46 protein-coding genes (2 of these 46 running past the window's edge) are annotated in these 57,671 nt (G+C 70.0%); 10 read left to right on the plus strand and 36 right to left on the minus strand.

All coding sequences use genetic code 11. From position 1 onward, the window contains the following. The 7 genes from AMK21_RS22915 to AMK21_RS22945 all read right to left on the minus strand — a co-directional run. Nucleotides 1-173, minus strand: partial view of a non-ribosomal peptide synthetase gene (locus AMK21_RS22915; protein ID WP_073880874.1) — the 5' end (the start) only. It extends 10,759 nt beyond the left edge of the window; the window shows 173 of its 10,932 coding nt (coding positions 1-173); the start codon lies at nucleotides 171-173; its stop codon lies off the left edge, out of view. A 57-nt stretch (nucleotides 174-230) separates the two neighbouring features. Beyond that, nucleotides 231-2,018, minus strand: a complete 1,788-nt coding sequence (locus AMK21_RS22920) for an ABC transporter ATP-binding protein (RefSeq protein WP_073880876.1) — start codon at nucleotides 2,016-2,018, stop codon at nucleotides 231-233. A gap of 46 nt (nucleotides 2,019-2,064) precedes the next feature. Beyond that, nucleotides 2,065-3,114 (minus strand): iron-siderophore ABC transporter substrate-binding protein, encoded by a 1,050-nt coding sequence (locus AMK21_RS22925; protein ID WP_073880878.1) that lies wholly within the window; start codon nucleotides 3,112-3,114, stop codon nucleotides 2,065-2,067. Between the two features lie 151 nt (nucleotides 3,115-3,265). Next, nucleotides 3,266-4,129, minus strand: a complete 864-nt coding sequence (locus AMK21_RS22930; protein WP_073880880.1) for an ABC transporter ATP-binding protein — start codon at nucleotides 4,127-4,129, stop codon at nucleotides 3,266-3,268. 64 nt (nucleotides 4,130-4,193) lie between these two features. After that, on the minus strand, nucleotides 4,194-5,252 hold the full coding sequence (locus AMK21_RS22935; RefSeq protein ID WP_073880882.1) for a FecCD family ABC transporter permease: 1,059 nt from the start codon (nucleotides 5,250-5,252) through the stop codon (nucleotides 4,194-4,196). Between the two features lie 107 nt (nucleotides 5,253-5,359). Then, nucleotides 5,360-6,418, minus strand: coding sequence for a FecCD family ABC transporter permease (locus tag AMK21_RS22940; RefSeq protein WP_107429969.1), 1,059 nt, complete (start codon nucleotides 6,416-6,418; stop codon nucleotides 5,360-5,362). Between the two features lie 87 nt (nucleotides 6,419-6,505). Further along, a complete protein-coding gene (locus tag AMK21_RS22945) occupies nucleotides 6,506-7,861 on the minus strand; it encodes a lysine N(6)-hydroxylase/L-ornithine N(5)-oxygenase family protein (RefSeq protein WP_073880886.1) in 1,356 nt (451 codons plus the stop codon). Nucleotides 7,862-8,154: 293 nt separating this feature from the next. Between AMK21_RS22945 and AMK21_RS22950 the strand changes: the two genes are divergently transcribed. Together AMK21_RS22950 and AMK21_RS22955 are read left to right on the plus strand one after the other, a co-directional pair. Further along, complete coding sequence (locus tag AMK21_RS22950; RefSeq protein WP_234422012.1) at nucleotides 8,155-8,385, plus strand: hypothetical protein; 231 nt, start codon at nucleotides 8,155-8,157, stop codon at nucleotides 8,383-8,385. A 589-nt stretch (nucleotides 8,386-8,974) separates the two neighbouring features. Next, the gene (locus AMK21_RS22955) at nucleotides 8,975-10,240 is read left to right on the plus strand and encodes a hypothetical protein (RefSeq protein WP_234422013.1); all 1,266 of its coding nucleotides are present in this window, start codon (nucleotides 8,975-8,977) and stop codon (nucleotides 10,238-10,240) included. An 11-nt stretch (nucleotides 10,241-10,251) separates the two neighbouring features. Here AMK21_RS22955 and AMK21_RS22960 read toward each other — a convergent pair whose 3' ends face one another. Next, nucleotides 10,252-11,460: a hypothetical protein gene (locus tag AMK21_RS22960; RefSeq protein WP_199863264.1), complete on the minus strand. Its 1,209-nt coding sequence runs from the start codon at nucleotides 11,458-11,460 to the stop codon at nucleotides 10,252-10,254. A gap of 838 nt (nucleotides 11,461-12,298) precedes the next feature. Between AMK21_RS22960 and melC1 the strand changes: the two genes are divergently transcribed. After that, nucleotides 12,299-12,691 (plus strand): apotyrosinase chaperone MelC1, encoded by a 393-nt coding sequence (gene melC1 / locus AMK21_RS22965; protein WP_073880890.1) that lies wholly within the window; start codon nucleotides 12,299-12,301, stop codon nucleotides 12,689-12,691. A gap of 53 nt (nucleotides 12,692-12,744) precedes the next feature. Next, on the plus strand, nucleotides 12,745-13,572 hold the full coding sequence (gene melC2, locus AMK21_RS22970) for a tyrosinase MelC2 (RefSeq protein ID WP_073880892.1): 828 nt from the start codon (nucleotides 12,745-12,747) through the stop codon (nucleotides 13,570-13,572). Nucleotides 13,573-13,926: 354 nt separating this feature from the next. On the opposite strand, the gene AMK21_RS22975 is transcribed toward melC2, so the two are convergent. Together AMK21_RS22975 and AMK21_RS22980 are read right to left on the minus strand one after the other, a co-directional pair. Beyond that, on the minus strand, nucleotides 13,927-14,847 hold the full coding sequence (locus AMK21_RS22975; RefSeq protein ID WP_073880894.1) for a MerR family transcriptional regulator: 921 nt from the start codon (nucleotides 14,845-14,847) through the stop codon (nucleotides 13,927-13,929). Nucleotides 14,848-14,850: 3 nt separating this feature from the next. Beyond that, nucleotides 14,851-15,021 carry a transposase gene (locus AMK21_RS22980; protein WP_107429970.1) on the minus strand — a complete coding sequence of 57 codons (171 nt, stop codon included), beginning with the start codon at nucleotides 15,019-15,021 and terminating at the stop codon, nucleotides 14,851-14,853. A 442-nt stretch (nucleotides 15,022-15,463) separates the two neighbouring features. Between AMK21_RS22980 and AMK21_RS22985 the strand changes: the two genes are divergently transcribed. The 3 genes from AMK21_RS22985 (at nucleotide 15,464) to AMK21_RS22995 (ending at nucleotide 17,960) form a co-directional block, all read left to right on the plus strand. Then, nucleotides 15,464-16,153: a TetR/AcrR family transcriptional regulator gene (locus tag AMK21_RS22985; protein WP_073880896.1), complete on the plus strand. Its 690-nt coding sequence runs from the start codon at nucleotides 15,464-15,466 to the stop codon at nucleotides 16,151-16,153. A 398-nt stretch (nucleotides 16,154-16,551) separates the two neighbouring features. Next, nucleotides 16,552-17,325 (plus strand): sulfotransferase, encoded by a 774-nt coding sequence (locus AMK21_RS22990; RefSeq protein WP_073880898.1) that lies wholly within the window; start codon nucleotides 16,552-16,554, stop codon nucleotides 17,323-17,325. Next, nucleotides 17,325-17,960, plus strand: coding sequence for a hypothetical protein (locus AMK21_RS22995; RefSeq protein WP_073880900.1), 636 nt, complete (start codon nucleotides 17,325-17,327; stop codon nucleotides 17,958-17,960). The genes AMK21_RS22990 and AMK21_RS22995 overlap by 1 nt, the downstream gene beginning before the upstream one ends. Before the next feature lie 63 nt (nucleotides 17,961-18,023). Here AMK21_RS22995 and AMK21_RS23000 read toward each other — a convergent pair whose 3' ends face one another. After that, complete coding sequence (locus tag AMK21_RS23000; RefSeq protein ID WP_073880902.1) at nucleotides 18,024-19,802, minus strand: acyl-CoA dehydrogenase; 1,779 nt, start codon at nucleotides 19,800-19,802, stop codon at nucleotides 18,024-18,026. A 343-nt stretch (nucleotides 19,803-20,145) separates the two neighbouring features. On the opposite strand from AMK21_RS23000, the gene AMK21_RS23005 reads away from it, so the two are divergent. Beyond that, a complete protein-coding gene (locus AMK21_RS23005) occupies nucleotides 20,146-20,523 on the plus strand; it encodes an ArsR/SmtB family transcription factor (RefSeq protein ID WP_073880904.1) in 378 nt (125 codons plus the stop codon). A 96-nt stretch (nucleotides 20,524-20,619) separates the two neighbouring features. Here AMK21_RS23005 and AMK21_RS23010 read toward each other — a convergent pair whose 3' ends face one another. From AMK21_RS23010 to aroA, 18 genes are all read right to left on the minus strand, one after another. After that, nucleotides 20,620-21,555, minus strand: coding sequence for a GNAT family N-acetyltransferase (locus tag AMK21_RS23010; protein ID WP_073880906.1), 936 nt, complete (start codon nucleotides 21,553-21,555; stop codon nucleotides 20,620-20,622). Next, entirely contained in the window at nucleotides 21,552-23,891 is a 2,340-nt protein-coding gene (locus tag AMK21_RS23015) for a heavy metal translocating P-type ATPase (RefSeq protein ID WP_073880908.1), read from the minus strand. Before AMK21_RS23015 ends, AMK21_RS23010 begins: the two co-directional genes overlap by 4 nt. Nucleotides 23,892-24,014: 123 nt before the next feature. Continuing rightward, nucleotides 24,015-24,236 carry a heavy-metal-associated domain-containing protein gene (locus AMK21_RS23020; protein ID WP_073880910.1) on the minus strand — a complete coding sequence of 74 codons (222 nt, stop codon included), beginning with the start codon at nucleotides 24,234-24,236 and terminating at the stop codon, nucleotides 24,015-24,017. Beyond that, nucleotides 24,229-25,425 (minus strand): pyridoxal phosphate-dependent aminotransferase, encoded by a 1,197-nt coding sequence (locus AMK21_RS23025; protein ID WP_073880912.1) that lies wholly within the window; start codon nucleotides 25,423-25,425, stop codon nucleotides 24,229-24,231. The genes AMK21_RS23020 and AMK21_RS23025 overlap by 8 nt, the downstream gene beginning before the upstream one ends. A gap of 4 nt (nucleotides 25,426-25,429) precedes the next feature. Beyond that, complete coding sequence (locus tag AMK21_RS23030; protein WP_073880914.1) at nucleotides 25,430-25,957, minus strand: FixH family protein; 528 nt, start codon at nucleotides 25,955-25,957, stop codon at nucleotides 25,430-25,432. Between the two features lie 33 nt (nucleotides 25,958-25,990). Next, on the minus strand, nucleotides 25,991-26,269 hold the full coding sequence (locus AMK21_RS23035; protein ID WP_073880916.1) for a hypothetical protein: 279 nt from the start codon (nucleotides 26,267-26,269) through the stop codon (nucleotides 25,991-25,993). Further along, entirely contained in the window at nucleotides 26,262-28,181 is a 1,920-nt protein-coding gene (locus AMK21_RS23040) for an ABC transporter ATP-binding protein (RefSeq protein WP_073880918.1), read from the minus strand. Before AMK21_RS23040 ends, AMK21_RS23035 begins: the two co-directional genes overlap by 8 nt. Next, nucleotides 28,178-29,869, minus strand: a complete 1,692-nt coding sequence (locus AMK21_RS23045) for an ABC transporter ATP-binding protein (protein ID WP_073880920.1) — start codon at nucleotides 29,867-29,869, stop codon at nucleotides 28,178-28,180. The genes AMK21_RS23040 and AMK21_RS23045 overlap by 4 nt, the downstream gene beginning before the upstream one ends. Before the next feature lie 290 nt (nucleotides 29,870-30,159). Then, the gene (locus AMK21_RS23050; protein WP_073880922.1) at nucleotides 30,160-31,407 is read right to left on the minus strand and encodes an ATP-grasp domain-containing protein; all 1,248 of its coding nucleotides are present in this window, start codon (nucleotides 31,405-31,407) and stop codon (nucleotides 30,160-30,162) included. Nucleotides 31,408-31,418: 11 nt separating this feature from the next. Beyond that, the gene (locus AMK21_RS23055) at nucleotides 31,419-32,588 is read right to left on the minus strand and encodes an ATP-grasp domain-containing protein (RefSeq protein ID WP_234422014.1); all 1,170 of its coding nucleotides are present in this window, start codon (nucleotides 32,586-32,588) and stop codon (nucleotides 31,419-31,421) included. Then, nucleotides 32,588-33,715 carry a GNAT family N-acetyltransferase gene (locus AMK21_RS23060; RefSeq protein WP_073880926.1) on the minus strand — a complete coding sequence of 376 codons (1,128 nt, stop codon included), beginning with the start codon at nucleotides 33,713-33,715 and terminating at the stop codon, nucleotides 32,588-32,590. The genes AMK21_RS23055 and AMK21_RS23060 overlap by 1 nt, the downstream gene beginning before the upstream one ends. Nucleotides 33,716-33,725: 10 nt before the next feature. Continuing rightward, nucleotides 33,726-34,982 (minus strand): ATP-grasp domain-containing protein, encoded by a 1,257-nt coding sequence (locus AMK21_RS23065; RefSeq protein WP_234422015.1) that lies wholly within the window; start codon nucleotides 34,980-34,982, stop codon nucleotides 33,726-33,728. Nucleotides 34,983-35,058: 76 nt separating this feature from the next. Then, nucleotides 35,059-35,412 carry a carboxymuconolactone decarboxylase family protein gene (locus AMK21_RS23070; protein ID WP_073880930.1) on the minus strand — a complete coding sequence of 118 codons (354 nt, stop codon included), beginning with the start codon at nucleotides 35,410-35,412 and terminating at the stop codon, nucleotides 35,059-35,061. Nucleotides 35,413-35,450: 38 nt separating this feature from the next. Further along, the gene (locus AMK21_RS23075; protein ID WP_073880932.1) at nucleotides 35,451-36,677 is read right to left on the minus strand and encodes a M28 family metallopeptidase; all 1,227 of its coding nucleotides are present in this window, start codon (nucleotides 36,675-36,677) and stop codon (nucleotides 35,451-35,453) included. A gap of 17 nt (nucleotides 36,678-36,694) precedes the next feature. Beyond that, on the minus strand, nucleotides 36,695-36,955 hold the full coding sequence (locus AMK21_RS23080) for a hypothetical protein (protein WP_073880934.1): 261 nt from the start codon (nucleotides 36,953-36,955) through the stop codon (nucleotides 36,695-36,697). 90 nt (nucleotides 36,956-37,045) lie between these two features. Beyond that, entirely contained in the window at nucleotides 37,046-37,762 is a 717-nt protein-coding gene (locus tag AMK21_RS23085) for a glutamine amidotransferase-related protein (protein WP_073880936.1), read from the minus strand. Nucleotides 37,763-37,827: 65 nt separating this feature from the next. Next, nucleotides 37,828-39,345, minus strand: a complete 1,518-nt coding sequence (gene gpmI, locus AMK21_RS23090; RefSeq protein WP_073880938.1) for a 2,3-bisphosphoglycerate-independent phosphoglycerate mutase — start codon at nucleotides 39,343-39,345, stop codon at nucleotides 37,828-37,830. Then, nucleotides 39,342-40,667, minus strand: a complete 1,326-nt coding sequence (gene aroA, locus AMK21_RS23095; protein ID WP_073880940.1) for a 3-phosphoshikimate 1-carboxyvinyltransferase — start codon at nucleotides 40,665-40,667, stop codon at nucleotides 39,342-39,344. Before aroA ends, gpmI begins: the two co-directional genes overlap by 4 nt. A gap of 213 nt (nucleotides 40,668-40,880) precedes the next feature. Between aroA and AMK21_RS23100 the strand changes: the two genes are divergently transcribed. Next, on the plus strand, nucleotides 40,881-41,963 hold the full coding sequence (locus AMK21_RS23100; RefSeq protein WP_073880942.1) for a helix-turn-helix transcriptional regulator: 1,083 nt from the start codon (nucleotides 40,881-40,883) through the stop codon (nucleotides 41,961-41,963). 40 nt (nucleotides 41,964-42,003) lie between these two features. On the opposite strand, the gene AMK21_RS23105 is transcribed toward AMK21_RS23100, so the two are convergent. Further along, on the minus strand, nucleotides 42,004-42,285 hold the full coding sequence (locus AMK21_RS23105) for an ArsR/SmtB family transcription factor (RefSeq protein ID WP_073880943.1): 282 nt from the start codon (nucleotides 42,283-42,285) through the stop codon (nucleotides 42,004-42,006). Between the two features lie 354 nt (nucleotides 42,286-42,639). Here AMK21_RS23105 and AMK21_RS23110 point away from each other — a divergent pair, with 354 nt between their 5' ends. Continuing rightward, complete coding sequence (locus AMK21_RS23110) at nucleotides 42,640-42,951, plus strand: ArsR/SmtB family transcription factor (RefSeq protein ID WP_073880945.1); 312 nt, start codon at nucleotides 42,640-42,642, stop codon at nucleotides 42,949-42,951. 76 nt (nucleotides 42,952-43,027) lie between these two features. Here AMK21_RS23110 and AMK21_RS23115 read toward each other — a convergent pair whose 3' ends face one another. The 6 genes from AMK21_RS23115 to AMK21_RS23140 form a co-directional block, all read right to left on the minus strand. Then, nucleotides 43,028-43,717, minus strand: coding sequence for an ATP-binding cassette domain-containing protein (locus AMK21_RS23115; protein ID WP_073880947.1), 690 nt, complete (start codon nucleotides 43,715-43,717; stop codon nucleotides 43,028-43,030). Beyond that, nucleotides 43,705-45,444: a phosphate ABC transporter permease subunit PstC gene (gene pstC, locus AMK21_RS23120; protein WP_073880949.1), complete on the minus strand. Its 1,740-nt coding sequence runs from the start codon at nucleotides 45,442-45,444 to the stop codon at nucleotides 43,705-43,707. Before pstC ends, AMK21_RS23115 begins: the two co-directional genes overlap by 13 nt. Before the next feature lie 75 nt (nucleotides 45,445-45,519). Further along, nucleotides 45,520-46,458, minus strand: a complete 939-nt coding sequence (locus tag AMK21_RS23125) for a phosphate ABC transporter substrate-binding protein (protein ID WP_107429972.1) — start codon at nucleotides 46,456-46,458, stop codon at nucleotides 45,520-45,522. A 374-nt stretch (nucleotides 46,459-46,832) separates the two neighbouring features. Beyond that, complete coding sequence (locus AMK21_RS23130) at nucleotides 46,833-54,011, minus strand: non-ribosomal peptide synthetase (RefSeq protein ID WP_073880951.1); 7,179 nt, start codon at nucleotides 54,009-54,011, stop codon at nucleotides 46,833-46,835. Next, nucleotides 54,008-57,283: a type I polyketide synthase gene (locus tag AMK21_RS23135; protein WP_073880953.1), complete on the minus strand. Its 3,276-nt coding sequence runs from the start codon at nucleotides 57,281-57,283 to the stop codon at nucleotides 54,008-54,010. Before AMK21_RS23135 ends, AMK21_RS23130 begins: the two co-directional genes overlap by 4 nt. Then, nucleotides 57,283-57,671: the 3' end of an MFS transporter gene (locus AMK21_RS23140; protein ID WP_073880955.1), read on the minus strand. It continues 865 nt past the right edge of the window; only the last 389 of its 1,254 coding nucleotides appear in the window; the start codon falls outside the window, past its right edge; the stop codon is at nucleotides 57,283-57,285. The genes AMK21_RS23135 and AMK21_RS23140 overlap by 1 nt, the downstream gene beginning before the upstream one ends.

Below are 57,671 nucleotides of genomic sequence, written 5' to 3' on the forward strand. Positions count from 1 at the left end.
GAAGTGGCGGGGGTGAGGTCGATGCCGTCGGGGCCGCCCCCTGTCGCCCAGTACGCCAGCCCGATGGCCAATGCCTCGGCGATGGTCCGGTCGCCGTAATCGCCGACGCGTCGGCGCACATCGGTGAAGTGGGTGGGAGAGAGCAGTACATGAGGAGCGGTCGGTTCCGTCATCGAGGACTCAGCACCCTTCCAAGGGGATCAAGTTAGCCTAACCTTACTGAGGTTGCCCTAACTACCCTCGCGCCAAGCGCGCCACAAGCGTGCGTACATGCCTCCCAGGGCCACCAGTTCCTCATGTGTCCCCTCCTCCACCACGCGCCCCGCGTCGAGCACGGCGATCCGGTCCGCCGCCATCGCCTGGGTCAGCCGGTGGGCCACGAAGAGCGTGGTACGGCCCGCGCAGGCGGCCAGTACGGCGCGCTCCAGCTCGGCGGCGCCCTCACTGCCCGCCTCGGCGGTCGACTCGTCGAGGACGACCACCGGGGAGCGGCTCAACACCAGCCGGGCCAGAGCGACTTGGGCGACCTTGGTCACATCCAGGCGCTCGCCGCCCTCGCCGACCGGCGCGTGCAGCCCGCCGGGCAGCAGCTCGACCCACCCGTCGGCGCCGACCGTCCGCACCGCGTCCATGAGCTGCTCGTCGCTCGCCTCGGGTGCGGCGAGACGCAGATCGTCGGCGAGCGGCCCGGAGAACACGTGCGTCTCCTGGGTCAGGATGCTCACCAGGGACCGCGCCGCGGCCTCGTCGAGCCCGGCGAGGTCCCAGGAGCCGATGCGTACGGTGCCGGACTGCGGGGTCCCTATGCCGGCGATCAGCGCGGCCAGGGTCGACTTTCCGGCACCGGTCGCGCCCACGAGCGCCAGCGAGCCGCCGGCCGGGATGGCCAGGTTCACGTTCCGCAGGACGGGCTCCTCCGTGTCCGGATAGCTGAACGTCAGCTCCTCCACGGTCACCGCGTACGGCACGGCCGCGGCTTGGGCGACGGACGCGTCGCCCACCAGCCGCTCCTCGGCCGGCTCCCCCAGCACCCCGACCAGGCGGGTGAGGCTGGCGCCGGACTTCTGCGCCTCGTCGAAGGTGAACATGATGGCGCCCAGCGGGGTGAACAGCCGGTGGAACATCAGCGGGGCCGCCGACACCTCGCCCAGGGTGGCGGCGTCGGCCTCCAGCAGGGCGTATCCCACCACCAGGATCAGGACGAGGCCGATGAACTCGGCCCGGTTCTCGCGGCCGACGAACCGGCCGAAGAACCGGAAGACCTCGACGCCGAGATTCCGCACCCGCCACGACTCGGCCGCCACCTTCTCGCGGACGTCGCCCTCCAAGCGGTACGCCCGCACGGTGTCGATCCCGTTGAGGCCGCTGATCAGCGCCTGCGCGCGGTCGGCCTGGGCGATGCGCTGCTTGCGGTAGAGGGGCGCGGACCGGGGCAGGTACCAGTGCAGCGCGAGCGCGTACGCCGGCAGGGCGCAGGCCCCGGCCAGGCCGAGCCGCCAGTCCAGGCCGAACATGCCGAGCGTGGCGATGGCCACCAGCACCCCCGCGGAGAACACCGTGGGGATGGCCTGCCGGATGCCCTTGGAGAGCACGGCCACGTCGTCACCGACCCGGGAGAGCACATCGCCGCGGCCGACCTGCTCGACACGCGCGCTCGGCATCCCCAGCACGGCCCGTACGGCGCTCTCCCGCAGCTGCGCCAGCAGCTCCGCCCCCAGCCGCCCGATCAGGTACGTGGACGCAGCGGTGGCCGCCGCGCCGAACAACGCGGCGGCCCCCATCAGCACCCCGACCGTGACGAGCACCGAGCGCGATTCACCACCGACCACCCCGTCGACCACGCGGCCCAGCAGGAGCACGGGGACCACCTGGAGGGCCGCCCCGGCCACGGTGGTGAGCACGGTGGAGAGGGTCAGCCACGGGGCCCGGCGGCAGTGCGCCGCCACCCACCCGGTGGCCTCCCTCCCCGTCGCCGTACGCAACTTCGTCGGGGCCACAGGGGTGTCGGTGACGGTCACGCGATCGCCAGTTCTCGGTGGGGGGAGGGCGGTTCGGCCGTCATCGCTACTTGGCCGCCTTGACCAGCTCGTCGATCGCGTACGGCAGGGAGAGCAGCGTGCCCTGGGACATGGCCGCGCCGATCGCCGGGCCCTCGCTGTCCAGGAGGTAGGAGACCTTGCCGCTCTTCACAGCGGGCAGGTTGGCGAAGAGCTCGAACTTCTTGAGCGCCGCCGTGTCCGCCTTGTCGTTGATGACGAAGATGCGGTCGACGTCGATCAGGTCGATGCGCTCGGGCGACAGCTCGGTGGAGAACTTGCCGTCGGCGATCTTGTCGATCTCGGTCTGGTAGCCGAAGCCGGAACCGGTGACCAGCTGCCCGCGTACATCGGTGGAGGTGAACGGGTACACCGCACCCTTGTACCAGGAGAGGGCGACGGCCTTCTGCTCGGCGAAGGCGGGGTTCTCCTTCCTGGCCGCGTCGAGCTTGTCCTGGATGCCCTTCACCAGCGCGGTACCCTCGGGCTCCTTGCCGAGCGCCTTGGCGATGTGGACCGCGTTGTCCTGCCACGGAGCGCTGAATGGCTCCTTCTCGGCCTTGGTCCGGCCGATGGTGGGCGCGATCTTGGAGAGCTTGTCGTAGGCGGCCTGGTCGACCTCGGAGTAGACCGCGATGATCAGGTCGGGCCGCAGGGAGGCGATCTTCTCGTAGTTGGGGCCCGCGTCACCGTTGTTCATGACGACCTCGGGACGGGTGTCGCCCCACTTGTCCTTCACCCAGGGCCACTGGGTGTTGATGTCGGGTGTCCGGCCGACCGGGTTCGGGTACTGGTCGACCATGCCGACCGGCTTGATACCGAGCGCCAGGATGGCCTGGTCGTCCGTGTAGCCCACGGAGACGACCCGCTCGGGTGCCTTCTCGACCTTCGTGGATCCGAACGCGTGCTCCACCGTGACCGGGAACGCGCCGGCTTCGGCGGCCGGGGCGTCGTCGCTCTTCTTCGCCTCCGTGTCGGAACCGCATCCCGCGAGGAGACCGGTGCCGAGGGTCGCGACCAAAAGTGCCACGGCCAGCCGCCGCCACGGCTTCACAAGCGTCGTTCGATGGAGAAGCATCCGGAATCCCTTGCTTTCGCACTGTCCACTGCGCCCCTGAACGAGGGCGAGCAAACCCTATACCGCCCAAGTGAGGCCAGCCTAGCCTTACTTGAAACTCTCCCACCTTCGAATCACCTGGAGCCAGCCGCCAAGTTCATCTGGAAACCGCTCACTTCACTCGGGTGTCGCGCACCGGTTCGAGCCGGACGTGCGTACGTCCGATCGGGACGATGAGCGGACGGTCGCCCACCGGATCGTCGATCACCTTGGCCTGCAGCCCGAAGGCCTCATGCAGCAGATCGGCGGTGATCACGTCACGCGGGTGCCCCTGCGCCAGGATCGAGCCCGCCCGCATCACGACGAGGTTGTCGCTGTAGCGCGTGGCGAGGTTGAGGTCGTGCAGCACCATGACCACGGTGCACCCCGACTCGTGCAGGTCGTCCACCAGGTCGAGCACATCGATCGCGTGCGCGAGGTCCAGATAGGTGGTCGGTTCGTCCAGGAGCAGCAGGTCGGTGCCCTGGGCCAGGGTCATCGAGATCCAGACACGCTGACGCTGGCCGCCGGAGAGCGAGTCGACCGGACGGTCGGCCAGGTCGGCCACCCCGGTCATGGCGAGGGCGCGCTCCACGACGGCGGCGTCGTCCGAGGACCACTGCCGCAGCCAGCTCTGGTGCGGATGGCGCCCCCGGGCGACCAGGTCCCCCACCGTCAGGCCCTCGGGCGCCACGGGCGCCTGCGGCAGCAGGCCGAGCTTCTTCGCCACGTCCCGGGTCCTGAGTTTGACGATGTCCTCGCCGTCCAGCACGACCGTCCCGCTGGCCGGCTTGAGCAGACGGGTCAGGGTGCGCAACAACGTCGACTTCCCACAGCCGTTGGGACCGATGATCGTGGTGACCACCCCCGAGGGGATCGCCACGTCCAGGTCGTCGATGACCGCCCGGCCGCCGTAGCCGACCGTGACACCCCTCGCCGCCAGCCGTGGGACGTCCACTGGCTCGGACCGAGCCTCGGTGATGAACTGCGCGACCACAAGCACCCCTTGAGTTCAGGCTCGCCTAACCTTATTACGTCCGAAGGGAGTTCGCCTCGGGGCGTCACGGTCCGGTCCGGCGGAGATTCGCCCGTACCAGCAGGTAGACGAGGAACGGGCCACCGATCGCGGCGGTGACCACGCCGACCGGAATGGTGATCGGCAGCGCTGTCCGTGCGATGAGGTCCGAACCGATCAGCAGCAGCGCTCCCAGCAGTCCGGAGGCCACCATCGGCGGCGTAGGACACCTCGCCAGCCGCATCGCCACCTGGGGCGCCACCAGCGCGACGAACGGAACGGGGCCCGCCGCACTCACCGCGACGGCGGCCAGCAGCACCGCGCACAGCAGGAGGACGGCCCGCACCCTGGTGTACCGGACGCCCAAACCGGCGGCCACGTCGTCACCGAGGTGCATCGGCTTGAACGAGAACGAGGCGGCGGCCACCACGACGAGAAGGACCAGCGCCCCCCAGAGCGCGATGTGGACCTCGTCCCACGACCGGCCGTCCAGCGAGCCGACCAGCCACGCCTGGGCCCGGGCCACGTCCCTCATGTCGGCCGACACCAGCAGCCAGGTCGTGAGCGCCTGCATCACGGCGCTCACCGAGATGCCGATGAGGATGAGCCGGAAGCCGTCGACCCCGCGCCGCCACGCCAGGAAGTAGACCAACAGCCCCGTACCGAGGCCGCCCAGGAGCGCCGCAGCCGACAGACCGACCGAGCCGACGACCGCCGCGGCGGCCCCGCCCGACACCGTCACCAGGAAGACCGCGACCGCGCTGGCCCCGCTGGTGATCCCCAGGATGTCGGGACTGGCCAGCGGATTGCGGGCGACGGACTGGGTGATCGCCCCGGACACCCCCAGGGCGATGCCCACGACGAGACCGGCCAGGGCGCGCGGCATCCGCAGGTCCATCACGACGAACTCGTCGACCTGTTCGCCTTGCCCCAGCAGTGTGGCGATCACCCGCGACAGGCCGATGGGGAAGTCCCCGACGGCGATGGAGAGGCAGAACACCAGGAAGGCGGAGGCCGCCAGCACCAGCGTGACCAGGACGAGCCAGGGCCGCCAGACGAACGACACCTGACCGAACCGCACACCCGGCGCCAGGGGTGGATTCATACCTGTCAGGTTCGCGCCTGCCGAATTCGTATCTGTCAGGTTCGTATCGGCCGGGTTCAGGTCCGTCTGGCTCATGCCCTCTTGCCTGCTCGTGCGCTCTTGTCGGTTCATGCGCTCTTGAACTTCCCTCGCCACACCAGAACCGCGAAGAACGGCGCGCCGATGAGGGCGACCACCACCCCCGGCTCCAGCTCACCGGGCCGCACCACCAGGCGCCCCACGATGTCGCAGGCCAGCAGGATGACGGCCCCGAGCAGACCCGCGTACGGCACCAGCCAGCGGTAGTCGGGCCCCGTCAGATACCGGGCCACATGGGCGACCATGAGCCCGAGGAAGGCGATGGGGCCGCACGCCGCCGTGGCCGCTCCCGCCAGGAGGGTGATGGCGACGATGCCGACGGCCCGGCTCAGCAGGATGTTCACGCCCAGCCCGCGCGCCACGTCGTCGCCCAGGTTGAGCAGGTTGAGGGAGGGCAGGGTGCTCAGGGCCAGGAGGAGCCCGACGCCGATGAACCCGGTCACCGGCCAGATGACGTCGAATCCGACCCCGGCCACGGAGCCCGCGTTCCAGAAGCGGAGCGCGTTCAGCGACTTCTGGTCGGTCAGGGCGACCGCGGTGGTCATCGCCATGAGGAAGACCGTGATCCCCTGCCCGGCCAGGGCGAGCGTCAGCGGGTTGCCCGCTCCCCTGCCGATGCTCGCCAGGCCGAAGACGACGACGCCGGCGACCGCCGCCCCCGCGAAGGCGAACCAGACGTAGTGGAACGGGTTGCTGAGGCCGAACACGGCGATCGCCGACACCACGGCGAACGAGGCACCACTGTTCACACCGAGGAGGCCCGTGTCGGCGATGGGGTTACGTGTGTACCCCTGGATCAGCGCACCCCCGACGCCCAGGGCGATGCCCGCCACGATCGCGAGAACGGTCCGGGGCACCCGGATGGTCTGCACGATGAGCCGGATCTCGGTGAGCCGTTGGTCGGAGTCCGCCGCCGCGAACAGCCCGTGCCAGACCTCGGCGGGGCTGAGCGCACGGGCTCCCACGGCCAACGACAGGGCCGCGACGAGCGCGAGGAACGCCACCAGCGTGCCCAACCCCACAACCCGCCCCCGGCGGACCTCTGTCGCACCCCTGGGCACGGGGCGCTCAACTGCAGTCGTGCTCATATGGACGTATGCCATCCCCACTGGTCAACCGGAAGCGCTGGTACGCCGCAGAGGGCACACCCGCGTCCGGGTGCGCCCGTACGGCCGCTAGGCGATGGCGCTGCCGGTGCCGTCGGTGATCGGGCGGGCCTCGTCGGAGGTGGACTTGACGCTCCGGTCCAGCAGCGAGTCCAGGATCTCGCCGACGCGTATCGCGGTGTTGGAGAGCAGGGACGTCGTGATGCCGTGCGTGTGCTCCGTACCGCCCTGCAGATAGATTCCGCAGTTCAAGGCGGGGTCGGTGGCGATGCGGTAGTCGCGCTCGACCCGGACGCGGCCCTCGTCGTCCAGCAGGCAGCGGTCGGCGACCTCACCGAGGAGACCGAGCGGGTCGGCGGGCCTGTAGCCGGTGGCGAACACCACGATGTCCGCGTCCAGAGGTGTCTCCTCGCCCGTGACGAGGGATTTTACGGTGGTGCGGACGCCGTCCGGCCTCTCCTCGACGTCGGTGACCCGGGACACGTTGAGGAAGCGCAGCCGTTCGGCGCCGAGGACCTTCTCGCGGTACATCTGCCGGTACAGGTCGTCGATCAGGTCGATGTCCACCACGGAGTAGTTGGTGTTCCCGTGATAGGCCATCAGCTTGCTCTTGACGCTGTCGGGCGCGGCGAAGAACTCGTCGACCGCCCCGGGATCGAAGATCCGGTTGGCGAAGCTGCTGTCGTCGGCGGGGCTGTAGCCGTAACGGGAGAAGACCGCGCAGACCTCGGCCTCGGGAAAGCGACGGTGCAGGTAGGCGACGTTCTCGGCGGCGCTCTGCCCGGCTCCCACGACGACGAACCGGGAGGGGGAGCTGCCCTCCAGACCGTCGACCTTGCGCAGCAGATCCGAGTTGTGCCAGACGCGGTCGCCGCGCCGCACACCTTCCGGCAGGAGCGGGCGCAGCCCGGTGCCGATGACGAGGTTACGGGCCCGGTGCACTTCGAGGCCGCCCCCCGACCGGACGGTGACATCCAGGTACTCCACGGTGCCGTCGTGGACGAAGGGCGTCACGGAGACGACCTCGTGACCGTAGGAGACCATGTCGTCGACCTTGGCCGCGGCCCACTCGAAGTAGTCGTGGAACTCCACGCGCAGGGGGAAGAGATTCTTGTGGTTGATGAAGTCGATCAGCCGGTTCTTGCTCTGCAGGTAGCAGAGGAAGCTGTACTCGCTCGCCGGATTACGGAGTGTCACCAGGTCCTTGAGGAACGACACTTGCATCGTGGCGTCGTCGATCAGCATGCCGCGGTGCCAGCCGAAGCTCTGCTGCTGCTCGAAGAAGTGAGCGGTGACCGGCTCCTGCCCGCCGACGCGTGTGTTGTGCTCTCTGAGCGCGATCGCCATGGCCACGTTGGAGGGGCCGAAGCCGATTCCGACGAGGTCATGGATCAGTGGTGCGTCGCCAGGATGAACCTGTGACATGTCACTCCCATCGTGCGGGAAAGCCGCCTGTCAGGCGCCGGGGAAGGTTCGCGAGACGGGACGCCGACAGAACGGCCCAGCCCGACTTAGGTGAGCCTAAGCTAATCGAATCGAGACTGTCGATAGGGCAAAGCGGATATCCAGAACTTGACGGCTCGTCAATTGGGTCGCTGAAAAGTCCTGTTGACAGCGACGGTGAGCCGTGCGCCACATGGCGTGACCGCGGCGGGCGCCACCGTTGACCAAAGTGAGGCGCCTTCGGACAGCCTTGCCAGGCCGCAGAGCTGCCGGCCGTGAGCCCGGAAACCGTTCGCCGATGGGCGGACGGCGGTCACCTCGCGATGGACCGGGGCAGCTCGGGGAACCGGCTGATCGACGGCGTCAACCTGGAGGCCTCCGCCACCGAGCGCGCCGGAGGGCCTGCACCCGGTGCCGGGTGGCGGTGGGCGTCCTGGGCGACGGCCCGGGTGAAGTCGACGAACGTGTACATCGACCGCCCGGGAAACCGGCCCCGGGAGCGCTGACGCGGGCCGCCCGCCCGCCGGCGGGCGGGAACACCAACCCTCTGGGCGGGCGCGGAAGGCAGGCGGGAGACGCATACGGCCTGGCAGGCACGGTTCGGCGGCCTGGCCGCTGCGGGGACGGGATCACCGGCCCCGCCTCCGGGCTAAAGTGATGACGCGATGACACCACGCCCGTTCAGGAAGTGACGCATGGGGCCGACCGGACACCAGCCGATACGCGTGCCGGTCGGGGAAGGCTCCGAGCGGTGGGCGAGCCGGTCATCGCACCGCAAGGTGCTGCTGGTGGTGCACAACGTCACTTCGGCCGGGCGCCTGCTGGATGTACTCCCGCTGTTCCACGACGACTTCCGGGTGCAGCTCCTGGTCACTTCCACGGAATCGTCCCCCTTCCAAGGGGGTGTTCGCGAGCTCTTCGCCGATGTCGGCCTGCCTGTGGTGCCCTGGGAACAGGCGCTGTCCACTCCCGTGGATCTGGCGATCTCTGCCAGTTTCGGTGGACAAATCGACCTGCTTCAGGGCATGTTGTCGGTTCTCTCACATGGTGTCGGATACACCAAGAAAATGGCCGAGCCGGGAGCCGACCTTCGGGTTGTCACCGGAGTGGCTGCTCTCCGACGGCAGGCCGTTCGTGGACGGTCTCGTGCTGTCGCACCCCGAGCAGGTGGCCCGGCTGCGCCAGGTCTGCCCCGAAGCCGTGGGGGCGTCCGTGCTCGCCGGGGACCCCTGCTTCGACCGGATGCTGGCTGCCCGTCCGTACCGGGACCGGTTCCGGCGTGCCTTGGGCGTGCGCCGGGGCCAGCGGCTCGTCGTCCTCAACTCGACCTGGAATCCGGAGGGCTTCTTCGGCGACGGCGGTGACCAGGACCTCCTCCCCGGTCTCCTCCCGAGGCTCGCCGCCGAGCTGCCGGCCGACGGCTACCGCCTCGCTGCCGTACTCCACCCGAACATCTGGCACGGCCACGGGCCGGGGCAGATCCGGGCCTGGCTGGACCGCGCCCACCGCAGCGGGTTGTCCCTCATCGACCCCGTCCACGCGTGGCGGCAGGCCCTCCTGGCCGCGGATCTGGTGGTCGGGGACTTCGGGGCGGTCTCGTACTACGCGGCGGCTCTCGGCGCCCCCGTGCTCCTGGCCACCACCGAGCAGGACGGACTCGACCCCGACGCACCCCTCGCCACGTTCGTACGGGAAGCCCCGCGCCTCGACGTCCACACGCCTCTGCGCGAACAGGTGGAGAAGGTGCTGGCCGGCCACCGCCCGCTCGCCGGTCCCGCCGCGTTCGTCACATCGGCTCCGGGCGCCTCGGCGGCCCTGTTGCGCTGGCATTTCTACACGCTGATGGACCTGGTCGAACCCACGGCCCCCGCGCTGCTCGAACCGCTGCCGCTGCCCCCGTACAACCCCCCGCGCCGCACGCACCCGCTGCGCGTGCTCACCCGCGTCCAGGGAGCCGACGTGGTGGTCGAGCGGTCGACGGAGCATCCCTACGAGACCGGCGGCGACGCCCACCTCGCGGTGCACGAGGAGACGCGCGACCCCGGCGACCTGGAGTCGGCAGACGTGATCGTCCGCGACGGACCGCAGGACGACCCGCGGCTGGGCGGCCCGGACGGCTGGACCGCGGAGGTCCTGCGCCGTCATCCGCACTGCTCGGTCGCCGCGTATGTGAGCGGTCCCGACAGCTGCACCGTGCGCACCGTGCGGCACGGCATGTTCGGCTCTCCGCCGCGCCGGGCGCGGACGCCGACCCGGCGGCGTACGCCTCGGCGTTCCATGCGTGGCTGGCGAACGGCGGCAAGGTGCCGACGGGAGGCACCACACTCCGCATGCACACGGCCGGTGTTGCCCATCCGGTGACCGTGGAGGCCCTACGCGACGGCCTCGCAGCGGAGCCGTAGGCCGGCCAGGTACATCAGGTGCGGGGTCGCGGCCGGGGTGAGCAGGCGTTCCGCCAGGGTGATCTTCGTGAGCGCCTCGGCATTCTCTCCCGCGTCGTGGAGGGCCTCGGCAAGGTCCGTGAGGGCGCGCGCCTGGTTGTACGCCTCCCCCTGCTCCTCGAAGAACGCGGTCGCCGCCTCCAGCAGGACCCGGGATTCCGCCAGCCGTCCCATCCCCCGCAGAGCACGCCCCTGATGACGCTGGACCAGAGCGAGGGCGCGCGGCAGGTCCACCGCTTCATCCTGGCCGGAAGTGATCCCCCGGTAGATGGACTCGGCCTCGACGAACCGCTGATGGGCCGACGCGTACAGCCAGCGCCGCATGCTCAGCAACCCCTGCAATTCGACGGACGAGGCCTCTCCGCGGGTGTGGCCTGCCGCCCGCTCGCAGGCCACCGCGGCGCCCGCCGCGCGGTCCGCCTCCTCCTCGCGCCCCAGTTCGCCCAGGCAGTGGGCGAGCTGGAAGTGCAACGCGCCGGTCATCCGGGAGTCGGGCCGGTGTTCGTCGGCGCACCGGGCGGCGAGTCGCAGGGCGGGCAGCACGTCGTCCCAGTACCCGGCCTTCAGCTGGAGCGGCCACAGGGCCCGGGCCAGCCGCAGCGCGGTGTCGATGTGCTGATACTCCTCCGCCACGGAGACGGCCCGGACGACGTTGCGCACCTCCGCCGCCAGCACGGCCACGCCGTCCGCTTCGTCGCGGCACACCACCCCGCTCTCCGGGGCCGGCTCGGTACGCCAACTCTGCGGCAACGCGGCGTGCGCGGCATGCAGGGCGCGGTTCAGCAAGGCGTCGAGAACACGCGTCACGGCCGCGGAGCACCCGGCGATGCCGTGGACCGGGCCCGCGGTGTCCGCCAGGTAGCGGCGGATCTCGGGGCGGAAGCGGTGACGGCCGTCCGGCAGCGGCTCCAGCAGCTGGACGTCCACCGCCTCGGCGAGCATCCGGGCGGCCTCCGCGGGGTCGACGCCTGCGGCGGCCGCGGCGAGGGGGGCGTCGATCGACGGCCAGCCGCCCAGAGCCGTCAGTCGGCAGAGCCGTGCCGTCTCCGGCGGGAGCCTGTCGCAGGCGCTCCGCGTCGCCTCGCGTACCGGGTGGTCCCCCGCCGGCGGCTCGGGCGCCGGCTGCCTCGTCCCGTCCACCCCGGACGTCTTCCTGCTGGTCGGTTCCCCTGCCCGGCCCTTCCGCGCCTTCCGCGCGCCTTCCGTGTCTTCCGTGTCTTCCGCCAGACTCCAGCTGCAACGACCGCGGCCACGGCCGACGCCTCGACGCCCTAGACGCCACCCGCCTGGTCCTGCGTACCGACTGCGAGCCCCACTTCGAGGAGCCGACCGAGCAGTGGCTGGGGCAGGTCGTCACCTCCCTGACCAGCGCCGCAGCGGCCTCCCGGCCCCCGCCCCCCACCGTCGCGGCGGCACCGGCGCCCCACACCAGGACATCCCCGTGCGCCACCCTCCTCATCGGCAACAGACATCGCCCGTATCTCCCCCGAGCTGCTCCGGCCCGGTCCAGGTCTTCGTGCAGCGCTCACCTCACTTCCGCCCGCCCTCCGATCCGGCCATACCCATGGTCATGGTCGGCCCCGGAGCCGGCCACTGACGACCACGCGGGGGTTTCCGGACAGCTTCGGGATGTGAGTGAGGCCACGACTTCCGGCGTTTGACGGGAAATTCTTCACGAGGTTGATACTTCTCCCTCAGAAACTTCTGCCGCGATCCCATTTCATCACCCGAACAGCAAGATCAACATCGTTGAACCCTGCACCGTTCACCTCACCCTGTCCGTATGGCGGCCAACCGTCCCGACGCGACTACTACCTCTCGCGCATGTGGCTGTAGGCATATTCCAGAACGGCATGCCGGGAGCGCCGACCCTGACCGAGTCGATCGCCCTTCCGGTGATGCGCCGTCATTCAAGGGGAGTCCGGAGACATCCGCCTTCGATTCCCGCTCACCACCGCCGCACTTGGGGGACTTTCTCATGTCTCAACTCACCCGTCGCCGCGCCCTCGGGGCTACGGCGACCGTTCTGACCGGCCTCGTCCTGACCGGCTTCGCGCGGACGGCAGGGGGAGCGTCCGAACCTCGGACCGCCGACCCGAAGCCCCACGAGGGGCACGCGGGGCATGAAGGCCCACAGCCGTTCAGCGAGACCTTCCGGGGGCGCCGCATCGAGGGCGCACCGTCGCACGCCGATGGGCACCACGGGGGCTACGCCGTGCAGATCGACGGCGAGGAACTGCACGTGATGCAGAACGCGGACCGCACCTGGGTCAGCGTCATCAACCATTACGAGACGTTCGCCACCCCGCGCGCGGTCGCCCGGGCGGCCGTGATCGAGCTCCAGGGCTCCGAACTCGTACCCCTGGCCTGATCCCTCCGCCCGCGAGATTCCGCCGACCCTTTCCTGAACCGGGGAGCACCTTCATGACCGTACGCAAGAACCAGGCGAGCCTCACCGCCGCCGAGAGGCGCAGCTTCGTCGACGCGCTCCTGGAGCTCAAGCGCACCGGCCAGTACGACGCGTTCGTCACCACCCACAACCTCTTCATCATGAGCGACACCGACAGCGGTGACCGGGTGGGCCACCGCTCACCGTCCTTCCTGCCCTGGCACCGCAGATTCCTCATACAGTTCGAGCAGGCGCTCCAGGCCATCGACCCCGCTGTCGCCCTGCCCTACTGGGACTGGACGGCGGACCGTACCGCCTCGTCCTCCCTATGGGCACCCGGCTTCCTCGGAGGCACCGGCCGGAGCCGGGACGGGCAGGTCACCGAGGGGCCGTTCGCCGTCAGCGGCGGCAGATGGCCGGTCACGGTGACGGTCGACGGGCGCGGCTTCCTGCGCCGCGCCCTCGGGTCCGGCGTACCGCAGTTGCCGACCCGCGCCGAGGTCGACTCGGTCCTCGCCATGCCCGCCTACGACACCGCGCCCTGGAACAGCGCGTCGGACGGCTTCCGCAACCACCTCGAAGGCTGGCGCGGCGTCAATCTCCACAACCGCGTGCATGTGTGGGTGGGCGGTCAGATGGCCACCGGCGCCTCGCCCAACGACCCGGTCTTCTGGCTGCACCACGCGTTCATCGACCGGCTCTGGGCGCAGTGGCAGGCACGTCACCCCCGCTCCGCCTACCTGCCCGCCGCGGCGACGAGGAACGTCGTGAGCCTCAACGACGTCATGCGCCCCTGGAACGACGTGACGCCTGCTGAAATGCTGGATCACACGGAGTTCTACACCTTCGACACGCTGGCGTAGCGCCGCCCGCGGTGGGGGATCGCACCGCCGGGGCGGGACCACACCGCGGGGGCTGCGCCCACGCCTTCACTGCCGGTCGGCTGGGCCAGGACGCCGGCGCAGCGGACGGGCCGGGGTGACTGCGCCGTCGCATCCGACGATGTGACGGGGGACGCCGTGGCGGGGGACGCTGAGCCAGGGTCAGCGATAGCCCCTGGGGCCAGGCGGTTCTCGCGAAGCTCGGCGCACACAACCGGGTACGTGCGCTTTCACCGTGCCCTCCACCAGGTGCGGCCGGCCCGCGATCTCCGCGTGGGGCGGCGTTCTCGCCCGATGCCAGCCACGTCCGCCCCATGCCGCGTTGCGACCACCCCGTCATTGAGGTGTCCGGACGTGCAGAGCCCGGACGGACCAGTCGAACACTGGAGCCAGGATCTCCGGGGCCGGCCAGCCGTTGACCACTGCGAGCAGCTGGAGGTATCGCTCCCTGCGGGGGTCGTTCACGCTCTCCAGCCGAGTCGCCAGCCGGCGGCGAAGCTCGACGCCGTCGGGGCGGCCGAGAAGGTGCGCGCAGTGCGCCGTGAACGCCGCGACGATCGGATCGGCCTGGGGCGAGGCCGGGTCGATCCCGGCGGTCAGGGCCGGGCCGGCCTGGTCACGGACGGCTGCGGCGATGTCGCGGCGCGTGCTTACCGTGTCGCTTCGGGCCTGCTCGGCTGCCTGGTCCTCGGCCATCCGCCGCACAGTGGCGCGGAAGTCCGGGTCCAGGGACATTTCGGCCAACTCCGCCCATGCCTGAACCTGCTCTGCCTCCGGGCTTTCGGGCAGCTCGGGGGTCATCGAGCGCATGACCCCCGTGAATGCGGGGGCGGCGTCAAGACCGCCGAAGACGGCGTTGAGGAAATCACCGATCAGACGTCGGCGTTCGTCCTCGGAAAGCTGGGCCAGCCGATGCATGAGTTCCGCCTCCTCGGGTGTGGACCCGCGCTCGGCCACCGCCGTCAGCACCGCGCATCGCAGGCGCAGGGCTCCGATCTGCACTGCCAGTGCTTCGGCGTGCGCCGCGGCGACCCTGGGAAGCGAGAGCTCGCGGTCCACGACCTTGCGGATCGTGGGAAGGTCCAGTCCCAGCTCGCGCAGGGTCCGCACGAAGTCCAGGCGTGCGACGGCGTCGATGTTGTGGAGGCGGTAGCCAGCCGGGCTGCGGTCCGTCGGCGCCACGATTCCGCGATCGGAGTAGAACCGAATGGCCTTGACCGTGAGACCGGTCCGTCGAGCACGCAGCCTGGTGCAGATGCCTCACCAATTGCCGTACCTCTCCGGCAAATGGGCCCTCTGCGTCCCGGTCCGGAACTTGAAGGCGATCGCGTCGACCACCTCCCGGTGATCCCGCCACCTGCCTCCACGTCTCGGAGTCCGGTCAGGGAGTGGCGGCTCGATCCGTGCCCACTGCGCATCGGTCAGCGACATGATCTGACGGTGGTGGTGCGTTCTGTGGCGGTGCCGGCCCTGAGGCCGGCACCGCCACAGAAACGCTGGCTCGGGCTGGAGCCGAACGTCGTCACAGGCGGCAGACGCAGGAAGAAGTCCCCCGCCGTCTCGCAAGCGAGACGGAACAGACCAGACACTCGGTTTGATTCCGAATCCGGTTGCTGTGCTTCCCCTGTCCCCCGTCACCCGCCTGCCCGGTAAACCGAACACTGTGACTGGTTCAGTGGCCACTCTTCCAGCCGGCCGGTGATAGATCAACGGAGAAGATGGTGTGCGCACTTCTAGTGCGGCTATCGTTCGGGGTTAGAGTTTCACCAGCCCCGTTGTAACTAAATGTGATGACGTCTCCGGTGGCCGGACGCGCGGCCGGGGGTTCGGGACGCAGACCGCTGCCGCAGCGCAGCCGAAACAGGAGACGACAGTGCGGCAACCGGTCCAGCGGCGATCCATAGACAAGCGGCAGGAGCTGGTGGCCGCTGCCGCACGGGTCTTCGCCGAGAAGGGCTACTACCGGACCACGATCGAGGACATCACGACGCTGGCAGGGGTCGGCCGCGGTGCGTTCTACCACTACTTCAACAACGGCAAGTCCGACGTTGCCACGGCAGTGGTGACGGAGGGCTTCACGATGGACGCGGCGGTGCCGATGCTGCCGCGCATCCAGAGCGTGGTGGACGCCTCGATCGCCCTCGCAACGCTCACCCCCGTGGTTCCGGTCGTCAAAGCCGCCGCACGGCTGGCCACCGAGCAGGACCACCCCGACTTCTACGGCCACCTGGTCCGGCTGTACATCCCTCAGGTCACTGAGTTGATCGAGCAGGCCAAGGAGTTCGGCGAGCTCCAGCAGGGCGTGGATCCGGCTCTTACGGCGGAGGCGTGGGTCATGCTCTACTCGGGGACCGATCAGCACGCCCGCCTGGACTACCAACGGCTGCCGCAGAAGATCGCGCAGGCGAACGCGGTGATCGTGCGTGGCATCGTCACTGCGGAAACAGCCCTCAAACTGGACATGTCGGTTCAGCGCGGCGACCTTCTGGTGCGGCAGTCCCGTTGGGCCAAGGAGTACATCCAGGGCCTCGAAGCTGTGACGTCGGCCGGCAGCCCGACCTGACCGCCAGGACAGCGGGGCGGGAAGAGAAGTTCCTTGCGGCCCCGTCTCGGTGTCCGCGCTCAGGCCCGCCGGACGGGGATGGGCGTGCACCTTCGGTCCATTCGTGTCCGGCGGGCCGGGTCACAGCAGGACTCTGCAGGACTCCTCGTTCCGTCACACAAAGTCAACACGAAAGTGGGCCTGCGGCCGTCGAGAAGTCGACGGCGAACGCCCGTCGAAAGGGCTGGATCGCCGGAGCGTGGGTCGCTCTGAGTGAAGCAAAGGGCACTGCCGGGTTTCAAACCAAACCATGCGCATGGTTTGATCTCTATCGTTCAGTCCGGTTGACGAGATACCAACGGCCCATTGGTGTGCGCACATTCCGTGTGCACGGCCGGGCTGCGCGGAGGGGGAGAGCGGTGCCGGGAGCGGAGCGCGAGTACCAGCGACTGATGGAGCGCTACCGGCGTCGGCGGACCCGGAAGGAGATCGGGCTCGAACCCTGGTCCCTGCCCTTCGGCCGGGGCGGCCGCGGATCCGAGCACATCCGGCAGGTCGACGTGGACACCGCGCTCCAGGGGGGCGCGGGCACTTACCAGAAGATCCGTGCGGGCCGGTTGCGTCCCTCACCGGACCTCTACATGCGTCTGGCGCAGCTGCTCGGCTTCAGTCCCGAGGACACCGTCATCGGGCACCTGGAGCTGTTCCGGTCCGAGCCGGTGCTGCCCGCCGCGGCGCCTTCGCCGTTCCTGAGCCGCCTGATCGGCGGTCAGCGCGAGATCGCGTGCGCGATCACGCCTGACGGGAGCCGGGTGGCCGCCAACACCGCCTTCGCGGCCCTGTTCCCCGAGGGTGGGCCGCCGGCCAACCTGTGGCGCTGGGCGCTGTTCAGCCCCGACGCGGAGGAGTTGCTGCGGGACTGGGAGCAGGCATGGGCCCCGCGCCTGCTGACCGAGGTCAAGCTGATGTGCCACCGCGCGCCGCAGGACAGCGCGGCTCTCCGCCTCCTGTCCGAGGTTGCCGACGACGCCCGGCTGCGGGAGATCGAGGAGACCGGTAGCGGGCTCGACGGCGCGTCCCTGCCACTGCACCACCCGGCACTCGGCGACGGGACAACGCACCTGCTCGCCTCGCGGACCACCGGCGCGAGCATCCTGACCTTCATTTTCGAACCTGGCGATCAGGAGCTGTGATGCAGATTCTCATGCCGGAGGACCCGGTGTTCATGACGCGGTTCCTGGAGATGGAGGAACCCCTCCTCCACTCCCTGTACTACCTCCACCTCGACCACCTGCCGCGGGACCAGGCCGAGACGATCCGCCGGGCCTACGAGGGCTGGGGCAGCATCCAGGCGGCAATGCCCAAATTCTTGAGCTGGCACACGCCGACCGCATTCGAGCTCGCCGCGCCACGAAGGGAGTCGGAGGGCTACCGCCTCCACAGCCCCCACGGCGAGCAGTTGATCAGCCTGTACGCGGTGGATGTGAGCTCCGAGAGCATCAGCTGCCTGACGGCGTGCCTCGCACTGCTCGAAGAGGCCGAGAAGGAGCTGGGCGGCGCGCTGGCCGGCGCGCTCGAAGATATCAGGGAGCCACGGGAGCGGGATCTGGTGGACAACTTCCGTCGGGTCCTGCGGGCGTTGCGGATACCGGCGCCCCTCGCCCTGCTCGCGTCACTGCGCCACGCGGCACCGGCCGGGCCGGAGCGGGAGGTCTCCCTCGACGGTGCGCGGCACGCCGAGTACGAGGCCTACCGCGATCAGTTCTGCCACGCCCTGAGCACCGGCGACGCGTTCATGTACACGATGCACCGGTCCCTGTACCTCTGACCCGCCACTCCGGCCGCCGCCCCCGTCCGGCGGCCGGGGGGCCGGCCTCCCCCGTAGTGCCGGTCAGGCGCTGAGTATCGGGTGCGTCTCCAGCAGCGACTCGGACACACCGAAGGCGCGCGTGAGGGTCAGCCCGTGCGGCTCCAGGAAGCCGAGGACCGCCTCGATGGCGTCGGGCAGGTGCTCGACCTGATGGGCCGTCAACCGACTGCGTGCCAGCAGGTCCCCGCTGTGCGCGGCCACCCGGCGCAGGGTGAACAGGGCATGCAGCCCGCGCAGCAGGTCCGCCGACAGTCCGGAGGGAACCTGATCGGCGGCGGTCAGCAGGGATTCACCGGCGAGCCGGTGGACGTGAGCGTCGGCCAGCGCCACGGCGGGCGTCACCGTCGCGTTCCAACGGGCCAGCGGCGACGCGGCGCGCTGCCGGAGCCGGGCTTTCGCGCGGCTGTGGGAGATGCGCTCGATGTCGGCCAGGAGGTCCTGGAGGAACTGGGGGTCGGTCAGCTTCCGGTCCTCTGCTGCGAGCTCGCTCTCCGGCTTGAGGTCGATGCCGCCGAGCAGCATCTCACCCCCGGCCTTCTGCATGATCACCGCGTTATCGCCCTCGGCCGTGATCGTGCCCTCGATGGAGGCGAGCTGAAGCGCGATGCCGTTGGCCTGGATCAGGCCCTGGGCGCCGCACCGTTCGCGGCACTCGGTCATGACCGCGCGGGCGCGCCAGGTGATCCATGCCTTGCTGATCGCGGTCAGCCGCTCGTACGCCTCGCGGTCCTCGCCGGTCGCCCGGTCCCACTGTCGCACGACCGACCGCTGGAGCAGCGTGGCGGCGTAGGTCGTCGCCACGGCGTCGAGCAGGGGCGTGTGGTGGCCGCGGTGGGCGATCAGCGGCACGCGCTGCCCGTTCGTCATGCCCGAGGTGACCCGGGTGTGGGCGTAGCGCATGGCGACGTCGAGAGCGTGCCGCATCACGCCGAGGCTGTGGGCGGTCATGCACAGTTTGCCCATCGTGACCCGCCCGATGGACTGGAGGAACCGCCGACGAGGGCTGCCGAGCGTGCTGGTGAACTCGCCGTCCGGGGTGAGGCGGCCGTGGTCACCCTGGAGAAGAGCACTGAAAGGGACGCGAGCCTGGTGGAACGTCGTGGCGCAGTGGTCGACGGGGCTGCTGGCCGTCTGGGGCAGCGGCCGCACCTCCACACCCGGCAGCGCGCTGCCGTCGCTGTCGCTGAGCGGCGTCAGGAACAGGAAGACGCCGTGGTCGGTGCCGTCGACGATCAGGCGGGCGGCCACGACAGCACCCTTCGCCCCTCCGGCCGGACTGGTGTTCGGCATGAACTTCTGCGCCCCCGCGTGCGGGGTGTTCAGCACGAACCCTCCCGCCACCCGGTCGTATGTCGCCGTGGTCTCCATGTGCGCGGCGTCATTGCCATGGGCGACCTCGGTGCAGAGAAACGTCCCGATGCGGTCCGCGCGGACGTACTCGCCCAGGTCGCGCCCGGCCGCCTCATGGTCCACCAGGCTGCCGAAGAAGAGGTTGTAGTGGATGGAGACGATGGTGGCCATGCCCGGGTCCACCGCGCCGGCCCACTCGTGGATGGCGGTGAGTTCGACCGGATCGTTCGCCAGGACCTGTGGATCCCCTACGGCCTCGTTGACCAGCCGGAGCCGGTCGTAGCTCAGGGCTATGCGTTCTCGGTGGGTCAGTCCCTCGTGGAAGTGGAATCGGGCGGAGCTGAAGAGTTTCCTCCACCGTTCGTGCGTCGTGCCCCAATGACCGGCGAACAGGACATCGGCGAGCGCGGCGGAGACGGATGCGGTATCCGGAATCTGAGAGTCAGTCACACCCGAGAAAACTAGTCTGAATCGATCAAATCTAGGGGGGTGATGATCAACACGATTGCGCTGGGCGAAAACGCGGTAGATACCCGCTCCCCAACTCACTTCCACCTGTCCGGAGGCCGCCGGGCGCGACCGTAGGAGGGCGCGAGCGGACGATCCGGCTCGAAGCACGGTCAGGGCCGCTCCGCATACCCGGGAACGGGGTGCGGAGCGGCCCTTCGTCGTATCAGGGTGCGGCGCCACACGGGGGACCGAGTTCGCGGTCCGCCGGGCCCATCGCACTCGAAGACGACTCCACCATCGCCTCCCTCTGCCGGGCTGATTCGAAATATGTCAACATAGAGCTATGACCAGGATGAGAGCACTGTCAACGGCCCTGCTCGTCGACGGCCATGGGGCGGAGCCGTGCTGCCCGCCCCTCTCCGAGCGTCCGCTCAACAGCGAAGAGGCCGAGGTGGCCGCTCAGATGTTCAAGGCGCTCGGCGACCCGGTCCGCCTACGCCTCCTGTCAGCCATCGCGTCGCACAAGGACGGCGAGGCCTGCGTGTGCGACATATCCGATGTCGGCGTCTCCCAGCCGACCGTCTCCCATCACCTCAGAAAGCTCCGTGAGGCAGGGCTGCTGACCTCCGAACGTCGCGGCACATGGATCTACTACCGGGCCGACCCGGTGACTCTCGCAGCGATGGAACGCATCCTCTCCGCAGCCTCTGGAAGGGCCTGACCTCACGGCCGACCGGCCCCTGCTCCTGTCTGTCCGTGAGGCCCGCTCCGTACGCATGGTGAGGGAGCGCCCCTCACCGCGAATCGCCGTTCCGGCTCAGCCGGACGGGCACACCTTGTGCAGGGTCAGGTCCGCCAGCCCCGCGCCTCGGAAGGGGCGGAGGTCCACCTCTCCCGCGCTGAACAGATGGCCCAGCAGCGGCGCCGACACGGCCGCCTCCTCCCCGTCCACAGCCGCGTAGGAGAGCAGCAGCGCGGGATCGGACAGGGCGGCGAAACCGACCACTCGGTCGGCCTGGTGAGATCCGGTGCCGGGCTCCACCAGCTGGCCGGGCACCGCTGTGAAGCCGAGCCTCGACTTGAAGCTGAACAGCCCCGCGTTGCCCAGGTGCCCATAGAGGTTGACGTCCCGGCCGAGCGTCGCCCAGCGCCTCCCCCTCAACCGCGCCTCTCGCATCGTCTCCCAGTAGAGGACCCGGGAGAGACTGCCGCTCCGCTGTCCCGGTGTCACGGCCGAGAAGCGGGCACGCATCTCCTGACGATCCGGCAGGTCCTGGTCCAGGCAGGCTCCCACCAGCGTGCTTCCACTGCGGACCGTGACCGCACAGTACGTGTCAGCCTCGTCCAGGATGTCCGCACGCTGGTGGACGGCGACCGCCCACCCGTGCCTCATGCCGGCGACCTGCCGCTCGTACAGCTCGATGAACTGATCGAGCAGTTCGGGGGTCAGCTTCTCGGTGCGGATCAGGAGGCCCGCCTCGGTCGCCCGCCTGTAGGCGGAGCGGATGTCGTAGCGGTCCTTTCCCGAGAGGGCCGCGAGGTAGGTGCCTTCCGACTCCAGTACCTCGGCGCGCCACATGATCACCTGAGGCTTCGGGTGGAATCCCGCCTCCCTCAGCCATGGCCACGCGTGACGGGGCGGGTCCTGCACCCTGACCACGTCCACCTGACGCTCGTGGTCACGCCACTCACCGCTCATGGCCTGATCGACATCGACGAGGGCCACGGGCAGCCCCAGGGAGTGGACGATCACGAGACGCCCGCGAGGTCCCGGGGAGAGGCGGGCGCGGCAGCCGTCCCCGTCCTGGAGCGGCCGCCGTCCGTCCGTGAGGAGGACCTGAAGCGGCGCAGCCGCAGGCTGTTCGTCACCACGAAGATGCTGGACAGCACCATGGCAGCCGCGGCGATCATCGGGTTGAGGACGCCGGACGCGGCGAGAGGAATGCCGGCCAGGTTGTATATGAAGGCCCAGAACAGATTGCCCTTGATCGTCCCGAGGGTGCGCCGGGACAGGCGTACGGCGTCAGCGGCGTCTCGCAGGTCACCGCGGACCAGGGTGATGTCGCTCGCCTCGATGGCCGCGTCGGTTCCCCCTCCGATGGCGATGCCCAGGTCCGCCTGCGCGAGGGCGGCGGCGTCGTTGATGCCGTCGCCCACCATGGCCACAGTGCGGCCTTCCTCCTGGAGGCGGCGGACGACAGCAGCCTTGTCCTGGGGAAGCACCTCGGCGTGGACGTCGGTGATGCCCATGTCGTCGGCGATGCGCCGGGCCGCCCCGGCGGTGTCACCGGTGAGGAGTACGGGCGTCAGCCCGAGCCGGCGCATCTCGTCGATCGCCGGACGACTGGTGGGCTTGGCTTCGTCGGCGACGAAGAGCAGGCCGCGCACCTCCTCGTCCCAGCCGACCGCCACTGCTGTCCGGCCGCTGTTCTCCAGATCGTCCAGACTCCTTCGCAGGCCGTCCGGCATCTCCATGTGCTCGCCGACCCAGCTCGGCCGGCCGACCATCACCTCGCGCTCCCCCACGCGGCCCACCACGCCGAAGCCGGCACTGGCGCGGAATTCGTCGACCTTGGGAAGCACGGGCGCCACCTCGGCGGCCGCGGCGGTCACCGCCGTAGCGATGGGGTGTTCGGAAGCCTGCTCCAGTGCGGCCGCGAGCGTGAGCAGTTCGTCGCGGTCGGTTCCCTGCCCGTACTCCGTCGCGACGAGCCGCATCCGGCCCGTCGTCACGGTGCCGGTCTTGTCCAGGACGACGGTGTCGATACGCCGGGTCGATTCCAGGATGTGCGGCCCCCGGATGACGATGCCCAGTTGTGCGCCACGTCCGGTACCCACGAGCAGGGCGGTGGGGGTCGCAAGCCCGAGGGAGCAGGGGCAGGCCACCACCAGCACGGCGACCGAGGCGGTGAGCGCGGCGGCCGCGCCTCCGCCGTTTCCGATCCAGAATCCGGCGACCGCCACGGCGATGCCGATGACGACGGGGACGAACACGGCCGCGATCCGGTCGGCAAGCCGCTGAACGGGGGCCTTGCCCGCCTGCGCCTCGGAGACCAGCCGGCTGATGTGGGCGAGCTGTGTGTCGGCCCCCACGCGTTCCGCGCGGATCACGAGGCGCCCGCTGGTGTTGACGGTGGCTCCGGTGACGGCGTCGCCCTCGGCCACTTCCTGGGGCACGCTCTCGCCGGTCAGCATGGAGACGTCCACGGCCGAGGCACCTTCGACGACGCTGCCGTCGGTGGCGATCTTCTCGCCGGGGCGGACCACGAAGAGGTCCCCGACACGCAGCTCGCCGACGGGGATGCCGACCTCCTGACCGGCCCTCAGGACGGTGACTTCCTTGGCGCCGAGTTCGAGCAGCGCCCGCACCGCACTGCCCGCCCTCCGTTTGGCCCGGTGCTCCGCGTACCGGCCCACCAGGACGAAGAGGGTCAAGGAGGTGGAGACTTCGAGGTAGATGTGGTGCGAGCCCTGCCCCGGCGTCGGGACCATGAGGAACGGCATCTGCATGCCGGTCACCCCGGCATAGCCGAAGAAGAGGGCGTACAGCGACCAGCCGAAGGAAGCCAGGACTCCGATGGAGACCAGGGAATCCATGGTCCCGGCGGCCTGACGGAGGTTCTTCCAGGCCGCGGTGTGGAACGGCCATGCACCCCAGACGGCGACGGGAGCCGCGAGAGTGAGGGACAGCCACTGCCAGTGGTCGAACTGCAGCGGCATGACCATGGCCATCGCCATGACCGGCAGAGTGAGGGCGAGGCATACGAGGATACGCAGCCGCATGGCGGACAGTTCACGGTCAGCGGCGTCGTCCGCCGATTCGCCGGGTCCCGCCGGCGGGGTCGCGGCCTCGGGCGGCGGAGGCAGCGCAGCGCTGTATCCCATCTTGCTGACCGTGTCGATCAGTTCGTCGACGGTGTGACGGTCGTCGAAACTGACGTGAGCGCGCTCCAGGGCGAAGTTGACCTCAGCCGTCACGCCTTCGAGTCGGTTGAGCTTGCGTTCGATGCGGGCCGAGCAGGCCCCGCAGGTCATGCCGCCGATATCGAGCGTGACTACGGCTGGTGCCGTCGTGGCAGTGCCGGCCATGACTGCGGTCTCCTTCGGTAGGGCTGTCGGGTTAGAGAGGGGGCAGCGCTCTGCCGAGCAGCCAGGCCAGGCCGAAACATCCGACGAGGACGGCGGCGTAGAGCGTGAGCCGGATGGGGGGGTTCACGCCGCCGTTCCCGCGAACTCGTATCCGGTGCGCTCCACGGCCGACCGCACGGCGTCGGAGGCGACGTCGCGCGGGGAGGTCACGGTCACTCGGCCACTCTTGTGGTCGACCGTCACCGTGGTGTCCTCACCGAGGTCGGTCTCGATGGCCGTACGGATGCGCTTGGCGCATCCTCCGCAGGTCATCCCGCGGACTTCGAAGATGGTGGCCTTATCCATGGTGTACTCCCGTTCCGGTGGACTTCAGATAGGTACCGATGCGGTCGAGGGCGCGGACGACGTCCTCGGTGGCGACCCCGTACGACAACCGGACGTGGTCCGGGGCCGCGAAGTCGTTGCCGGGCATGACCGCGACGCCCGCGTGTTCCAGAAGGTCTCGGGCGACGCTGCCGGCGTCGTCGCCCGGCCGTGCGCAGAGGGCGCTGATGTCGGCGAAGACGAAGAATCCGCCCTGCGGCGGCGCCGTCAGCCGGATGGGCGGCAGGTTGAGGATCCCGTCGCGCACGATCGTGCGCCGGGTGCTCAACTCCTGCGCCCTTCGGGCCAGTTCCGTCTCGGTGCCCTCGGTCAACGCGGCGAGCGCGGCGTACTGCGAGATCGAGGAGGGGGCGGAGCTGGTGTGGCCCTGCACCGCCGTGAGGGCGGTGGCGACGGGCAGGGGTGCCGCCGCGAATCCGATGCGCCAGCCCGTCATCGCGTACGTCTTGGAGAAGCCGGCGATCGTGACGGTCCGTTCAGCGATCTCCGGGCCGAGCGAGGCGACGCTGGTGAAGGACGCACCGGCATGGACCAGGTCCCCGTATATCTCGTCGGTCACGATGATCAGCCCGTGCTCCACGGCCACCTGGGCAAGGGCCAGGAGTTCGGAGCGTTCGTAGACCACGCCCGTGGGGTTGGACGGGTTGTTGAGCAGCAGAACTCTGGACCGTGGAGTCAGGTGAGCCCGGAGCGCTTCGGGGGTGAGCTTGAAGCCGGTGTCAGCGGTGGGAACCGTCACCGGCAACGCACCTGCGAGAGCGATCATATGGGGGAAACTGACCCAGTACGGGGCCGGGAGGATCACCTCGTCCCCGGGCTCGCACAGGACGGTGAGGACCTGGGCGAGTGCCTGCTTGGCTCCGTTCGTCGTGACGATCTGCGCCGCGTCGTACGAGCAGCCCCAGTGCTCCGCGAGGCGCCGGGCTATGGCCTCCCTGAGAGGCCGGACACCGGCGACCGGCGTGTACCGGGTCAGGCCTTCGGCGATGGCCCGCCGGGCGCCTTCGGCCGCCTGCTCCGGGGTGGGGAAGTCGAGTTCGCCGCCGGTGAGGTTGATGATGTCGGCGCCGTCGGCGATGCGGGCCTTGATCTCGGCATCCAGGGCCGCGGTGCTGGACGCGGGCAGCGATCGTGCGCGGCTGCTCAGCACGGGTTCAGTCCTTCGCCGTCAGGTTGAACGCGGTGGTGGACGCTTCACCCGACGCGGGAGTGACGGTGACGGTGATCCGCCAGTCACCCGCCATCCCCAGGACCAGCTTGGCTTCATAGCCGTCGCCCTCGGGGCGTGCCGTCTGGTTCCCGCCCTTCATCTTCATGTTGGGCATTTCGGGGTTGATCGCGACCTTGGCGCCCGCTACCGCCTTGCCGTCGGCGTCCTTCACCGCGATACCGGCCGTCCCGGCCGCTCCCCCACCGGTGGGCGGGCAGGGGGCCACGGTGAGCGTGACCTCCAGACCCGCGTCGGACCTGGTCGCCCGGCAGTCGTCGTCCAGGTCGCCGGCAGGGGTGGATCCGCCGGCGGCGTCCGTGGTGCCGCTGCAGCCGGTCAGGACCGCGGCGAGCAGGAACACGGTCGCGGTGGCAGCCCGGCGCGCAGCCCCCCGGGTGGTGCGGGGCCCGGCAGGGTACGCCGTGGTCGTGGCCTCTCCGTCAGGCTGGTGGGGGGCCGTGCGCCAGGTCATGTGTCCTCCTCGGAATGTTCGGTACGGTGGTGATCAGCCGCAGCAGGACGACTTCTTGGGGGCCGCGGCGCCCTCGGTCTCCGTCGTGGCGGCGGGCTTGGGGCCGCAGCAGGAGGACGTCTTCTTCGGTGCGGCGGACGAGTCGGCGGCCGGCTTGGGGCCGCAGCACGAAGCCTTCTTCGGCTCGGCCGGGGCCTCGGCGGCCGGCTTCGGACCGCAGCACGAGGAAGCCTTCTTCGGCTCCTCGGTGGTCGCGGTCGGGGTCTGCTGGGTGGCGTTCCAGAACATGTTGCCGAGGTTGGTGTCAGACATGGGCGTTGTCCTTTCCGGGGGTGTTCCTGTGGGTGCGGCCCTCCTGGGCGTCGCACAGTTCGGTGAGTCGCCCGCCCGCGGTGAACAGCTCCACCGGCAGGCCGGATTCGACGATCCGTCCGTCCTCGATGACGAAGACCTGGTCGAGGTCTTCCACCAGGGGGAGCCAGTGCGCGACGACGACGGCCGTGCGGCCCTCCAGGAGGCGGCGTATCGCCGAGAGGACGAGTCGCTGACGTTCCGGATCGACGCTGGAGACCGCCTCGTCCAGAACGATGACGCGGGGGTCGGCGAGCATCGCCCGGGCCAGGGCGATCAGCTGCCGCTCACCGACGGAGAGGCGGGAGCCCCGCTCGCCGACGCGGGTCTCGTAACCGTCGCGCAGGCCCATGACGGCCTCGTGCGCCCCGAGGGTCTTCGCGGCGTCGATCACCTGCTCCTTGGTGGCGCCGGGCCGCCCGAAGAGGATGTTCTCGGTGACGGTGCCGTCGAAGAGCTGTGCCTCCTGAGTGACGAGCAGCACCTGCGAGCGGACCGACGCGCTGCTCATGCCCGTCAGGTCGTGCCCGTCGATGCTGACCGTGCCGCCGGTAGGTGTGTACAGCCGGACCAGCAGTTGCATCAGCGTGCTCTTGCCGGCGCCGCTCGTGCCGACGATGCCGATGTGCTGTCCGGGCTCCGCGCGGAGCGTGATGCCGTGGAGGACGTCGGGGCCGTCGCCGTAGGCGAAGGTGACGTCCTCGAAGGCGACGGCGCCTTCGACGGGTGGCAGGGTGCCGGAGCCGCTCCGCTCCTCCTCCAGGTCGAGGACGTCCAGGATGCGTCGTGCCGAGGTGGCGATGTCGGACGACTGTCCGAGCTGGTGGGCGAGGTCGCGTACGGGGTTGAGCATGCGCTTGACGAAGAGGGCGAAGGCGGCGAGCGTGCCGGCCGCCAGCGCTGTGCCGGACGCCATGCCCATGGAGGCCATCATCGTGTCCGTGCCCATCAGCATCCAGGTCATGGGCATCATGCCGGCGGCCATGTCGAAGAAGAAGCCCGAGCCGAGCTGGTGCCCGTTGATGATCTGCAGGCCGCCGAAGAAGATCAGCAGGCCCAGGGCGAGGAAGACGCTGAACCCCAGGTGGGAGGTGAGCCAGAGGCGTTTGCGCGAGAGCCGGTTGTGCACCGTGCTGTACTCCTCGGACCGCGCTCGCAGGTCGGCGAGTACGGCCTCCTCCTGGCCGAAGGAACGGATGTCGGCCAGGCCCTCGATGCGCTGGTCGAGGTAGCCCACCATCTGGTCCCAGCTCTCGCGCTGCTTCCGGGTGTCCGGACGCAGCCGCTTGGTCCACACCACCGCGATCCACACCATCAGGGGGATGGTGACCAGGGTGGGCAGCGCCACGAGGGGGCTGAGGGCGAGGAGGAAGACGGCGAAGGCGAGGAACCAGATGACGCTGTTGGCCACTTCCATCAGGGACTTGGTGAGGAAGCCGCGGAACCGGTTCGCCTCGAAGAGCACGCGGGTGACCCATTCGCCACTGGCCTGGGAGACGTGCCGGGACAGCTGCACGTTGTGCAGGCGCACGACCAGGTCGTTGCGGATGGTGACGGACAGGCTCTCGTTGATCCGGATCATCGCCGAGTTGTAGATGATCCGGATGATGTTCTCCGCCACCGTCAGGACGACGAGGTTGATGGCGGTGGACCGCACGGCGCTCATGTCACCGATGACGATCTGTCCGATACCGGCCATCACCGTGTACATGACGGCGATCGTGGCGATGGAGTTCAAAATGGCCATCAGCGTGGCGACGCTGAGCCAGAACCAGTGGGGCCGCAGGTAGGGCAGGAATCTGCGGGCCGCCTTCAGCAGGGCCTGCCGGGCTTCCTTGCCCTCCAGAGGTACCTCGTGCGAGGTGACGGTCATGAAACCTTTCCTCCCTCTGGGGTGGCCGCCCCGGCGAGCGACGCCACGGCCTGCGCCGGGACTTCCGGGAGGGCCAGGCTGACGGTGCGGTCGACGTACCGGGTGACCGCGGGCTGCTGGGAGGCGATGATCAGGGTGCGGCCGTTGCGCACCTTGAGGATGGTCTGCAACAGTGCGGCCTCGGTCTCCGCGTCCAGGTTCGCCGTCGGATTGTCGAGCAACAGGATGTCGGGGTTGACCAGCAGCGCCCGGGCGAGGCCTATGCGCTGACGCTCCCCCGCCGACAGGTCCAGGGTGCTGGCGCCGAAGCGTCGGTCCAGCGGGATGTGCGAGAGGCCGGCAGCGGTGACCGCCTGCGCGACCTGCTCGTCCGTGGCGTCGGGCCGGACGAAGTGGACGTTCTCGGCGAGGGTGCCCTCGAAGACCCATTGCCGCTGCGGCAGGCACACGATGTGCCGACGCAGGCTTTCGGGAGCGTACGCGCGGGCGTCGACGCCGTCGTACGTGACGGTGCCGCCGTCCGGGTCACGCAGCCGGGCCAGGACGTGCAGGAGCGTGGACTTGCCGCTTCCCGTGGGACCGGTCAGGGCGATGACGGCGCCCGGCTCCACGTGGAGGTCGACGTTGCCCAGAACGCGGCGACCGGCGATGTCGACGTCGATGCCTCGGACGTCGACGGTGCCGATGGCCGGGACGTCGGTGCGGCCGTCGTGGCCGGCGATGACGGAGGGGGCATCCATGACGCGCAGGAGGCGCTGAGCGGTCACGACGCTCCGGAAGGCCCCGTTGGTGTGCATGGCGAGCATATGGATGCTCATCTGGAACATCATCACCAGGGCCACGACCGCGACGAGATCGCCGACCGTGCTGGTGCCGTTGAGCACTCCCTGCCCGCCGACCCACAGGGCGATCGGGGTGGGCAGACCACCGATGACGTTGAGAATCGCCTCCCACCGGCTGTACGTGCGCTTCATCTGGCCGTCACGCGCCGCGTGCGCCTGGTTGACCTTGTCCAGGCGGCCTGAGGCGTCCGACTCGCGGCCGTAGGACTTGACGACGTTGATGTTGGCGAGGGATTCGCCCACACCGCTCAGGAGCTTGGTGAACTGGCTCTTGAGTTCGGTGAACGCCTTCTGCAGGCGGAGCTGGACGGTGAAGTTCCCGATGATGACGAAGACCATCGGGATGACGGCCAGCAGCGTGGTGCGCGCGTCGATGACGATGGCCGTGACCAGCATGGTGAGCGTGACCAGCACCTGGTTGAGCAGTTCCAGCAGACCACCGTTGGTGAGACCGCGGACGGAAACGGCATCGGATATCAGGCGGGTGAGCGCGCGGCCGCCGGACGCCTCGGCGATGTCGGCGGGGCCGAGATGGATGAGCTTGCGGAAGAGATCCTCCCGCAGGTCGTTCACGGCCTTGCTGGCCACGGAGAACCTGATGCGCTTGCCGAAGTGCAGCAGGGCGGTGGTCGCCGCACCGGCGAGCAGGACGCCCAGGGAGGTGTAGAGCAGGGTCTCTGTCGCTCCGCCGAGTACCCCGACGTCGATGGCGTACCGCGTCAGGAGTGGCACGGCGATGTTGCCGAGGAGACCGAGGAACATGACCACGGTGGCGATGGTCATCTCGCGGCGGTAGCGCAGCGGGTAGCTATAGATGAAGCGCAGCGCGCGTAGCGAGTCGTTCAACGTCGAGCCCCCTCTTGGTAGTTGGATCGGGCAGTCGGTCCGAGCGGGCCGCACCCGGAAGAGTGCGGCCCGCCGTCATGCCGCTGGACTAGTCGCAGCAGGCGCAGGCGCAGCCGCACTCGGTGCCGTCTTCCGCGACGTCCTCGTTGCCGCTGGTCTCACAGCAACCGGAACCGATCATGTCGTCGGCCATGGCATCTCCCTTCTCGTTCTCGCTGATTCGATACTTTCAAAAGTATCGAATCATGGAGCCTCAAGAGCGTCAAGTAGTCTGACCCCTAAGGGAGTTGTCAGCAGCAGCTGGTGTGCACCCGGTCTACGGAACCCTCGTTGACCTGCTCGTCCGCCAGCCGGACGGCCAGCTGTTCCATGACCCGTGCGAGGTCCCGCTCCAGCTGCTCGGGGCTCTCGCCGGCCAGCACGATACGGCCGAAGGCTCCGCCGCGCGGGTGGCCGACCGGCAGCACCGACTCGCCCGGTGCGACGTCGAGCTCGACGAAGGGCGGATGTGGGGACTCGAGTCCGCCGAGCGAGCCGAGGGCAGAGGCGTCGTACTCGATGCGCCCCGCCTCCTCGAAGACGATGCTCCGGTACAGGCCGCAGGCGGCGTCGGCGGCCCGGGGCTCCCCGTGCCGGCCGAGAGCGGCTTCGGCAGCGACGAGACTCGGCTCCCAGCCGGTGGTGGATCTGATCATCTCGACGGCCTGGCCGCCGGGAACACGGGGGTTGATCTCCCCCGCGCGCCAGCCGTCGGCCGTGAGGGTGAACTGGAGCGCCGCGACCCAGTCGTCCAGTCCGACCGCGCTCAGCGCGAGGTCCGCCAGCCGGTCGAGCTCCCGCCTGTTCTCCTCGTCGAGCCTGGCGGGGAAGTAGCCGCCGACCTTGACGAAGGTCGGCGGCGGCCCCACGTCGCCCTCGACCACCCACAGGACCCGGGTCGCTCCGGCCGTACGGGCGGCGAAGACACCGAACTCCGGCCCCTGTACGTACTCCTCGACCAGAGCGCTGTCCCGGCCACCCGCCAGGATGCCGGCGATGGCCTGCTCGACCTCGGCGCGGGTGTCGCAGTACGCCAGCCCGGCTGCGCTCGACGCGTCGCGCGGCTTGACCACGACGGGCAGGCCAAGCGCTTCGGCGGCCTCGCCGCCCTCCTGTGCTCCGCTCACGACCCGGATGCGCGGCACCGGAACTCCGGCCCCTTCGAGGAGGCGGTGGGTGGCCGCCTTGTCGATGCAGTCCCGGGCCGCCTGCTCGGTGATGCCGTGGTCGAGCTTGAGCTCCTCCCGCAACCGGCCGGCCAGCGGAACGAGACGCTCGACCCCGGTGACGACGGCGTGGATCGGCTGCTGGGCGTGGACCTCGGCCACCTGGCGCGAGACCGAGGCCCAGTCTCCGAAGTCGACCTCCAAGGGGTAGTCGGCGAGCATGACCTGTTCGAGCGTCATGTTCTCCTCCGCGAACACGACGTCGTAGTCGCTCTCTTCCTGGAGCTGCTGAACGGTACGCCGACCGCCGAGCACGAGAATGCGCGTGGACAAGGGTCCATCACCTACTGGATGTCTGGCTCGACGCGGAGTCGGAGCGAGTGGAAGAGGGAGTGGTACGTGGAATCCAGCTCCGCCGGTTCGTCGCCGTACACCACGATGCGGCCGCAGCTGCCGCCTTCGGGGTCGTCGACACCGCGGACGCTGTCGCCGGGTTCGACGTCGAGCCAGACGCCCGGGGAGTCGAGGCCCCGGACGTCGTAGTCGATCCGGCCCGGGCTGTCGAAGCCGACACATCGGTACAGCACGTGGCTCGCCGTGGGCGGCCTGCGCGTGACGGGCCGTCCCAGCGCGATCTCCGCGGCCGCGCGTGTGAGATCGATCCCGCTGATCCGTTCGGTGGCGGCGCACAGCTGCCCCCCGGGCGGCCGGGCGGCGACGTCGACGAGGACGGGCCCGTCGTCCGTCAGCCTCACCTGGACGTGGGAAACGCCGTGGTCGAAGTTGAGTACGGCCAGGGCCCGGATGCAGAACGCCTCCAGTTCCGACTCCCGGACCGGGTCGAGACCGCTGGGGTGGTCATAACCGGTCTCGGACCGCCCCGGGCCCGGGCCCGTGTGCTGGGCCAGCACACTCACGATCTCGGTGACCCCGTCGACGGTGAAGCTCTGCACGGCGTACTCAGGCCCGTCGGTGAACTTCTCCACAACGAGCGCGGTGGGGCCGAGGAGCTCCGATGCCCGCTTCACCTCGTCCAGATCGCGGCAGAGCCTTCGACCCCGGCCGACCGACTTCCGCACCACGACGGGCAGTCCCAGCCTCCGGGCCGACGCCCGGGCGTCGGCCGGATCGGCGACCGCCAGGGAGTCGGGCGTCCGTACGCCGCCGGCGGCCAGCATCATCCGAAGGCGCGCCTTGTCGTGGCAGGCCAGGGCGGCTGAGAGGTCGAGCCCGCGTACCTCGATCCGGGCGGCCAGGTAGGCGGCCAGCGGCACGTGCGCGTCGTACACGCTGAACACCGCTTCGAGCGGCCGGACGGCGTGGATGCGGCTCACCGCGCTCTCCACCGCAGCCCAGTCGCTCAGGTCGATGTCGAGAGGCACGTCGACCCGGCAGGCCAGCTCCAGCGGCGTGGGATCGTCGAGCAGGACGGTGTGTACGTCGAGGGCGTCGAGAACGTCCACGACGCGGCGCCCGGAGAGGCAGGCCACACCGGGACGGATGTCGGGGCTCATCAGCAGCACCGCCTGGTCATGTCGAGTTGCTCCTCGGGGCCCTGGCAACGCTGTTCCAGGCGCAGGCAGGACGCGTGCAGAGCGGCCTGCTCATCGCGGTCGGCCGCGTTCAGCGCCAGGTGGAGCGATACGGGGTAGGCCCCGAGTTTGCGTTTCTCCATCCCGTTGGAGCGGCCGAGGTCGACCGTGGCGACGTCCGTGGCGACGGCGCTCTCGACGATGCGGCCGGCCATCGCCCGGTACGGGACGAAGGACGGCAGGCGCGCGGTCTCCAGACCGGCCAGCCACATCGACCAGACCGGGCCGAACTGCCAGCCGGCGAAGACGCCGACGATGTGTCCGGCGCCGTCGACGGCCGTGATGGACCGCTCGAACGGCGCCAGCCTGGCCTGCATGGCCCGGAGGAACGCGGCGGGCAGGACGTCGGTGGGGGTGTCGCGGTCCCGCAGAAGGGAGTGGATCAGACGGATCGTCGTGTCGATGTCCGCGGGCCGGTCACGTACGGTGTGGTCGCGCGCCGCGAGCCTGCGTTCCCTGGCCAGCTTGCGGCGGCGGTGCCCCTCGGCGAAGGTCCAGTATTGCTCGACCGTCTCCACGTCGGTGGCACAACGGTAGGAAGTGGTGATGTGGGCTGTGGCGAAGCCTTGCCGCATCAGCCGTCCGCTGAGCCGGTCCGCCGACGCGTTGGCAACACCCCAGACCCTGGCTCCGGCGGAACGCGCCGCCTCCCCCAGGGCGTGCAGCAGCTCGTCCACCGCGCCGTCGTGTCCGGGCGCGGCCAACGGGCCGCCGTCCAGGGCGGCAAGGCTGTGTGCCAGGAGTATCGGACCCGTCGGTGCGAAGTCACCCAGCTCGACGAGGTAGGAGAGGCGCGGGCAGTCGTGCACCACGTAGGCGGGGCAGACCCCGACGAGCTCGTCGCCCTGGTAGGCGGCGAGATGGCGGGGCTCGAACTCTCCGGGCGGAGCGTCCTCGAAGGCGGCGAGCCACTGCCAGGTGTGGAAGACGCTTCCGGCTGCCAGGCCTACGACCCGGTTCCACGCGTCGGCGTCGGCGTCGTGGATCGTGGACAGGGTCTCGATCCGGTGCTGTCCGGTCATGTGGCCGACCGGGTCGGTGAGGGTCATCGGACGCACCTCAGCAGCACGACTTGAATTCACGGCTGTCCGACGGGGCCGGATCAAGGCCGTCGCCGAACACCACCTGGAGGTCCAGAGCCCGGCGGACGTCCTGCTCCGCCCGGTCGAGTTCCTCGGCGCTCTCGCCGTACACCACGATGCGGCCGTAGACACCGCCCTGAGGGTCTTCCTTGGGCCGCACGGTCTCGCCGGGTGCGATCTCCAGCTCGACGACGGGTCTGCCGGGGCCTTCCCCGTCCGCCACGAACTCGTCGTAGAGAACCGTTCCCGGCTCGTCGAAGACGATGCTCGTGTAGCGGGCGAAAGCCACGGCCGGACCGGGCTGGGCCTGCTCCAGGCCCAGCACCTGGCGGGTGACCGCCTCCACCATGTCGATGCCGCTGACGGCGGTGGTCATCTCCACCAGGCGCCCGCCGGGTCTGCGGGCGTTGACCTCGATCACGCGGAACCCGTCGGTGCCGAGCCGTACCTGCGTATGGCTGATCCAGTCCCGTAGACCAAGCGCGTCGAGCGTGCCCTGGAGGAGCTGTTCCAGCTCCTCGTGGTGGGGCGCCGCGAGGCCGCACGGGTGCTCGTAGCCCAGCTCCACGAAGACGGGCGGCGGGGTCGTACGCTGCCGGAAGACGCTGAGGAGCTGCGTGGTTCCGCCGCGGGTGAGGGTCTGTACGGCGAACTCGGGGCCGTCGACGTACTCCTCGATCAGCGCCCCCGGCAGGCCGTCGGGGAGGAAGCCGCCCAGCGCGCCGAAGGCCTCCCGCACCTCGGCTTCCCCGAAGCAGCACCGGACACCGAAGGCGCCGGCCCCGTCGCGGGGTTTGACCACCACGGGGTAGCCGATGCGCGAGGCCGCCGCCACCGCCTCGTCCTCGTTCGTGGCGAGCGCGAAGCGTGGTACGGGCAGGCCGGCCGCTTCGAGCACGGTGCGCGTGCGCCACTTGTCCCGGCAGTTGGCCGCGGCTTCTGCGTCCAGCCCCGGCGATCCGGGGGACAGCAGGCTGCCGAGGTGCGCCATCAGCGGCAGACGCGGTTCGGTGTGCGTCAGTACCGCTGCGGGCCGCTCGCCCCCGAGCTCGTCCCGGATCGCGTCCGCCACCGCGCCCCAGTCGTCCAGGCCGATGTCCACGTGGGCGTCGACCCAGGGCATGCAGTGCCACGGAATCCGTTCGTCCAGGAGCACGACCCGGTATCCGAGCTCCCTGACGACGCTGAACTCTCGCTCGCTGCGGCCACCGAGCATCACGACGGTGCCGGTCACGGGGGTGGATGGTTCAGGCACTACCGATGTCCTTCGTCGAGGTGGAGTGGGCTGGTGGGCGTGGCGGCCGGCCTGTTCAGCAGCAGGTGTTGGCCTTCTTCGCGGCAGCCGCGACCGCCTGTACGGCGGGGCGCTGGAGCTCGTCCAGCTTCATCGCTTCGACGATGCCGGCGATCTGGCCTATCTCCTCGTTCTTGAGGCCGAGCTTCTTGGCGGCGGCGAGGAAGGAGCGAACCGTTTCCTCACGGTCCTGCATCAGGGCCGCGCAGAGAGCGACGGCGGCCCGCGTCCTGGGTTCGAGGGCGTCGTGGTCGAAGACGGCGCCGAAGAACTCCTGGTAGCTCTTGGAGAAGGCGGCGTGGTGCTCGCCGACGCTCGGGGCGAGCTGGATGAGCTGGGTCGAGACGGACTGCTGGGGCGTGGTCGCCATGAAGGGGCTCCTCAGGATGAAGGGGGACGGTGGGTGGGTCAGCCGTGGGCGGCGAGATGACGGATCGTGGCCAGCGTGAGCTGTCCCGCCTTGCGCAGGGCGTCGGCGTCGATCCGCTCCGGGCTGTCGAGGGGTGAGTGGTAGTGCGCCGCGCCGAGCCCGACGCCGGCCGAGGGGAAGCCCGAGGCCGCGTAACGCCGGTTGTCGGATGCGACGGGCGCGGCGTAGAGGGGAATGCCCAGGTGCCGGCCGGACGCGTCGAGCGCTGCGATGAGGTCGCTGGGCGGCGGGTCGGCCGGCCCCAGCTCCACGGCCACCTTGCCGTTGAACTTGCCGGCCATGTCGATGTTGAGAACGTCGGGCCGCACCTTCCGCTCGCTCAGCTGCCGGGCGTGGTGTCCCGACCCCAGGGTGCCCATCTCCTCGGCGTCCAGGAGGGCGAAGACCAGGGGGCGGCTCAGCGGTTCGGCCCGGCTCAGAACGCGGGCCGTCTCGCAGAGTACGGCGGCGCCACTGGCGTTGTCCCCGGCGCACGGGAAGTGCAGTTCGGGGTCGGATCCGACCCCGTCGTAGTGCGCCGACAGGAGGATCGGTCGGGCCTGCGGAGCGCGGCCCGGCAGTGTCGCGATGATGTTGGCTCCGACGGCGGGCACCCGCTCCAGCGGTACGTGAGCGGTGACGACCGCGTCGGTGACGGCGTCGAGCAGCTCCGGCAGGAGCGCCACGACCGGCAGTTGTACGGGCGGTGGGCCCTGGACCCGTTTGGTGAGGTACCCGGATGCGTCGGCGTGCTGAGCCACCAGAATGCCCACCGCCCCGCGTGCCGTCAGTTCATCGGCGAGTTCCGCGAAGTCAGGTCCCTGCGAAGGGCCTCGTACGATGGCCCACCGGCCGGGCCCGGCCTCCGCCGAGGCAACGCCGGAGACCGGCGCCGGCATCGGGGCGGAACGGGGGTGCTCGGCGAATTCCGCGCGGTGGACGAGATCGCGGACGCCCTCGGGCCCGTCCACACCGCAGTACGGCGGCGCCGAGAGACGCAGCACCCCGCTGATGGCGAAGTGCTCCAGGACGGGCGAGAGACCGCTGGCGGTCAGCTCCGACACCAGGAATCGGGTGGCGCGGTCGTGTCCGGCACTGCCCGGTGCGCGCCCGGCCATGTCCGGGACGCACAGGGAGCGGAGCGTGGCAAGGGCGCGCTCGGTGTCGAAGGAGTCCGCCGGCCCGCGTGCCGCGGTGGGCCCCTGGTCGTGTGCCGTCTCGGTCATGGGGGAGGGTGTCTTCCTCAACCTGCTGCCGTGGGGTCACCACAGCAGCTTCGGGGGGTGCGGACGGCGGGTTCGCCGCAGCAGCTGCTGCGCTCGGCCTTCGGCTCGCTCACGGGCTCACCGCAGCAACCGCCGCCCTGGCCGCCGGGAACCGCGCCCGTGGCGTCGGCGGGCTCGCCGCAGCAGCCACCGGTGGTGGCCGCCGCGGCCACGAGCGGCTCCGTGATGAAGCCACCGACGGGCCTCTGCTCCGATGCGTCGGACGGATCACTGGTCATGTTCGCTGCTCTCCGATCATTGATTCGATGGACACTTACTTAAACAAGTATCGAATCAGTGTGATCGTCGTGTCAATGGCAGCGGGGGGTTCACTCCCCCACAGCCACCGGACCGCGTTCCCGCACCCCGGCGCGCAAGCCGACGGCCGCCAGAAAGGCCCTGATGAGCGGGTGGATGTCGGTCGGCGTGGAGGACAGTTCGGGCTGGAACAGGCTGCCGATGAAGAAGGGGTGGTCGGGCAGTTCGACAGCCCTCGGCGCCTTCTCCGCGTCCCAGCCGGTGATCCGGAGCTGACCGGACCGCAGCTCGTTCTCGTACGCCGGGTTGAGACCGTACTTGCAGTGATAGGTCTCCACCGCGGACTCGCGCCCCGGATAGACGGAGGCGAGTCGGCTGTCCGCGGCGAAGTGGAGTGGTGCGGTCTCCCCTACGAGGGAGCAGGCCAGCGGGACGATGAGCGGGGTCGTGGCATCCGCGTCGTACTGGACGTCCTCCGCGTCCCTGATCCCCAGGACGTTGCGGCTGTACTCGATGAGCGCGTGCTGGAAACCGCCGCAGGTACCCAGGTAGGGAATGCCCGCCGTACGGGCCGTACGGATGGCCAGCAGGGCGCCGGCCTGGCTCACGTAGGGAGAGCCGGGTATCACCCAGATCCCGTCGTAGTCGGCGACGGCGTCGGTCACCCCCGCACTGGGAAGCCAGTCGACCTCCACACCGAAGTGCGGAACCAGTTCGTCGAACTTGGCGTGCGCGGGTACACGATCGCTGCGGTCACCGACGAGGGCGAGTCTCGGCCGGGAAGTCATCAACGTGCCTCCTTGGTGGCGGAACAGGCATGTTCTGGTGCTCTCTGTGCGCTACGGACGTACCGTCACCACAGCGCGCGGCCGGTCATGGCGGACGCCGGGCCGACCCCGAGGAGCGACAGCACGCTGGGTGCGATGTCGGCGAGCGTGGCTGCCCCTTGCGGGCGGTCCACCCGCTGGCCCTCCGCCGGGACCAGCACGGCGGGCACGGGGTTGGTGGTGTGACCGCCGTAGGGGCGGCGGACGCCGTCGGAGTCGGTGAGCATCTTCTCCGCGTTGCCGTGGTCACCGACCAGGAGAACCCAGCGTCCCGTCTCGCTCGCGACCCGGCACAGGGCTTCCACGGCGCGGTCGGTGTGTTCGGCGGCCCGGACGGTGGCCGCGTAGTCCCCCGTGTGGCCGACCACGTCGATGTTGGCCAGGTTGGCGACCACCAGCGACACGTCATCGCGCCGGGCGGCCGAACTGACGGCCTCGGTGACCTGACCGATACTCATCTCCGGCCTGGCCCGGTAGTCCGGCGGCGTGGCATCGGAGATCCTGACGTGTTCCTCCACCGGCGCCACGGCGGCCTCCCGGCCGTTGAGGTAGTACGTCACGTGCTCGAACTTCTCGGCTTCCGCGACACGCACCGACCGCAGACCGCTCTCCGCGAGCCGGGCGGCCAGCCCTCCCCCGGCGTCGGCCCGGTGGACCAACGCCGGTATGGCCGCGTCCGTGTCGTACTGGGCCAGGCTGAGGAAGGTCACACCCCGGCCCGCCAGATCTCGGTGGAGATGATCGGCGAGCTGCTGAATGCGGTCGCTGCGGAAGTTGGTGAACAGGACGACGTCACCGTCCCGGACCGGACCAGCCGCGTCGCCGTCACCGCCGGTGACGACACTGGGCTCCACCCACTCCTCGCCGCGTCCGGTCGTCGCCAAAGCCTCCTTCGGCTCACCGATCAGGTGGCCCGCGCCGTCGGCGATGGCTCGGGCCGCCCGTTCGGTCAGCGCGAGGTCGCCGCTCTTGTCCAGGGCGAATCCACGGCCCGTGACCGTGACGATTCTCCCGATGCCCGCTTCCGCGGCATATCCCTCGACTGCTTCGAGATAGGTGGCGGCGGTGCCGTCCGCCACGTCCCGACCGTCGGTGATCGCGTGGATCCTGACCTCGGGAACCGTGAACAGGGCTGCGATATGCAGCAGTTCGCGCAGATGGTGCACGTTGGCATGGATCATGCCGTCGGATGTCAGACCGATCAGGTGGAGCGAGCCACCGGTGCGTGCGGCGCCCTCGAGCGCGGCGCTCAAAGTCTCGTCCGATCGCAGAGCGCCGCTGCTGATCCTCTCCTCGACCAGGACGCTGTCGTAGGGGACGGGCCGTCCCGCCCCGATGACGATGTGTCCGATCTCGGAGTTGCCGACCGTGCCGGGCAACAGGCCGACGGCACTGCCCGACGCCTCCGCGAGCACAGCGCAAGGGGTGCCGAGCAGCCGGTCGAGACAGGGAGTGTCGGCCGCCGTGAGGGCGTTGGCCTCGCCCGGCTCCGCGTGCCCCCATCCGTCCAGGACCAGCAGGATGCCCGGTCGCACCGCGCTCACAGGGTGCTGGTGGTCGGGCCGGCGAGGGTGTCCAGCTTCTGCCAGAAGGTCGGGAAGGACTTCGCGACGCACCCCGGGTCCTTGATCACCACCCCCGGCGTACGCAGTCCGGCGATGGCGAAGCACATGGCGATGCGGTGGTCGTCGTAGGTGTCGATGACGGCTCCGCGAGGCGTACCGCCGGTGATGGTCAACGCGTCGGGGTGCTCCTCGACAGTGATGCCCATCTTGCGCAGTTCGGTGGCGACGGCGGCGATCCGGTCGCATTCCTTGATCCGCAGGCTGGCGATGTTGCTGATGTGCGTGGTGCCTTCGGCGAAGGCCGCGACGACGGCGAGTGTCGGGACCACGTCCGGCATCGTCTCCATGTCGATGTCGATGCCGCGCAGGTCGCCTCCGGTCAGGGTGATGGAGTCGTCGGCGATGTCCGCCGTACATCCCATCCGGGTCAGAGCGGCGACCAGGCCGACGTCCCCCTGGTGCGACCCCTTGCCGATGCCGGGAATGGTGACGGTGCCGCCGAGGACGGCGGCGGCCGCGAGGAAGTAGGACATGCCGGAGGCATCGGGTTCCACCTGGACCGTGCCGCCGCGCAGCTTCTGGCCCGCGGCGACGGCGAACCGGGTGTAGCCGTCCCGCTCGACGACGACGCCCATCTCCGCGAGGGCCGCGACCGTCATCTCGACGTACGGCTTGGACACCAGTTCGTCGATGACGTGGATCTCGGTGTCCTGCTCGGCGCGCGTGGCGTTGATCAGCAGGCTGGAGGTGAACTGGGAGCTGACCGCCCCGCTGATACGCGTCGAGCCACCGCGGAAACTCGGACCGGTGACCCGGACGGGCGGGCTGCCGTTGCCCTTCACGGCTTCGGCCGCCACTCCGAGGCCCGGCAGCGCTTCGAGCAGGGAGCCCATCGGCCGCTCCTGCATGCGCGGGGTCCCGGTGAGGACGGTGGTGCCCTCGGCGTGCCCGGCCATGGCGATGAGGATACGGATCGGGGTGCCGGCCGCGCCGACGTACACGTCCTCCTCCGGGGCGCGCATGGCGCGGCCGGTCGGTGTGACGGTGATGCGCTCCGCGGCCGCGTCGACATCCACCTCGACATGACCGAACCGGGTCAGCGCGTCGGCGAGATACCGGGTGTCGTCACAGACGAGAGCACCCTCGATGACGGTCGGCTCGCCCGAGAGCGCCGCGAGGGCGAGGTAGCGGTTGGAGTAGCTCTTGGAGCCGAGGACCTGAACGGTTTTCCGGAAGGCGGTCAGCGGCCTGATCGTGACACTCTCGGCCTTCAGTCGCGGATCGGTCTCGACAGAACTCAACGCGTCTCCCCATGGTTGTCGGTGTCGAACGCCAGTGGCAATCGGGAAGAGCCTGAGGGGTCGCGCCCTGATGAAGAAAGCTCCCGGTGAGGCAGCAAGTTGCCCGGCAACTACCTGTCGCTTCCGCACCGTCGGCCGACTTTTCTCGCCCAACTGGCCCCGGACCGTGCTAACTTCAAGACATTCGAAGCACCAGCACATCTGGGGGGACGGATGTCGCAGCCGCTGGGACTTGACGACCTGACACATGCGGTTTACCGCTTCGCACTCGGCCGGCCCGGCTGCTCGCCGGAAGACCTGTTCAGCGGTCTCGGCGCACCTCGGGACGACATCCGACGGAGCGTCGACCGACTCCTGGAACTCTCCCTGCTCCGTCCCCTCGCCGGAACGCTCGTTCCGGCGAAGCCCTCTCTCGCCCTGCGAACCCTGCTCCAGCAGCGGCAGGCCGAGATCATGAGCAAGCAGCAGGAGTTCTCCGACATCAAGGACACCGTCGACCAGCTCGCCGAGGAGTACGAGGTCGCTCAGGCGTCGACGTCGCACTCCGGTTGGGAGCGCCTGGAGTCACAGGCCGCGGTACTGGCCCGTATGGAGCGGCTCGCCGGCCGGGCGACGGTCGGGTGCATGTCCCTGTTACCCGCGGAGACCGTCGGGGAGGAGGTACTGCTCGCACGGCGCCCCCTCGACCAGCACATGCTGGAGCGCGGTCTCTCCGTCTGGAACATCCATCTGGAGAGCGTCTACAACGACCGTGCGGCCCTCGGCTACGCCCGTTGGCTGGCGCGCGGCGGCGGACGCGTGGGGACGGTTCCGACGCTGCCGATGTGGCTCGTCGTCTACGACCGCACCACCGCTCTGGTGCCCATAGATCCCAGGAATCCTGCGGCGGGAGCCGTCCAGGTCAGCGGGGCGGGGTTCCTGGCGTGCCTGGTGGCGCTCTTCGAGCGTCTCTGCGAGACCATGAGGCCACTGGACTCCCTGTGCGGGGGTGGTGCGCAGGACCAGCCCACCCCCATGGAGAAGGAGATTCTCCGCCTGATGAGCCAGGGACTGACCGACGACGCCGTACGGAAGAAGCTCGGAGTCGGTCTGCGCACCGCCCGCCGCATGATCGCGGACCTGATGGAGCGCTTGGACGCCCGCAGCAGGTTCGAGGCCGGAGCCAACGCCGTCGATCGCGGCTGGCTCCGCCCGTGCGCCTGCGGCAGCGACCGCCCCCTGCCGTTCCGGGAGACACAAGCGTCCGCGTCAGCCACCGGAACCGCAGGGTCGCTGCGCGTCGTGTCGCGCGTCTGAGGGCGGCGCCCGGACAATGCGAGGAAGGGGCTCTGCGGGCTCAGATCGCGCAGGCCTCGGGCACCGTGTCCACGGCGAGGAGTCCGGAGAGAATTCCGAGCTGGTCGCGCCGGGCCTGGTAGTAGACCCAGGTGCCGCGACGCTCGGAGGTGACCAGACCCGCTTCTCGCAGGATCTTGAGGTGGTACGAGATCGTCGGGGCGGAGAGGTCGAAGGGGCCCGTCAGGTCACAGACGCAGACCTCGTCACCGGCGGCCGACGCGATCATCGAGAACAGGCGGAGCCTGATCGAGTCACCCAGCGCCTTGAACATCTTGGCCATGTCCGAGGCCCGCTCAGCCTCCAGTGGCGCGGCGGTGACGGGCGGGCAGCAGGGCGCTGACGTAACTACTTCCAGGCTTGACACCGCTCCAGTTTTACAGCGGTCTAATCATTGTGCAACCAGCTGGCAGGGAGGCGGGCCCCTCCCCGGGGCCGACGGCTGCCGTGCGGCCCCGCCCCCACCGGAGGGGGTGGTGGGGGCGGGGCCCGGTTCCCGACGCGTGCGGACTCGCGCGGAGGATCCCACCGGGCCGGCCGGGGGGGCTCAGGAAGGGGTCTTCGTGACCCGGCACGGAATCGTTGGAGATCCCGTGAACCGGTGGACCCGGCACACTCGACATGAGAACATCAGCACATGGTGACATCAGTTGACAGTGACATCTTACGGGTGCTGGCGGATCCCCTGCGCTGGCGGATCGTCACCCTGCTCGCCCGGGAGTCCCTGTGCACGACTCACCTGGTGCGGGAGACCGGGGCTCGGCAGACGAACCTGTCCAATCACTTGAAGGTGCTGCGTGAAGCGGGCGTGGTCGAGACCGAACCGTGCGGCAGATGGACGTACTACCGCCTGAAGCCGGAGACGCTGTCCGGTCTGGCTGCCGAACTGGCCCAGTTGTCGGTGCTGGCCGAGGAGACCGCCGACTCCGGCCGTACGCGCCCCTGCTGAACCCGAGGGTGCCGTGCGGCTGCCGACAGGACGCCGGACAGCCGCACGGGCAGGGCTCGGTCCAGCCCGGGACGGGTCAGGAGGGCACGGCGACGAGACTCTCCGCACTGGGCAGTTCGAGCCGGACCGTACGGTCGCAGAGCCGGTCGACCTGCGCGGGATCATGCGACACGAGGAGCACGGTACGGCGCCCGCGCAGCGCGGCCACCGACTCCTCCACCGTGTCCCTGCTCCGTTCGTCCAGGGCACTGGTGGGCTCGTCGAGGAGCAGTGCGGCCGGCTCCAGGGCGAGCGCCCTCGCGAGGCAGAGGCGCTGGCGCTGTCCGGCGGACAGCGTCTGGGCGGGAGAGTCCAGCCGGTCGCGGACCTCCTTCCACAGACCCGCCTCCTTCAGCGCCTGCTCCGCACGGTCACCCAGGACCTCGCGGCGGGCGCGCATGACATGGCGCAGCCCGAACAGCGCGTTGTCCAGGATGCTGCCGCCGAAGACAACAGGCGTCTGGGGAACCAGGACCACCTTGGCCCTGAGGTCCGCGTCTCCCTTGCGTGAGGCGACCGGACGCCCGGCCACCTCTATCCGGCCCTCTCTGGTGAGGCCGGCCGGAAGGAGGTCGACCAGGGCGCGCAGCACCGTGGATTTGCCGGCGCCCGACGGTCCGCACAGGCCGGTGGTCGAGCCGTGTTCCACTCCGAAGGAGACCGGCCCGACCAGAGTCTTGTTCCGATCCCGCACACGGAGTTCCCGCACGGTGATTACGTGGTCCATCGTTCTCCTTCGAAGCGGTTGCGCAACGCGACCGCCAGGCTCAGCAGTACGGCGGTGATGAGCACCAGAACCATGGCACTCCCCCATGCCTGCGCGACGGCCTGGGGGTCACCGGAGTCCTGGGACAGGGTGAAGATGTGTGTAGGCAGGGCCTGTACCGGCGATTCCACGATGCCGCCAGGCAGCGCGGGCGCACCGAAGAAGACCGTGGCGGTGAAGAGCAGCGGCGCCGTCTCCCCCGCCGCGCGCGCCAGCCCCAGCAGCAGTCCGGTCAGCGTGGCGGGCCAGGTGTACGGGACGACGACGGATCGGATGTACTGGGCACGCGTGAGCCCGAGCGACAGCGCGCTCTCCGTCATCTCCGGCGACAGACTCCTGACACGCGCACAGGTCGGTAACGCGACCATGGGCACGACGACGGGAACCAGGACGAAGGCTCCGGCGAGCCAGGATCTCCCCCAGCCCATGGCACTGCAGAAGATCACGAACCCGGCCAGGCCCAGAAGAATGGTCGGTGTCCCTCCCACGACGACCGTCAGTGTCTGCAGCACCCGCGCGGTGCGGGCAGAGGCGTGGACGCCCAGCAGGACCCCGGCGCCGAACCCGAGGGGCAGAGCGATGAGTCCGCAGGTGACGACCAGCAGCAGCGTGCCCAGGATCTGGTCACTGACGCCCCCACCGGCCGCACCGGTGGCGGAAGTGAACCAGAACGAAGGGTTGAAGGCCGCGATGCCACGTGTCGCCAGCACGCCGAGCATGCCCAGGAGCAGGAGCACAGGAAGCGCGAGCGCGCTCAACCGTAGGACGGCGACGAACCGGTCCACGTGGACGCGGCTCCGTCCAGCCGATTGCCGACCTCGGAACCGTGCGACCCTCACGGGCCGGGACGCCCCCCGGTTCCCCCACACCGTGGCCATGGCCACCAGGGCGAGGAGGATGAACCCGAGACCGCACAGTGAGGCGAAGTAGGTGCCGGAGGTACCTGCCAGAACGGGCTCCGGCCCCGCCAGCTTCGTCGTCAGTGTCTGGCCGGGGCGCGCCAGCGAGTTCAGCAGCTGGTCGAACGTGCCCGGAAGCCGTCCGTCGGCCCTTCCCACCACCAGGAAGACGGCGATCGCCTCACCGAGTGCCCGCGCGAGGCCGAGCAGTACGGCCGCCCGCATACCAGCCCGCGCCTTCGGCAGAACCGCCGAGCGAATGACTTCGCGGCGGGTCAGCCCCAACGAGAAGGCTGCCTCCCTGTCGCGGTCGGGGACCGCGGCCAGGGAATCCACGCTCACCGCCACGATTGTAGGCATGATCATGACAGCCAGGACCATGCCCGCAGCGAGCAGGCTGTCCCCACCCGGCACATCGGCGACGCTCCCGACGAACGGCCGGATGAGCAGAATACCGATCAGTCCGTACACGATCGAGGGAACGGCGGCGAGCAGCTCCACACCCATACGGAGAGCGCGAGCCGCACGTCCGGGCACGTACTCCGAGAGCGCGACAGCCGCTCCCCAGCCGACGGGCACCGCCAGGACGAGCGCGATGACACACACGACGGCCGAGCCGTAGATCATCGCCAGTCCGCCGAACACCGAACCGCTGGGATTCCACGACGAGTCGGTCAGCAGCGCCACCCAGTCGACGTCACCTCCCGCGACACCTTCACCGAGGTAGCCGAGGAGCGCCAGCAGGACGGCGACGACGGAGAACGCTCCGGTGAAGAGCCATCCCCACACCCAGGCCGACCGCCGAGGACGCGGCCCAGCCCCGGGTTCTGCCGCCGGTCGCCTCTCCTCCGTGATCGTCACCGATCACTTCCCGATCTGCTTGAGCGACAGGTATCCGTGAGGCTCCAGCAGCGACTGCCCCTTGTCGGAGAGCAGGTAGTCGATGAACTTCCTGGCATCCCCCGTCGGCTCGCCGTTCGTGATCAGGTACAGCGGCCTGTTCATCGGGTACTTCCCCGAGGCGATGTTCTCCGGGCTGGCTTCGATGCCGTCCAGCGTGACCACGGCGAGCTTGTTCCGCCCCTCGACGAAGCCGGTGGACAGGGGGCCGACCGCCCCGGGGGTGGACTCCAGCTTGTTGCGGGTCTCCAGGTTGCCGCCGACGATCGCGAAGTTGTCCGAGTCCGGCGGCGGCGGGGCCTTCTCGTCCCCGTACACGTACTTGTCGAGAACCTCGCGCGTACCGCGCCCGGGCTCCTTGTCATAGACGAAGACATCGAGCTTCGGACCGCCGAGTTCGGACCAGTTGGTGATCTCGCCCTCGAAGAGGCCCCGCACCTGATCGGCCGTGAGGTTCCTGACCCCGGCGTCGGCGACCGGCTTCGTGACGATGACTCCGACGGCGTCGGACCCGATCTGCGTGGCGACGAAATCGGTTCCGGGATGGGCGGCCCGGTCTTCTTCAGCGATCGGCTTCGAGCTGAGCGCGATGTCGATCTGACCTGCCGCGAGCTGGGAGATGCCGCCGGCGGATCCTCCCTGGGTGGCGATGGTGATGTTCATACCCTGCGCCTTGAGAGCCTCCGCCGCGTCGGCGGCAACAGGCGCGACGGTCGTCGAGCCGCTCGCCCTCAACCCGCCCCCTCCGGCACGTGACTCGCCGTCGGCGCATGCCGTGGCCAGGCCGGCCACCAGCACTCCCGATGCGAGGTACACGAGACCGCGCCGTCGCCCGGCGAACCCCCGGCGTGTCGCCGCCCCTTGACTCTCATCGATCGAATGCGAACGTGCTGTACGTGACATGCGATTCCCCCAGAGCAGCGCAGCTGATTTGAGGGGAGTCTAAGCAGGTGACGGGGTGCCGGGAAGGATCACCAACTACCGCCAAGTGTAACGCTGTTCACACTCCATTCGCTTGAGGTTCGCCTTGCGGCCTGGTAAGCGCGGCAGCGGACGCCTTCGGTCAGGTACACCACCGCAGAACCCCTGGCGAACGTGGCAGCACGGCCCTCGGAATCCTCCGAAGGAATCACGAAAGCCGGAGCGGCCGCCGGGATCCGGGTTGAGCTCGTACCCAACCCGGAAAGGCGTCAAGGAAACTCGCCCCTGGAATCCTGGGCCGGTCCCGGTCTGCCATCGGCATACGGCCCGTCCGAACGCCCTCTTCAGGGCGGACGTCACCCCGCCTCGTCGGTGAGGGGCTCCTCCGCTCCCTCCTCCAGCAGGCGCACGTAGTCGCGCGACCACGCCTCGACCGTCGCCGCGTCCCACAGGTCTGCCGAGTACTCCACCGCTCCTTCCAGAACGTCGCCGGCCGGGGACAGCACCATGATGAACTCCGACCGGGAAGCCGAGGGGGCGATCTCCGCCACCGTGGTGGTGAGGCCCGGCAGGTCGATCCCGGTGTCCAGCGAACTCTCGTAGGCCAGGCCGATGGCCAAGCCGTCCGGTATGCGGATGCCCCTGCGCTGCCGCATCGCCGGGGCCACTCGACGTGGTGGCATGGCATGTTCCATGCCCAGGACGGTCGTGCGCGTGACCCGGTCCGTCAGCTCGGCGAAGGAACCGGAGCGCGCGTCGCGGACCCGCAGGGCGAACCCCGTGGCCGTGCAGCCCACCAGGGACTCGAACTCGCGGCTCTCCCGGCCTGCGTAGGAGATGTTCATCACCACCTCGTCCTGCCCGGCCTTCGTCGTCAGCAGTCGACCGAGCGCGGCCGCTGCCACGACGAAGGGTGTGGTCGAGCGCCGGGCTGCCAGCCGTTCCACAGCGGCCCGGACCTCGGCGGGTACCGTGAATCGGATGACTCCGCCCCGGCCGCTCAACACGTCGGGCCTCGGCCGGTCCAGGGGCAGGTCCAGGGTGAAGGGGGCGTCGGCCAGCTCTTCGAGCCAGTAGTCGGTGCGGCGCCGGTCGGTCGCCTCCTGGTGGGCGGCCTGCCAATGCGCGTACTCCACCTGCTGGGGTGCCGCGGGCGGTAGACCGTGCCCGGCTCCGGTGGCAGCCGTACGGTAGAAGGCGGCGAGTTCCTTCAGCAGAGTGGTCAGGGCCCACCCGTCGCACGTGCAGTGGTGCGTCACGAACAGCAGCACCCATTCCTCGGCACCGGTGCGCACCAGACGGGCGGAGAGGACGTCTCCCGTGAAGGGGTCGAGGGGTGTCTCCGTCGCCCGTTCGGCGAGCCGGCGCAGCTGTTCCCGCCGTTCCGGTTCCGCTCGCGAGGTGAGGTCCTGGACGGGCAGGTCGAGCGGCCGGAACTCGAGCACCTCCTGTCGCCAGGTGCCGGAGCTCTCGCGTACCAGCCGTGTCCGCAGGGACTCGTGGCGCCGCACCAGGCTCTCCAGTGCGTCGTGCAGGGCTCCGGGTTCCAGCCGGCCGGAGAAGGTGATGCTCAGAGCCACGTTGAAGACCTGCGGCCTGGCGTGGCGGGAGTGCAGGGTGGCGAAGCGGGTCTGCTGTTCGGTGGCCGGACCGCGGCGGACCACCCGCCCCGGCCGGCCCCCGTCCACGAACTCCGTCAGGGCGCGGAGCGTGGGCTGCTGGTAGAGGCGTGTCAGCGGGTACTCGACGCCCCACGTCTCCCGGATCCGGTTGACCAGCCTCATCGCGGTCAGGGAATGCCCGCCGAGGTCGAAGAGGGAGACATCCGGGTCGACGTCCGCATCGGTGAGGTCGAGCTCGGCCGCCCAGAGGTCGCGCAGCCCCTTCTCCACGGAGGTGGGGGCGACCGCCTCGGGCGGCTGGCCTTCAGGCTTGCGGACCTCACCGATGGCCGCCGGGGCGAGGGGAGCGCTCGGCGGGAGCAGCGTCCGGTCCAGCTTGCCGCTGCTGTTCAACGGCAGCCGGGCCAGAGTGCACCAGGTGCGCGGCACCATGTACTCCGGCAGGCGGCGGCTCAGCTCCCGGGCCCATCGATCCGTCCGGAGCTCTTGTTCCGCCGCATCTGCGGAGCCCGGCTCGGTGGGCACCACATAAGCGGCAAGAACCGCTTCGCCGTTGGTACGGTGCCGGCTGATGACTGCCGCCTGTCGGACGCCGTCGAGGCGGGCCAGCACCTGCGCCACTTCCTCCGGCTCCACCCGGAATCCGCGGATCTTCACCTGGTCGTCGGTACGGCCCACGAACACCAGCCGCCCGTCCGCCGTCCACCGGACCAGGTCACCCGTGCGGTAACAGCGGGCGTCCCTCACCTCTTCCGGACAGGTCGCGAACCTCTCCTCCGTGAGATCCGGCCGGTGCAGATAGCCCTCGGCCATGCCGGGACCGCCGACCAGGAGTTCCCCCACCGCACCGATGGGTACCGGCTTGTCCGAGGTGTCCACGACGCGCACGGTCACGTTGTCGACGGGACGGCCGATCGGGATGGCGTCCGCCCCTTCGTACGTGACCTCGCCGTCGGCCGGAGGAAGGACCGTGTCGACGACGCACAGCACGGTCGCCTCCGTCGGCCCGTAGACGTTCACCGTCTCGTAGGGTGCCTCGGGTCTCGGGCGGCTCCGGAGCATCTCGCCGCCTATGAGCAGGTGACGCAGCGGGGGCTGATCGGCCGCGGGCAGCCGGAGCACCTCGTCCCCCAGGGCCGTCGGCATGATGCTGAAGGTGATGTCCTGGTCCGCGAACCACCGGGCCAGGGTGAGCGGATCGCGGCGGACCTGGTCGTCGGCCACCACCAGTGTGCCGCCCGCCGTGAGGACCGGCCAGATCTCCATGAGGGAGGCGTCGAAGCTCAGGCTGCACACGACGGCGCCGCGGAATGCGCCGGTCGGCCCGAAACGTGCGTGGTGCCACTGGCAGAGATCCACGAGGGAACGGTGGGTGAGCACGACCCCTTTCGGCGTGCCGGTACTGCCCGAGGTGTAGATGACGGCGAACGGGGACGAGACGCCGCTGCCAGGTATCGGCCGAGTACCGGGTCCGGTGTCTCCGATCGGTACGGCGTCCGGTCCGACGACCCTCACCGACGCGGGCAGTCGCAGCTCCCGAGCCCCGTCCGGAGCGCTGATCACCATCCGCGCGCCGCTCTCGGCGATGACCTGAGCGGCGCGGACAGCGCCGAGCGACGGATCGAGCGGCACATAGGCGCAGCCGCTCCGCACGACGGCGAGCAGGGCAGTGACGAACTCCGCACCGCGGGGCAGCCAGACCGCGATCACGGGCTCCCGGCCCTCGCCCGCCCCGAGCTCGGTGAGCGCGGCCGCGAGCCGTTCCGCTCCCTCTTCCAGCTCCCGGTACGTCAATGCGACGTCTCCGCTCACCACAGCGGTTCGGCCGGGGTGCTCAGCCGCCTGCCGGGCCACCCAGTCGTGGACGGTGGTGTCGAGCACCGGACGCAGGGGGCCTCTGCCCCAGCTCTCCGGGACCTCGTCGCCCTCGGCCGGTACCCGCGCGATCAGGGAGAGCGGCGTGCCCGGCCGTTCGACGGCGGCGGTCAGCAGGTCACGGAAGACCGTGAAGAACCTGTCGACGGTGGCCTGGTCGAACAGCTGCGCGTTGTACTCCAGATGGCAGCGGATGCCCTCCGGCCGGTCGGTGAAGTACACCGTCAGGTCGGTCAAGGCCTTGTCGGGGCCCGCGTCCAGGGCCACTGCCTCGACACCGGGGAGGTCGAGACGGAACGGCTCGTCCGACTGGAACTCGGTGAGCACCTGGAACACCGGCGTGCGGTCCGTCCCGCGTGGTGGAGCCAGGGCGCGCACCACCTGGTCGAACGGCGTTGCCGCGTGGTCGTAGGCGTCGAGGGCCGCAGCCCGCACCCGGTCCAACAGCGTCGTGAATCCGGGGTCGCCGGTGAGGTCGACCCGCAGGGCCACCGTGTTGACGAAGAAGCCGATCAGCTCCTCGGCCCGTTGCGGCCGGTCGGAGACGGGGACGCCGATGACGATGTCCTCCTGACCCGTGACCCGTTGCAGCATGGCCGCCCAGCCGGTCATCAGGGTCATGAACAGCGTGGCGCGGTGACCGCGGCCCAGCTGCCTGAGCCGGTCGCTCAGGCCTGGACCGAGGGAGCGGAAGACCGCGCGGCCCTCGGAGGTCATCTCGGCCGGACGGGGCCGGTCGGTGGGCAGTTCAAGGACCGGGAGATCACCGCCGAGCACGCTCAGCCAGTGCGCCACGTCCCGCTCGGCACGGGGGCCGTCCGCCGCGGCGCGCTGCTCGCGTGCGTGCTCGGCACAGCTCCAGGTCAGTTCGGGCAGAGTGACCTGAGTGCCGTCGAGCTCCGAGCGGTAGAAGGCGGAGAGGTCCCGGCACAGGATGGTCGCCGAGGCCGCGTCGACCACGATGTGGTGGAAGGACAGGACCAGGACGTGCTCGTCTGCGGCGGTCCGGACGATCCGGGTGACGAACAGCGGTCCGTTCTCCAGGTCGAAGCGGCGGGTGCTCTCCTTGGCCAGTGCTTCGCGCACGGCGCTCTCGGCCCCGAGGGTGCCGTCCACCACGGCGAAGTCGGGTTCGGAGGAGTCGCGTACCAGCTGGACCGCCGAATCGCCGGCTGCCCTGAAGGCGGTGCGCAGCCCTTCGTGGCGGGCGACGAGCCGTCGTACGGCGTTGCGCAGCGCCTCGGTGTCGAGGGGGCCGCGCAGGCGGATCGCCTTCACCTCGTTGTAGGCGGTGCGCCCGGGGAGCAGGCGTTCCAGGAACCAGATGCGCTCCTGGCCCGGTGAGAGGGGCGCTCCCGGCGCGGAGGGCTGCCGGTTCCCGTGACGGCGGCGGAGGGCGTCCAGCCGGGGAAGACCCGCGCGCAGCTGGTCCGCGCCCATGCCGAAGTCGACCAGTGCGACGATCTCGTCCGCGCCCGCGTCGGCCACCGCCTCGGCCACGGGCAGGACGGAGTCCACGTCGCCGATCAGGGCACGCTGGTCGCAGTACCGGCTGTAGGCCCGCCGGAAGACCACGTCCAGGTCGTCCTCGCTGAGCGACTTCATGTCGGTGGTGACACCGAGGCTGTTGGTGACGCCGCTGAACAGGGACAGGGACGCGCGCATGTAGCGGGCCATCGGCTCGAAGGCGTCGGCCCGGGCGGTGTCGTGGTCCTCGCCGAGGTAGGTGTGCAGCAGGACGGCGACCCGCCCCGCGTCCGGGTCGAGGCCGTGGCGTGCCCGGGCCCGGCGGTAGCGGGCGATGTTGTCCCGGAGCTGGTCGATGTCCTGGGTCATCAGGTTGGTCACGATGCCGAGGTCGTGCTCGGCGGCCCGTTCGTACGATTCCGGGTTGGCCACCACCGCGGTGTAGAGCGGCGGCATCGCCTGTACGGGGCGGGGGTGGAGCCGGATCTCCCGCTCGCCGTCCCCGGTGGTCCGGCGCAGTGCCTCGCCCCGCCAGAGGCTCCGTACCTCTTCCAGGCCGTCGTACATCTCCTGTTTGTGCCGCCCGAAGCGCTCGGGGAAGAAGACGAAGTCGTCGGCGTTCCAGCCGCTCGCCACGCCGAGGCCGATGCGTCCGCCGGAGAGGTTGTCCGCCATGGACCACTCCTCCGCCACCCGGATCGGGTCGTGGAGCGGCATGACGACCGACCCGGCGTTGAGGCGGATGCGCCGGGTCTCCCGGGCCAGGGCCGCCGCCAGGACGGCGGGGTTCGGGAAGAGGCCTCCGAACGAGTTGAAGTGCCGCTCGGGCATCCACAGCGCCTCGAACCCGTGCCGGTCGGCGAACCGGGCCGCCTCCATGAGCAGTTCGTAGCGGCCCTCTCGCGGCCCGGGCCCGTCCTGCGGGTAGTCACCGAAGAAGTAGAGGCTGAAGTCCGCGCGGCGTGACGGCGTGAGCGCCGTGGAGGCGGGGGCCGACGCCTTCGTGGGGGCGGGCCGGCTGTGGCCGGCTCGCCGGGACGGGCCCGGGTCCGAACGGAAGAAGCCGGCCTGCCGCAAGTCCCTCAGCGACCCCCGTACGGCCTCGGCCACATGCTCGATGTCACCGTCGGTGTGCGCCGTGGAGAGGAAGAAGTTGCGCCACTCCCATACGTGAACGCCGCGCAGCATCAGGTGGTGGTAGAGGAGTTCCATGTCGGCGCGGTGCTCGAAGCGGAACTGGGACCCGAACCAGCCCATCCGCACGGGAAATCCCTCGGCCTCGAAGAACTCGTTGAGGCCGGTGGCCAGTTGGGTCGTCCGGTCGTTGAGCCGTTCCTGCAGGCGCGGGCTGTGCTCCTGGAGATGGGTGAGTACGGCGTGGGCCGCCGTCATCGACACGGGGTGCTGCAGGTAGGTGCCCCCGAAGAAGGTGGTATCGGCGGTGGGGCCGCTGTCGTCCCCGTAACTCCAGTAGCCGCCGTCGATCCCGTCCATGATGTCGGAGCGGCCCGCGACGGCGCCGATGGGGAATCCGCCGCCGAGGAGCTTGCCGTAGGTGGCGAGATCCGGGGTGACACCGTAGAGATCCTGCGCCCCGCGGAGGGCTGGGCGGAACCCCGTCAGCATCTCGTCGAACATCAGCACAATGCCGTGACGTGTCGTCAGCTCCCTGAGTCTGCGGACGAACTCGACCGGCTGGAGCGAGGGGTGCCTGCTCTGCACCGGCTCGACGATGACCAGGGCGATCCGTTGCGCGTCCCGTTCGATCGCGTGCAGGGCCGCCTCGCTGCCGTACTCGCAGACCGTCAGCTCCGAGACGGCGCTGCGGGGGATGCCCCGGGAGACGGGCACGGTCTCCCCCTGTCCGGCCTGCCGGCCCAGGACCTGGTCGGCGTGGCCGTGGTAGGAGCCCTGGAAGGTGACGATCCGGTCGCGGCCGGTGGCGGCCCGGGCGAGACGGATCGCCGCGGCGTTGGCCTCGGTACCCGAGTTGGCGAACGCCACCCGTTCCATGCCGGTCAGTTCGCACAGCAGCTCGGCGGCCAGGCCCGTCTCGACACTGCGGGGGCCGAGCCGGATGCCTCGGGAGAGGTGTTCAGTCACGGCCTCCCGGACGAAGTCGGGTTCGTGGCCGAAGAGGAGCACGCCGAAGCCCATGGTGATGTCGGTGTAGCTGTTGCCGTCGACGTCCTCGATCCGTGCTCCCTCCGCGCGACGGGCCGCCACCGGATACAGCATCTCCTTGGTCGTCCTGCGGAAGCCGACGACCGCCCTGCTGTCGGCGAGTCTGCGGCGGTGGCGCTGGGCGAGCCGTCTGGAGGCCGCTGTCCGTGCCGTGTACCGGCGTACGAGGTCGTCGAGATGCTCCTGCTGGGAGCGGGGAGAGGTGGCGTCGACCATGCCGGCGTCGGGGGCGACCTCGATACGCGGCCCGTGCACCTGAGGCTTTCCCGTCCCGCCGCCGGCCACAGCTTGCCGGGCGTTCATCCGCTCGGTGACGCGGTCGGCGAGTTGGGCCATCTCGGCCAGGTCCCGGTCGAGGGAGGCCGTGATCTCCTGCTGCTCGTTCACCGGACCACCCGGTCGTCGCCCAGAGGTGCCGCCGTGGGGTCGGTCTGCAGGGCGAGCAGCTGGGAGAGCTGGGTGAGCATCTGGAGCTGGATCCGGGACAGCTCCTGGACCCGCTGGGCCAGCTCCAGATACTCCTTCCGGGTGACGAATCCGGTGTCCTGCGGGGCCGGGTCAGGGGCTGGACCGGCCGGCCGCCGGGGCGCCGGGACCGACGGCCGGGCGGCCGCGGGCTCCACCCCGCGCGGCTCCGGGACGGGCACAGCCGCGGTGGCGGGTCGCGGGACGGTCCGATGCTCCCGGGGCAGCCGCGCCGCGACGAGCTCGGCGAGCAGTCGGGGGGTTCCCGTCTCGTCGAACAGCTCTCGCATCGTGACTTTGACCCGGTGTTCCTGTTCTATCTCCCGCAGCACATTGATCATGAGAAGCGAGTCCGCACCGAGGTCGAAGAACGGGGTGTCGGCCGAAACCGAGGTCAGATCCTCGCCGAAGGCGCGGGAGAGCACACCGAGGATGCCGTCCAGCAGCTGCCTGGTCTCCATCGTCTCTGCCGTCACAGTGCGTTCCTCTCTTGCCGGGGACGTGGGTCCGGGGAGCCTGGGAGGGTCCCCGACCCAGTAGGGGCGGTGCTGGAAGCGATATCCGGGCAGCGGGACACGCCGCCCTGCGGTGCCTGCCAGGAACGTCTCCCAGCGGACATCCGCTCCCGCGCAGTGCAATGCCGCAGCGGCACCGAAGAGCGCTGTGAGTCCGGTGCCGCGATGCAGCGACGGGAGGGCCCGCACCGTCGGCAGGGAGCGGCGGGCCAGACCGCTGAGCGTGGTGTGCGGGCCGATCTCCAGGAGCACGTCGGGCCGTTCACCGGCGACGGAACGCAGTGCCGCGTCGTAGCGGACGGGTTCACGGGCATGGCGCACGAAGTGGCCCGGGTCGGGCGTCCAGCCGGGTTCATGGGTCCGGCCGTCGAGCGAGCTGATGAAGCGGGTCCGTAGGGGGGTGAAGGCGGTCCTCGCCAGGACCTCCCCGAACGCGCCGAGCATCGGTTCCATGGAGGCGGTGTGGAAGGCGCGGTCCACCGCGAGGCGTTCGTACGGGATGCCCCGGTCATCGAGCACAGCGCACACCTGGTTCACCACCGCGTCGGGACCGGCCAGGACCTGGGAGTGCTCTCCGTTGGTCACGGCCGGCTCCAGGCCCGGGTGCGAGGCAGCCAGCTCCGCCGTGGCCTCCCGCTCCAGTGCCACGGCCACCATGGCGCCCGACTCGCAGCGGTCCCTCATCAGCCGGCCGCGGTTCGTGCTGAGTTCGAGGCCGTCGGCCAGCGACAGGGCCCCGGCGGCGAAGAGCGCGGCGTATTCTCCGACGCTGTGGCCCGTCACGGCCCAGGGGCGAATGCCGGACTCGTCCCAGAGCCGGACCAGGGCGCACTGCAGGGCGAAGAGCGCCGGCTGCGCCGTCGCGGTCGGCCAGACCGCCCCGGGGGCGGCGGCCTCCTCGGTGAGGAGGTGCGGCAGTATCGTTTCGCCGGTGAGGCGGCGGTGCTGTGCCTCGCAGGCGTCGAGCACCTCACGTACGACAGGAAACCGTTCGTACAGCTCCGCCGCGGCTCCGGGACGCAGGGACCCCTGGCCGGTGAACTGGAACACCACCCGGGTGACCGCGTCGCGTGGTGGGACGGGGTCGCCGGGGGAAGCGGGCGGATCGGGGCGGGATAGCCAGGTGTCGAGGGCATCCGCCAGCCGGGCCGGTGTACTTCCCCGGACCGCGATGCGGTGGCGGCCGTGCGAGCGCCCGAGGGCGGCGGTCGTGACGAGATCCGCCAGGGGCAGAGCGGTTCGTCTGCGGAGCACATCGCGCAGGGACCGTACGTTGTCGGCCAAGGCTTCTCCGCTCGACGCGGAGACCAGGAGCACGTCGGGCGGGGCTGTGACGGCGGTACGCGGTGCGGGCTCGGGGGCTTGCTCCAGGACGAGGTGGACGTTGGTGCCGCCGATACCGAGGGACGTGACACCTGCGCGTCGGGGGGTGCCGGTATCGGGCCACGGCCGCAGGGAGCGGGGAGCGTAAAACGGACCGGTATCCAGTTCGAGCAGCGGATTGGGCTCGGAGAAGCCGGCGATCGGCGGGATCACCCCGTGCTTGAGCACCAGCAGGGCCTTGACGAGACCGGCCAGGCCGGATGCCACGTCGAGATGGCCGATGTTGCTCTTGACGGCCCCGAGGGCGCAGTAGCCGTTCCGGTCCGTGTCCTGGCGGTACGCCGCCCGCGCTCCTTCCAGCTCGATGGGGTCGCCCTTGAGGGTCCCCGTGCCGTGGGTTTCCAGGTAGCCGATGGTGTCCGCGCTGACGCCCGCGTGGTCCAGGGCCCTGCGTACGGCGTTCTGCTGACCTCGCGCACTGGGAGCCGCGTACGTCTTCTTGCCGGCACCGTCGTTGCACACACCCCAGCCGCGGATGACGCCGTGGACGGTGTCTCCGTCCGCGAGCGCGCGGGACAGCCGTTTGAGTACGACGGCCAGGACGCCGGTGCCCCCGACGGTTCCGTTCGCGGCCGCGTCGAAAGCCCGCAGATCGCCGGTCCTGGAGAGGATCGATCCCTTGACGTGGTGGTAGCCGAGGACCTGCGGGACGTGGAGGGCACCGGCACCCACCAGCGCGACGTCGCATTCGTCGAGCAGCAGGGAGCCGGCGGCCAGTTGCACGGCCACCAGCGAACTGGAGCAGGCCGTCTGCACATTGACGGCGGGGCCGGTGAGGCCGAGTCGGTAGGCGACCCGGGTCGCGTTGAAGTCGGTGGAGTTGCCGATCATCACCTGCATGCCGGCCAGCCAGTCGCCGATGTCCTCGTTCGGCAGCACGTTGTTGAGCAGGTAGGACTGCATGTTGTAGAGGTGGTAGCCGGTGCTGGCGTAGACCCCGATCCGTTTCCCGTCCCGCTCGTCGGGGTAGCCGGCGTTCTCCAGTGCGTGCTGCGCGCATTCCAGGAAGAGACGGTGCTGGGGGTCGGTGAGGCGGGCCTCACGGGCGCTCATCCCGAAGTGCCGGGCGTCGAATCCGGAGATGTCGTCCAGGACGGCCGACGTCCCGATGAAGTCGTCGCGCCGGTACAGCTCATCGGGCACGCCCGCGGCCTTGAGCTCGTCCCGGCCGAATCGGGTGAAGCGTCTCTCACCGTTGCGGATGATCCGCCACAGGTCCTCCGGGGTGTCCGCACCGGGAAGCCGGAAGGCCATCCCGACCACGGCGATGCGCGGGTCCCTCTCGCCGATGCCCATCAGCCGCGCTCCTCGCGTAAGACACCGGCGGATGGTCGCACCCGGGCATCCGGCCCGACCGGGGGGCGGCGCAGTACGAGGAACGCCAGGAGGGCAAGGCATCCGGCGATGGCGAGGCCGTGCAAGGAGGCGACCACCTGGAACGGGGAGTAGGACTCCAGGAGGAATCCGCTGACCAGCATCCCCAGCCCGAACCCGGCGTTCTCGACCGAGGCGGAGAACCCGAACAGCCGTCCGCGCTCCTCGTCGGGGACCGCCTGGAGGCGTGACACGTAGACGACTTCGGTGATGCCGTCCGCCGCTCCGGCGACAAGCGCCGTCGCGAGCGTCAGCCCGGTCGGCAGACCGCTGAACACGATGATGAACGCTCCCGACATGACGCACGCGC

This window comes from Streptomyces sp. CB00316, from assembly GCF_001905595.1.
Taxonomy (GTDB): Bacteria; Actinomycetota; Actinomycetes; order Streptomycetales; family Streptomycetaceae; genus Streptomyces.

Excerpts from the sequence above, each read along its gene's own strand:
- AMK21_RS23035 (WP_073880916.1), bottom strand. The coding sequence starts at position 26,269 with ATGTCTGACACCAACCTCGGCAACATGTTCTGGAACGCCACCCAGCAG.
- AMK21_RS23055 (WP_234422014.1), bottom strand. The coding sequence starts at position 32,588 with ATGAGCCCCGACATCCGTCCCGGTGTGGCCTGCCTCTCCGGGCGCCGC.
- AMK21_RS23115 (WP_073880947.1), bottom strand. The coding sequence starts at position 43,717 with ATGGACCACGTAATCACCGTGCGGGAACTCCGTGTGCGGGATCGGAAC.
- AMK21_RS23020 (WP_073880910.1), bottom strand. The coding sequence starts at position 24,236 with ATGGATAAGGCCACCATCTTCGAAGTCCGCGGGATGACCTGCGGAGGA.
- AMK21_RS23100 (WP_073880942.1), top strand. The coding sequence starts at position 40,881 with ATGTCGCAGCCGCTGGGACTTGACGACCTGACACATGCGGTTTACCGC.
- AMK21_RS22980 (WP_107429970.1), bottom strand. The coding sequence starts at position 15,021 with ATGTCGCTGACCGATGCGCAGTGGGCACGGATCGAGCCGCCACTCCCT.
- AMK21_RS22925 (WP_073880878.1), bottom strand. The coding sequence starts at position 3,114 with ATGCTTCTCCATCGAACGACGCTTGTGAAGCCGTGGCGGCGGCTGGCC.
- AMK21_RS23080 (WP_073880934.1), bottom strand. The coding sequence starts at position 36,955 with ATGACCAGTGATCCGTCCGACGCATCGGAGCAGAGGCCCGTCGGTGGC.
- AMK21_RS23030 (WP_073880914.1), bottom strand. The coding sequence starts at position 25,957 with ATGACCTGGCGCACGGCCCCCCACCAGCCTGACGGAGAGGCCACGACC.
- AMK21_RS23135 (WP_073880953.1), bottom strand. The coding sequence starts at position 57,283 with ATGGGCATCGGCGAGAGGGACCCGCGCATCGCCGTGGTCGGGATGGCC.
- AMK21_RS23110 (WP_073880945.1), top strand. The coding sequence starts at position 42,640 with ATGGTGACATCAGTTGACAGTGACATCTTACGGGTGCTGGCGGATCCC.
- AMK21_RS23070 (WP_073880930.1), bottom strand. The coding sequence starts at position 35,412 with ATGGCGACCACGCCCCAGCAGTCCGTCTCGACCCAGCTCATCCAGCTC.
- melC2 (WP_073880892.1), top strand. The coding sequence starts at position 12,745 with ATGACCGTACGCAAGAACCAGGCGAGCCTCACCGCCGCCGAGAGGCGC.
- AMK21_RS22945 (WP_073880886.1), bottom strand. The coding sequence starts at position 7,861 with ATGTCACAGGTTCATCCTGGCGACGCACCACTGATCCATGACCTCGTC.
- AMK21_RS23075 (WP_073880932.1), bottom strand. The coding sequence starts at position 36,677 with ATGACCGAGACGGCACACGACCAGGGGCCCACCGCGGCACGCGGGCCG.
- AMK21_RS22940 (WP_107429969.1), bottom strand. The coding sequence starts at position 6,418 with ATGAGCACGACTGCAGTTGAGCGCCCCGTGCCCAGGGGTGCGACAGAG.
- AMK21_RS23005 (WP_073880904.1), top strand. The coding sequence starts at position 20,146 with ATGACCAGGATGAGAGCACTGTCAACGGCCCTGCTCGTCGACGGCCAT.
- AMK21_RS22935 (WP_073880882.1), bottom strand. The coding sequence starts at position 5,252 with ATGAATCCACCCCTGGCGCCGGGTGTGCGGTTCGGTCAGGTGTCGTTC.
- AMK21_RS23015 (WP_073880908.1), bottom strand. The coding sequence starts at position 23,891 with ATGGCCGGCACTGCCACGACGGCACCAGCCGTAGTCACGCTCGATATC.
- AMK21_RS23125 (WP_107429972.1), bottom strand. The coding sequence starts at position 46,458 with ATGTCACGTACAGCACGTTCGCATTCGATCGATGAGAGTCAAGGGGCG.
- AMK21_RS23105 (WP_073880943.1), bottom strand. The coding sequence starts at position 42,285 with ATGGCCAAGATGTTCAAGGCGCTGGGTGACTCGATCAGGCTCCGCCTG.
- AMK21_RS23085 (WP_073880936.1), bottom strand. The coding sequence starts at position 37,762 with ATGACTTCCCGGCCGAGACTCGCCCTCGTCGGTGACCGCAGCGATCGT.
- AMK21_RS23040 (WP_073880918.1), bottom strand. The coding sequence starts at position 28,181 with ATGACCGTCACCTCGCACGAGGTACCTCTGGAGGGCAAGGAAGCCCGG.
- AMK21_RS23060 (WP_073880926.1), bottom strand. The coding sequence starts at position 33,715 with ATGACCCTCACCGACCCGGTCGGCCACATGACCGGACAGCACCGGATC.
- melC1 (WP_073880890.1), top strand. The coding sequence starts at position 12,299 with ATGTCTCAACTCACCCGTCGCCGCGCCCTCGGGGCTACGGCGACCGTT.
- AMK21_RS22995 (WP_073880900.1), top strand. The coding sequence starts at position 17,325 with ATGCAGATTCTCATGCCGGAGGACCCGGTGTTCATGACGCGGTTCCTG.